This is a genomic window from Amycolatopsis sp. NPDC058986, from assembly GCF_042741125.1.
In the GTDB taxonomy this organism is placed as follows: domain Bacteria; phylum Actinomycetota; class Actinomycetes; order Mycobacteriales; family Pseudonocardiaceae; genus Amycolatopsis.
In genome coordinates this window covers 57,672-104,206 of record NZ_JBHYJW010000032.1, presented here as the reverse complement: position 1 = coordinate 104,206, position 46,535 = coordinate 57,672, and the positions used below count along the sequence as shown (strand labels likewise).

Annotated in this window: 45 protein-coding genes (1 of these 45 only partly in view); 27 read left to right on the top strand and 18 right to left on the bottom strand. The window is 69.0% G+C overall.

From position 1 onward, the window contains the following. Positions 1-113 precede the first annotated feature (113 nt). Positions 114-977, bottom strand: a complete 864-nt coding sequence (locus ACFW0G_RS26585) for a hypothetical protein (RefSeq protein ID WP_378328104.1) — start codon at positions 975-977, stop codon at positions 114-116. Between the two features lie 404 nt (positions 978-1,381). On the opposite strand from ACFW0G_RS26585, the gene ACFW0G_RS26580 reads away from it, so the two are divergent. Together ACFW0G_RS26580 and ACFW0G_RS26575 are read left to right on the top strand one after the other, a co-directional pair. Next, positions 1,382-2,743, top strand: coding sequence for an MFS transporter (locus tag ACFW0G_RS26580; RefSeq protein WP_378328114.1), 1,362 nt, complete (start codon positions 1,382-1,384; stop codon positions 2,741-2,743). Then, on the top strand, positions 2,740-3,195 hold the full coding sequence (locus ACFW0G_RS26575; protein WP_378328103.1) for a MarR family winged helix-turn-helix transcriptional regulator: 456 nt from the start codon (positions 2,740-2,742) through the stop codon (positions 3,193-3,195). The genes ACFW0G_RS26580 and ACFW0G_RS26575 overlap by 4 nt, the downstream gene beginning before the upstream one ends. A gap of 16 nt (positions 3,196-3,211) precedes the next feature. Here ACFW0G_RS26575 and ACFW0G_RS26570 read toward each other — a convergent pair whose 3' ends face one another. The 5 genes from ACFW0G_RS26570 to ACFW0G_RS26550 are packed head-to-tail and all read right to left on the bottom strand — an operon-like array spanning position 3,212 to position 9,097. Further along, positions 3,212-4,108 (bottom strand): PfkB family carbohydrate kinase, encoded by an 897-nt coding sequence (locus ACFW0G_RS26570; protein ID WP_378328102.1) that lies wholly within the window; start codon positions 4,106-4,108, stop codon positions 3,212-3,214. After that, positions 4,105-5,547, bottom strand: coding sequence for a purine-cytosine permease family protein (locus tag ACFW0G_RS26565; protein WP_378328101.1), 1,443 nt, complete (start codon positions 5,545-5,547; stop codon positions 4,105-4,107). The genes ACFW0G_RS26570 and ACFW0G_RS26565 overlap by 4 nt, the downstream gene beginning before the upstream one ends. Continuing rightward, positions 5,486-6,532 (bottom strand): ADP-ribosylglycohydrolase family protein, encoded by a 1,047-nt coding sequence (locus ACFW0G_RS26560; RefSeq protein WP_378328100.1) that lies wholly within the window; start codon positions 6,530-6,532, stop codon positions 5,486-5,488. Before ACFW0G_RS26560 ends, ACFW0G_RS26565 begins: the two co-directional genes overlap by 62 nt. Before the next feature lie 20 nt (positions 6,533-6,552). Then, positions 6,553-7,260, bottom strand: coding sequence for a GntR family transcriptional regulator (locus ACFW0G_RS26555; RefSeq protein ID WP_378328099.1), 708 nt, complete (start codon positions 7,258-7,260; stop codon positions 6,553-6,555). Between the two features lie 46 nt (positions 7,261-7,306). Then, entirely contained in the window at positions 7,307-9,097 is a 1,791-nt protein-coding gene (locus ACFW0G_RS26550) for an FAD-dependent oxidoreductase (RefSeq protein ID WP_378328098.1), read from the bottom strand. Between the two features lie 88 nt (positions 9,098-9,185). Here ACFW0G_RS26550 and ACFW0G_RS26545 point away from each other — a divergent pair, with 88 nt between their 5' ends. From ACFW0G_RS26545 to ACFW0G_RS26530, 4 genes are all read left to right on the top strand, one after another. Beyond that, a complete protein-coding gene (locus ACFW0G_RS26545) occupies positions 9,186-9,779 on the top strand; it encodes a hypothetical protein (RefSeq protein WP_378328097.1) in 594 nt (197 codons plus the stop codon). Continuing rightward, entirely contained in the window at positions 9,776-10,210 is a 435-nt protein-coding gene (locus ACFW0G_RS26540; protein ID WP_378328096.1) for a DUF6086 family protein, read from the top strand. The genes ACFW0G_RS26545 and ACFW0G_RS26540 overlap by 4 nt, the downstream gene beginning before the upstream one ends. A gap of 304 nt (positions 10,211-10,514) precedes the next feature. After that, positions 10,515-11,774, top strand: a complete 1,260-nt coding sequence (locus tag ACFW0G_RS26535) for a DUF222 domain-containing protein (RefSeq protein WP_378328095.1) — start codon at positions 10,515-10,517, stop codon at positions 11,772-11,774. 75 nt (positions 11,775-11,849) lie between these two features. Then, positions 11,850-12,341: an AAA family ATPase gene (locus tag ACFW0G_RS26530; protein ID WP_378328094.1), complete on the top strand. Its 492-nt coding sequence runs from the start codon at positions 11,850-11,852 to the stop codon at positions 12,339-12,341. 7 nt (positions 12,342-12,348) lie between these two features. Here ACFW0G_RS26530 and ACFW0G_RS26525 read toward each other — a convergent pair whose 3' ends face one another. Then, positions 12,349-13,791 carry an alpha-L-fucosidase gene (locus tag ACFW0G_RS26525; protein WP_378328093.1) on the bottom strand — a complete coding sequence of 481 codons (1,443 nt, stop codon included), beginning with the start codon at positions 13,789-13,791 and terminating at the stop codon, positions 12,349-12,351. A 249-nt stretch (positions 13,792-14,040) separates the two neighbouring features. Here ACFW0G_RS26525 and ACFW0G_RS26520 point away from each other — a divergent pair, with 249 nt between their 5' ends. The 4 genes from ACFW0G_RS26520 (at position 14,041) to ACFW0G_RS26505 (ending at position 19,675) form a co-directional block, all read left to right on the top strand. Continuing rightward, positions 14,041-15,837, top strand: coding sequence for a hypothetical protein (locus ACFW0G_RS26520; RefSeq protein ID WP_378328092.1), 1,797 nt, complete (start codon positions 14,041-14,043; stop codon positions 15,835-15,837). 130 nt (positions 15,838-15,967) lie between these two features. Continuing rightward, positions 15,968-16,450, top strand: a complete 483-nt coding sequence (locus ACFW0G_RS26515; RefSeq protein ID WP_378328091.1) for an Lrp/AsnC family transcriptional regulator — start codon at positions 15,968-15,970, stop codon at positions 16,448-16,450. 153 nt (positions 16,451-16,603) lie between these two features. Continuing rightward, entirely contained in the window at positions 16,604-17,992 is a 1,389-nt protein-coding gene (locus ACFW0G_RS26510) for an aspartate aminotransferase family protein (RefSeq protein WP_378328090.1), read from the top strand. A gap of 45 nt (positions 17,993-18,037) precedes the next feature. Next, complete coding sequence (locus ACFW0G_RS26505) at positions 18,038-19,675, top strand: amidohydrolase (RefSeq protein WP_378328089.1); 1,638 nt, start codon at positions 18,038-18,040, stop codon at positions 19,673-19,675. A 4-nt stretch (positions 19,676-19,679) separates the two neighbouring features. On the opposite strand, the gene ACFW0G_RS26500 is transcribed toward ACFW0G_RS26505, so the two are convergent. The 3 genes from ACFW0G_RS26500 to ACFW0G_RS26490 all read right to left on the bottom strand — a co-directional run bounded on the left by ACFW0G_RS26500 (position 19,680) and on the right by ACFW0G_RS26490 (position 22,811). Then, a complete protein-coding gene (locus tag ACFW0G_RS26500) occupies positions 19,680-20,231 on the bottom strand; it encodes a DUF305 domain-containing protein (RefSeq protein ID WP_378328088.1) in 552 nt (183 codons plus the stop codon). A gap of 91 nt (positions 20,232-20,322) precedes the next feature. After that, positions 20,323-21,636 carry an alpha/beta hydrolase gene (locus ACFW0G_RS26495; protein ID WP_378328087.1) on the bottom strand — a complete coding sequence of 438 codons (1,314 nt, stop codon included), beginning with the start codon at positions 21,634-21,636 and terminating at the stop codon, positions 20,323-20,325. Next, positions 21,633-22,811, bottom strand: a complete 1,179-nt coding sequence (locus ACFW0G_RS26490; RefSeq protein WP_378328086.1) for a hypothetical protein — start codon at positions 22,809-22,811, stop codon at positions 21,633-21,635. The genes ACFW0G_RS26495 and ACFW0G_RS26490 overlap by 4 nt, the downstream gene beginning before the upstream one ends. A 163-nt stretch (positions 22,812-22,974) precedes the next feature. Here ACFW0G_RS26490 and ACFW0G_RS26485 point away from each other — a divergent pair, with 163 nt between their 5' ends. The 4 genes from ACFW0G_RS26485 (at position 22,975) to ACFW0G_RS26470 (ending at position 26,045) form a co-directional block, all read left to right on the top strand. Beyond that, positions 22,975-23,628 carry a response regulator transcription factor gene (locus ACFW0G_RS26485; RefSeq protein WP_378328085.1) on the top strand — a complete coding sequence of 218 codons (654 nt, stop codon included), beginning with the start codon at positions 22,975-22,977 and terminating at the stop codon, positions 23,626-23,628. Further along, positions 23,625-24,737 (top strand): sensor histidine kinase, encoded by a 1,113-nt coding sequence (locus ACFW0G_RS26480; protein ID WP_378328084.1) that lies wholly within the window; start codon positions 23,625-23,627, stop codon positions 24,735-24,737. Before ACFW0G_RS26485 ends, ACFW0G_RS26480 begins: the two co-directional genes overlap by 4 nt. A gap of 152 nt (positions 24,738-24,889) precedes the next feature. Further along, a complete protein-coding gene (locus ACFW0G_RS26475; RefSeq protein ID WP_378328113.1) occupies positions 24,890-25,618 on the top strand; it encodes a hypothetical protein in 729 nt (242 codons plus the stop codon). Between the two features lie 19 nt (positions 25,619-25,637). After that, positions 25,638-26,045 carry a response regulator transcription factor gene (locus tag ACFW0G_RS26470; RefSeq protein WP_378328083.1) on the top strand — a complete coding sequence of 136 codons (408 nt, stop codon included), beginning with the start codon at positions 25,638-25,640 and terminating at the stop codon, positions 26,043-26,045. On the opposite strand, the gene pip is transcribed toward ACFW0G_RS26470, so the two are convergent. Beyond that, positions 26,019-26,990 carry a prolyl aminopeptidase gene (gene pip, locus ACFW0G_RS26465; RefSeq protein ID WP_378328082.1) on the bottom strand — a complete coding sequence of 324 codons (972 nt, stop codon included), beginning with the start codon at positions 26,988-26,990 and terminating at the stop codon, positions 26,019-26,021. The two genes, ACFW0G_RS26470 and pip, sit on opposite strands and share 27 nt — an antisense overlap. A 108-nt stretch (positions 26,991-27,098) precedes the next feature. On the opposite strand from pip, the gene ACFW0G_RS26460 reads away from it, so the two are divergent. Continuing rightward, entirely contained in the window at positions 27,099-27,503 is a 405-nt protein-coding gene (locus ACFW0G_RS26460; protein WP_378328081.1) for an NUDIX hydrolase, read from the top strand. Here the strand turns inward: ACFW0G_RS26460 and ACFW0G_RS26455 are convergent. Then, entirely contained in the window at positions 27,490-28,281 is a 792-nt protein-coding gene (locus ACFW0G_RS26455; protein ID WP_378328112.1) for a hypothetical protein, read from the bottom strand. The genes ACFW0G_RS26460 and ACFW0G_RS26455 overlap by 14 nt on opposite strands. Before the next feature lie 533 nt (positions 28,282-28,814). On the opposite strand from ACFW0G_RS26455, the gene ACFW0G_RS26450 reads away from it, so the two are divergent. From ACFW0G_RS26450 to ACFW0G_RS26435, 4 genes are all read left to right on the top strand, one after another. Beyond that, entirely contained in the window at positions 28,815-29,114 is a 300-nt protein-coding gene (locus ACFW0G_RS26450; protein WP_378328080.1) for a YciI family protein, read from the top strand. A gap of 208 nt (positions 29,115-29,322) precedes the next feature. Further along, on the top strand, positions 29,323-30,192 hold the full coding sequence (gene folP / locus ACFW0G_RS26445; RefSeq protein ID WP_378328079.1) for a dihydropteroate synthase: 870 nt from the start codon (positions 29,323-29,325) through the stop codon (positions 30,190-30,192). After that, positions 30,189-30,956: a pyrimidine reductase family protein gene (locus tag ACFW0G_RS26440; protein WP_378328111.1), complete on the top strand. Its 768-nt coding sequence runs from the start codon at positions 30,189-30,191 to the stop codon at positions 30,954-30,956. Before folP ends, ACFW0G_RS26440 begins: the two co-directional genes overlap by 4 nt. A gap of 1 nt (position 30,957) precedes the next feature. Then, entirely contained in the window at positions 30,958-31,986 is a 1,029-nt protein-coding gene (locus ACFW0G_RS26435) for a class I SAM-dependent methyltransferase (protein ID WP_378328078.1), read from the top strand. 22 nt (positions 31,987-32,008) lie between these two features. Here the strand turns inward: ACFW0G_RS26435 and ACFW0G_RS26430 are convergent, their stop codons facing one another. Next, positions 32,009-32,950: a hypothetical protein gene (locus tag ACFW0G_RS26430; RefSeq protein ID WP_378328077.1), complete on the bottom strand. Its 942-nt coding sequence runs from the start codon at positions 32,948-32,950 to the stop codon at positions 32,009-32,011. Between the two features lie 89 nt (positions 32,951-33,039). Between ACFW0G_RS26430 and ACFW0G_RS26425 the strand changes: the two genes are divergently transcribed. After that, positions 33,040-34,563, top strand: coding sequence for an AMP-binding protein (locus ACFW0G_RS26425; RefSeq protein WP_378328076.1), 1,524 nt, complete (start codon positions 33,040-33,042; stop codon positions 34,561-34,563). Here the strand turns inward: ACFW0G_RS26425 and ACFW0G_RS26420 are convergent. Beyond that, a complete protein-coding gene (locus ACFW0G_RS26420; RefSeq protein ID WP_378328075.1) occupies positions 34,560-35,720 on the bottom strand; it encodes an epoxide hydrolase family protein in 1,161 nt (386 codons plus the stop codon). The two genes, ACFW0G_RS26425 and ACFW0G_RS26420, sit on opposite strands and share 4 nt — an antisense overlap. 55 nt (positions 35,721-35,775) lie before the next feature. After that, on the bottom strand, positions 35,776-36,168 hold the full coding sequence (locus tag ACFW0G_RS26415; RefSeq protein ID WP_378328074.1) for a cupin domain-containing protein: 393 nt from the start codon (positions 36,166-36,168) through the stop codon (positions 35,776-35,778). Between the two features lie 52 nt (positions 36,169-36,220). On the opposite strand from ACFW0G_RS26415, the gene ACFW0G_RS26410 reads away from it, so the two are divergent. The 5 genes from ACFW0G_RS26410 to ACFW0G_RS26390 are packed head-to-tail and all read left to right on the top strand — an operon-like array spanning position 36,221 to position 40,053. Next, complete coding sequence (locus ACFW0G_RS26410) at positions 36,221-37,204, top strand: helix-turn-helix domain-containing protein (RefSeq protein WP_378328073.1); 984 nt, start codon at positions 36,221-36,223, stop codon at positions 37,202-37,204. A 22-nt stretch (positions 37,205-37,226) separates the two neighbouring features. Then, positions 37,227-37,658 carry a VOC family protein gene (locus ACFW0G_RS26405; protein ID WP_378328072.1) on the top strand — a complete coding sequence of 144 codons (432 nt, stop codon included), beginning with the start codon at positions 37,227-37,229 and terminating at the stop codon, positions 37,656-37,658. Between the two features lie 9 nt (positions 37,659-37,667). Beyond that, positions 37,668-38,918, top strand: coding sequence for a hypothetical protein (locus tag ACFW0G_RS26400; protein ID WP_378328071.1), 1,251 nt, complete (start codon positions 37,668-37,670; stop codon positions 38,916-38,918). A gap of 22 nt (positions 38,919-38,940) precedes the next feature. Further along, positions 38,941-39,297, top strand: coding sequence for an MmcQ/YjbR family DNA-binding protein (locus tag ACFW0G_RS26395; protein ID WP_378328070.1), 357 nt, complete (start codon positions 38,941-38,943; stop codon positions 39,295-39,297). Between the two features lie 21 nt (positions 39,298-39,318). Beyond that, positions 39,319-40,053, top strand: a complete 735-nt coding sequence (locus tag ACFW0G_RS26390) for a transglutaminase domain-containing protein (RefSeq protein WP_378328069.1) — start codon at positions 39,319-39,321, stop codon at positions 40,051-40,053. A 59-nt stretch (positions 40,054-40,112) separates the two neighbouring features. Here the strand turns inward: ACFW0G_RS26390 and ACFW0G_RS26385 are convergent, their stop codons facing one another. Next, positions 40,113-43,253 (bottom strand): TIM-barrel domain-containing protein, encoded by a 3,141-nt coding sequence (locus ACFW0G_RS26385; RefSeq protein WP_378328068.1) that lies wholly within the window; start codon positions 43,251-43,253, stop codon positions 40,113-40,115. A 172-nt stretch (positions 43,254-43,425) separates the two neighbouring features. On the opposite strand from ACFW0G_RS26385, the gene ACFW0G_RS26380 reads away from it, so the two are divergent. Continuing rightward, positions 43,426-44,115 carry a methyltransferase domain-containing protein gene (locus ACFW0G_RS26380; RefSeq protein ID WP_378328067.1) on the top strand — a complete coding sequence of 230 codons (690 nt, stop codon included), beginning with the start codon at positions 43,426-43,428 and terminating at the stop codon, positions 44,113-44,115. A gap of 15 nt (positions 44,116-44,130) precedes the next feature. On the opposite strand, the gene ACFW0G_RS26375 is transcribed toward ACFW0G_RS26380, so the two are convergent. Beyond that, entirely contained in the window at positions 44,131-45,237 is a 1,107-nt protein-coding gene (locus ACFW0G_RS26375; protein ID WP_378328066.1) for a methyltransferase domain-containing protein, read from the bottom strand. 389 nt (positions 45,238-45,626) lie between these two features. Beyond that, on the bottom strand, positions 45,627-45,782 hold the full coding sequence (locus ACFW0G_RS26370) for a hypothetical protein (protein WP_378328065.1): 156 nt from the start codon (positions 45,780-45,782) through the stop codon (positions 45,627-45,629). 121 nt (positions 45,783-45,903) lie between these two features. On the opposite strand from ACFW0G_RS26370, the gene ACFW0G_RS26365 reads away from it, so the two are divergent. After that, positions 45,904-46,535: the 5' portion of a helix-turn-helix domain-containing protein gene (locus tag ACFW0G_RS26365; RefSeq protein WP_378328064.1), read on the top strand. It continues 481 nt past the right edge of the window; 632 of the gene's 1,113 nt are visible here — the first part of the coding sequence; it begins with the start codon at positions 45,904-45,906; its stop codon lies beyond the right edge, outside the window.

Sequence of the window (46,535 nt, the reverse complement as noted above, 5' to 3'; positions counted from 1 at the left end):
GGGGAGAACGTCTCAGCGTCCTCACAGCGCCCGCGTGGGGAGCCTGGTCAGGGCCGGAAAAGCGCGAACCGGACGGCACACGGCACGTCCGGTTCGCGGAGGGGGTGGAGTGGCTAGCAGCTGATGATCAGGCCGGTGAGGGCCGTGCACGTCCTGCTGGCGCTGTTGTTGGCCGCGTTGGGGTCCGCCGGGAAGCTGGAGAGGATCTTCGCCGTCGTCGTGAACGAGCCGAGCGTGAGGACGCCGAGGCTCGCAGTGAAACGCAGGTTCTTGCTCGACCCCGCGGGCAGCGAAGCGACGTCACAGGTCACGGTCCTGGTCCCGGCCGGATGCGCGCAGTCGGCCGAGCGGGTGAACTGGAGCGCGGACGAGTACGTCGCGGCCACCCGCACCGCGGAGGCGTCGCCGGGACCCGCGTTGGTCAGGGTGATCGTGTAGTCGATCTCCGGGGAGAGGAGCCCGTGCTGCGCGGCCGTCAGCTTCACGCCGACGTCCGCGACGCCCTGCGTCACGGTGAGGTCCGGACCGGTCAGCGTCTCGAAGGCGTAGTTGTCGCCGACGAACTGATGCTGCAGCGTGACCGTGCCCAGCGGCGCGGTGTCCTTGACCTGGAGGGTGTACACCACGGTCCGGGTCTCCCCCGCCGCGAGATCGCCGAACGGCGCGCGATAGCTGCTGCCGTACTGGAAACACGGCGCCGTCGTCCCGGTGCACGAAACCAGGTCGGCGAGATCGGTGATCGCCGTCTGCTGGCCATAAAGCGCCGCTTTGGCGAAAGTGACGGTGAATTGCTGGGTGTTGTGAATCTGCTGGGTCACCGTGAATGTCTGACCACGATGGACAGTCGTGGCGCCGACCGTGACCGCGCTGCTCGGCACGTCGTCGGCGCTCGCGGAAGCCGTGCCGAACGGGAGGGCGACCAGCGCGGCCGCCATGGCGATGGTGGCGATTCTTCGCCAGCGTCTGTGGTGCATCATCGGCTCACTGTTCCGTTCCGGTGCCACTCTTGCCCTACAGGACGAACAACGCCGGTGGTTCCGCGTCGCTCACGGCTGCTCAGTCGTCACGGCCGGAGAATTCGTTACCCAGGCTCACCCGTGCCGCGTTTTCACTCGAAGGGCCCGGTTTTCGGTGCCGGTAAACCGAAATCACGAAAGCGTCACGAAGAAAGCGTTACCCCTGGCGCCCGGAATCGCGGTCGCGTTCGTCCGTGAAGGACTCCTTACCGGCGCTCAGTGCCGGTAAGGAGTCCTTCACGACCTCGACCGCAGGTTACCTCTGCGTCAGAACGAGGTGTGACGCACACTACCCGAACCGCAGCGCCTGGGCGTGAGCGATAGTTCTGTGTCAGAATGAACCAGGAAGGAGGCACCCAGTGCTCATGGTGGAGACGCCGCGGCCGCGGGCCGTCCGCGAGCATCCGAAGGCGGGCTGGCTCGCGGTGGGCACCGTCTGCTTCGGAGCGTTCATGGGGCAGCTCGACGCCAGCATCGTCACGCTCACCTTCCCCGCGCTGCAGCACGAGTTCGCGACGCCACTGGCAGCCGTCCAGTGGGTGTCGCTGGCGTACCTGCTCACCCTCGTCGGGCTGGTCACGGTTGCCGGACGCGTCGCCGACGCGCTGGGCCGCAAGCTCGTCTACGGCTACGGCTTCGCGGTGTTCACCCTGGCCTCGGCCGCGTGCGGGCTGGCACCCGGCCTCGGCTGGCTCATCGGGTTCCGCGTCCTGCAGGCGCTGGGGGCCGCGATGCTCCAGGCGAACAGCGTCGCGCTGGTCGTCACCAGCGTGCGCCGCGACCAGGCCCGCACCGCGCTCGGCGTCCAGGCCGCCGCGCAGGCGCTGGGGCTCGCGCTCGGTCCCGCGCTCGGCGGGCTGCTCGTCGACACCGCCGGCTGGCGGTGGGTGTTCTGGGTCAACGTCCCGATCGGCTGCCTGGCCCTGCTCGCCGGGCGATTCCTCCTGCCGCGCACGCAAGAGCGCACGCCGCTCGGCCGGTTCGACTGGCCGGGGCTCGGCCTGCTGCTGCTCACCACGACGTCGGTCCTGCTGCTGCTCTCCGGGTTCTCCGGCCTCGGTCTCCCCACCTGGGCCGTGGTGACGCTCGCCATCGGGTTCGTGGTGGGCGCGGTGCTGCTGTACCTGACCGAACGCCGGACGGCGAATCCGCTGGTCGATCTGTCCGTGCTGCGCCCGCGCGCGGTCTGGGCCGGGCTCGCCGGCGCGCTGTGCGGCTATCTCGTGCTGTTCGGCCCGCTGACGCTGTTCCCGCAGGTTCTCGGCGCCCACGCCGGTCTCGTGCTGACCGCGCTGCCCGCCGGATTCGCCCTCGCCGCGCTCACGGCGGGCAAGGTGGTGCCACCGGGCTGGCCGACCCGGGCACGGGCGACGCTCGGCGCGGCGATCAGTGTGCTGGGCGTCGGTTCGCTGCTGCTCGCGGGGAGCACCCCGCTCGCGGTCGGTATGCTCCTCGCCCTGACCGGGGCCGGGCTGGGCGTGTTCATCCCGGCCAACAACGCGGCGATCATGGCGGCGATCCCGCGGCGGATGTCCGCCACCGGAGGAGGGCTGGTCAACATGGCGCGTGGGCTGGGCACCGCGCTGGGGATCGCACTGGTCACCTTCTGTCTCAACCTCGGGTCCGGCGGGCTGGGCACGCTGAGCGCACTCGGCGCGATGGCCGCGGTCGCCGTCCTCATGGGACTCACCGGGCTGCTGCTCCGCCCTGCGGGCGCGAACCGATGACCGGCCAGGAAAGCTCACTCGCCGACGCCGTCGCCCGGCTGCGCAGGGCCATGCGCCGCGCGGCACGGGCCAAGGACCCTGGCAACACGCTTTCGGTGGCGCAGCTGGAGCTCCTGTCCTCACTGGCCGAAAACCCGGGCGCCCGCCCGAGCCAGGTGGCACGTTCGCTGCACCTGGCACCGAACTCGGTCACGACGCTGGTCAACGGCCTCGAGAAGCGCGGCATGATCACCCGGGCCGGCGGCGACGACCGGCGCACGGTCTCCCTGCGGCTCACCCAGGAGGGCACGAAGGCCGTCCGCGCCTGGCAGGCCACGAACGACGCGATCCTGAGCGCCGCTGTCGAGCGTCTGCACCCCGGCTGGCAGCATCTGCTCACCGCCGCGCTGCCCGCGCTGGACGAACTCGTCCACGCCATCGACACCGTCGCCGAGCCCACGGACGAGCACTGACCTGACGAGCACCGCCCTAGTGCGCGACCGCCCTGGCGACCAGGAACTTCTCGACCTCTTCGCGCTTCGGCGCCGTCGCCGGGCCGTATTCGGTGACGGCCAGCGCGGCGGCCGCGTTCGCGCGTTCGGCCGCGACCAGGATGTCCTCGCCCCGCAACAGTTCCGCGGCCAGCACACCGGTGTGCGCGTCCCCTGCCCCGTTGGTGTCCACTGGATCGACGGGGAAGCCACGGACCCGGACGGTCACGCCGTCCTCGGTCACGTCGCAGCCTTCGGCGCCGATCCGGGTGATCCGCACCGGCACCTCGTCCACACCATCCACAGTGGACATTGTGCACGCCTCGGCGGCGTTGCACGACAGGACGTCCACATGCGGGAGTAGTCCGCGCCAGACGTCGGCGGGTATGTCACCCGCGAGCGGTCCGGGGTCGAGCAGCACGAGCTGACCCATCAGTTCCGGCAACCAGGCCAGCAACGCGTCCCGATTGGACTCACGAACCAGGCTGTATCCCGTGACATAGACCAGATCGTCGTTCTCCAGCTCCACTCGGCCGAGATGTTCGGCGGTGAGCGTGCCCTCGGCGCCGGTCTCGGTGATGAACGTCCGCTCGCCCGTCGCGTCCACCAGCGCCACGCACACACCGGTGTCCGGTGTGGTCGGTGGCTGGACCAGCGCGATGTCCTCGGCGGCCAGCGCGTCCCGGACGATGTCGCCGAACCGCCCGGTTCCGTGTTCACCCGCGTAGATCACCTCGGCCCCGGCACGGGCCGCGGCCGCCATGACGTTGAAGCCACCGCCCGCGGTGAGCCGGACGTCCGAGGCGAGCACGTCCCCACCGGGCGGCGGCAGCGCGCGGACGCGCATCACGAGGTCCACAATGGCCTGTCCGGTGTGGACGAGACGGCCGGTCATCGGATGCTCCTCGCTCCGCCGAGCGCCGCGTACATCCCGGCGCCGACAAGGAAAGTGACGACCCAGCCGACTCCGTTGACGCCGAGCCAGGTCTGCGCGAACGGGCCGGCGAACCAGACGTCCTTGCCGGTGCCCGCCGTGGTGAACAGGTAGCCCGCCACGATCGCCACCGCCCACGCGAACAACGCACGGGGTTCGCAACCGGCGCGGTACCAGTACGCGCTGGTGCGGCGCATGTCCATCAACGCCTCCGGATCGTAGGAACGTCTGCGGATCATGTCGACGAGGAAGACACCGACCCAGGCCGTGATGGGTACCGCGAGCAGGCTGATGAACGCGATGAACGGGCCGTAGAAGCCATCGGCCACCAGCATGAAGTACAGCGAGCCGAGGAACGTCACGACGATGTCCACCACCACCGCGTACACCCGCTTGATCCGGATGCCCAGCGTCAGCGTGGTGAGCCCGGCGGAATAGACCGAAAGATGGTTGGACAGCAACAGTCCGCCGAACGCGGCGATCAGGTACGGCACCGCCATCCAGCCCGGCAGCAGCTCGCGGATCGCGGCCACCGGGTCGCCCGCCGAGGCCAGCGAGGGGTCGTCCGCCGAGATCAGGCTGCCCAGGGAAATGAGCAGCACCAAGGGAATTCCGGCACCCGCGGCGGCCGAGGCGATCAGCGAGCCCGCTCGCACGGCGGGTGACTGGTACCGCGACATGTCGGCGGACGCGTTCGCCCAGCCGATCCCGGTCCCGGCCGCGATCGTGCCGATCCCGGCGATCATCGCGCCGACCGGGGCCGGCGAGGTGGCGAACACCTTGTCCCAGTGGATCCGCGTGACGAGGCTGATCCCGACGACGACGTTGAGCGCGCCGAAGACCCAGGTCGACCACCGCTGCACCGCTACCAGCACCGCGTGCCCGAGCCCGGACACGGTGACGGTGAGCAGCACGAACAACGCGACGCCGACGATCGTCAGCACCGGCGAGGCCTTCGCCCCGGCGTCGGTGCCGAACAGGATCGCGCAGAGCGAGAGGAAGGCGAACGCGGCGGTGGTGGTGTTCACGGTTTCCCAGCCGAGGCGGGAAATCAGCGACACCACCGTCGGCCCGAAGTTGCCCCGCACACCGAACACCGCGCGCGAAAGTGTCAGCCCGGGAGCGCCGCCACGACGTCCCGCGATGGAGACGACGCCGACGATCGCGAACGAACCGGCGGCGCCGATCACCGCGACGATCACCGCCTGCCAGAACGCCAGGTGCTGCACCGCGACCAGCGTCGCGCCGAGCGGCAGCCCGAGAATGCTGATGTTCGCGGCGAACCACACCCAGAACAACTGCATCGGATGCCCGCCACGCTCGGCGGCGGGCACGGGTTCAATGCCGCGTGTCTCCAGCGCGCCCGCGCGTTCCGCCGTCTCCTGAGCCGATTTGACCATGCCTACCTCGCAGATGGAGCAGGCCGTCCACGAGGGCGGCCAGATCGAGCCGGTTGACCTCCCGCACTTGGCGCACCAGGTGTGCGGGAAGCCCGGCGATGCCGTGGTGCGCGCCGAGGATCGCCCCGCACACGGCAGCCACGGTGTCGGTGTCGCCGCCGATCTCGGCGGCCAGTGTCAACGCCGCCGCGGGGTCGTCGCCGAGTGCTTCGGCGAGCGCGACCGCGGCGACCACGGATTCCTGTGCGGCGACCGAGGTTCCGATCACCTCGGCGAGCGCGTCGGCCAGCGTGGCACGGTCCATCCCGCGCACCCAGCCGCGTGCCCAGCGGAGCCGGGCGGCGATGTCCCCGCCCGCGATCCAGTAACCCCGCCGCGCGCCCTCGGCGGCCGCGCGTTCCGATTCGTCCAAAGAGGACTTGAGGTCCGCACCGTCCACACCGGACGACACGGCGGCGGCGACCGCGGCCGCGGCGGCGATGCCCAGCCCGGTGTTGTGCGTGACCCGGCTGGCCTCGACGACGGCGTCGACGAAGCCTTCGCCCAGCGGCGTCGCGATCCCGATCGGGGTGATCCGCATCGCGGCGCCGTTGGTGGTGCCCTCGCGACCGGCCTCCTCTGCGGGCACCCCGGCGTCGAGCCGGTCCAGCGCGCGTTTCGTCGAAGGGCCGAGCAGGTCGAGCGAGCCGCGGCGGATCATGTCCGCCTCCCAGTCACGTAAGGCGTCGGCGAACGCCTTGGGCTCGATGTGGCCGTCGCCCTCGATCACGAGGCGGGCCACGAGCAGCGCCTGTTCGGTGTCGTCGGTGATCGACCCTGCCGCCATGCCCGGCGCGATCGGCTGTTCGGCGACCGCGTCCCGGAAGCCCGTGATCGGCCCATACGTCTCGGCGATCGTGGTCCGCGACATCGACTGCGTCGGCATGCCGAGCGCGTCCCCGATCGCGAGCCCGTAGAACGCGCCGAGCGCTCTCTCCCGGCTCACTGGGGACTTCGCTGAAGGCTTCACTGGGGGCCGAACCGCAGGTGAAAGCGGAACCGGGCGGGGTCGAGCAGGCTGGTGACGTGCTCGACGAGCGTCCCGGTGGCGCTCAGCGTGATCCGGACGGCCTGCAGGAACTGCTCCTCGGGACCGCGCTCCAGCAGTTCGGCCTGATCGTCGAGGGCACGCGTGGTGATCCACTGCTCGCCGCTCACGCCCCGCAGCCCCGCGGCCGTGAGCGTCGCGGTGAGCGAGTCGTCGACGAGTCCTCGCTCGGGGAGGTCGGCGAGCGGGCCGCCGCCGGGCAGCAGGGACCGTTCGAGGGACACCGGGTGGCCGTTCTCCGCGCGGCGCCTGCGCAGCACCGCGACGAAACTGTCCACTTCGAACTGTTCGGACAGCTCCTGATCACGCACGGTGGTGATGGAGATGAGCTCGGTGGTCAGCGTGAACCCCGACTCCGCGAGCGCGCGGGCCCAGCCGACGCCCTGGTCGAGATGGACGCCGTCGAACGTGACGAACGACCCGACACCGGTCTGCGTCGTGATCAGCGCGCGCTGCTGAAGCTCGGACAGCGCGCTGCGGACCGTGCCCCTGCTGACCTGGTACAGCTCGGCCAGCCGGTTCTCGCCCGGCAGCCGCGCGCCGGTCGGCAACCGCCCGGACCTGATCTGCCCTGCCAGGTCCTCCACCAGCTTGGAGCGTTTCCCGAAACCCACTCGTGCGGACATGTACAAACATGTACAACTTGGGTCCGCGAACTGTCAAGGGCGGCCGCTACGGCCGTCGTGGATCCGCCAGGTCGAACGCGTGGGGCAGCCCCAGCTGGTACATCCCGCGGTCCGCGGCCTTGAAGGCGTCGAAGGCGGGGTTGACCCACAGCGGCGTGACCGAGCACCTCGGCTCGGCCGAACCCGAGGCGTCGAGAACGCCGTTGACCGCCTGTCTGGCCGCCTCGTTCGCACCCTCCATAGTGGTCACGTTGATGTTCGTCCTGATCCAGTCGCCGGCGAAGAACAGATTGGGAATCGCGGTTCTCGCCGTCGGCCGGGCCTTCCAGGTACCGGGTTTCTGGATGAACAGCGGCGTGTCGTTGTCCACATCGGACGTTCCGGCCCCGGTGATCGCGGGGTCGAGAAACCAGGAGTGCAGCATGTCGTCCTCGAGGACTGCCTGACCGGTGTCGTTGAGATGGGCCTTCATCACCGCCCAGGTCTCGGCCGCGATCTGCTCCGGAGTGCACTGCCGCGCCGTCTTCGCCGTGAAGTTCCCCGGCCTGCCCCAGTCCGAAAGGATCGTGGACAGGCAGTCCCGCACGGTGCCGTCACCGTAACCGTCGAGCGGGCGCTTCCAGAACTGCTGCTGGCTGATCGAGGTGATCGCCCAGGCGGAGTCCTCGTAGTTGACGTGCCCCGGCGTGATCGGCAGTTCCCGGTTCAGGAAGAACTGCAGGCCCACCATCCAGTCGGTGCCCAGCTCGCGTATTCCGGCGAGACCGGGATCGGCCGCGAGCACCGCCGGGCTGAGCAGTTTCATCGCGCGCTCGACCGGCATCGCCGAGAGAAACCAGTCGGCCTCCACCCGGCGCCGCTCGCCTGCCTTGTTCACCACCGAAGCCGCGGTGACCCGGCCGCCGCCGATCTCGAGCGCGTCCGCAGCCCATCCGACCCGGAACGCGACGCCCTTCGCCCGGAGGTAGCCGATCCACGGATCGAGCCACATCTCGTTGGTACTTCCGCACAGCACTCTGTCCACACTGGACCCTGACTCGTTACCGAGCCCCATCAGGCTCCAGAACACCGCCTCTGCGACGACACCGATCGAGTAGGTGCTGGCATCCTTCGATTTGCTCGCGACGAGATTGCGGATGAGCCCGTCGGCGAAAAGTTTGTCGTACTCGCCGGAGAACCACGCCGTGCGGGTGTAGTCCGCCCAGGTCACGTCGTCCCATTGCCCCCTGCGCCGTTCGTCGCAGCTGGTCACGAAAACCAGCAGCTTCTCGGCGGCGAAAGCGGCCTCGTGCGGCGGAAGCCGGAGCAGCGTCTGGAACATCGCGACCACCGAGGCCAGGAAGCTCGCCGGGGTCAGCGGCGGCGGATTCGTCGGCAGCGGGAACGGGAAGGGAATCGTCAGATCGGCGCGGCCGCCCATCCGGGACATCAGGACCGCGCTCGCCCGGGTGAGATTGTCCCACGTCCCGTTCTGGTTGCCAGGAAAGGGAATCCGGCCCATCGTGTCCGGCAGGTTGCGGTAGAACCCGGGAAAGAACCGGAATCCGTGCTCGCCGGGCAGATCGGGGCGGCCGTCCTTGCCCGAGCCCGGCACACCGATGCTGCGTGCCTTGCCGCCCAAGACGTTCCGCTCGTACACGGTGACCGAAAAGCCGCGTTCGATCAGCTCGTGTGCCGCCGTGAGCCCGGCGACCCCACCCCCGAGAATCGCCACCGAGCGCCCGCCTTTCGGGCTCCCGTAACCGGTTCCCGCCCCGGCCAGCACGGCCGCGACACTCACCGCCGCCGCGGACGAACCACGCAGGAACGCACGCCGGGACCTCGCCTGATCACCCATCGTTCCTCCCGATCACTCTGGGCACGGGCGTACCCAGAGTACGGATCCGGCGAAGTGGCGTGCCAGCTCCGATCGTCGGGGAAAAGTGGTGGCATGGACCACCGGCCGCCGCTACCTTTCGCCGGTGCATACGGTGTTGCTGGGCGGAGCGCCCGGTGTCGGCAAGTCCAGCGTGGCGGGCTGCCTGCTGACTCTCGCGGAGCGCGGGCCGGATCTCGTCCAATGGGTCGACGTCGACCACCTGTGGCTGCACCAGCCCTGGCGCGTCGACGAACGGATGAAGACCATGGTGCGAGCCAACCTGCGTGCCGTCGCGGCCCACGCCGCCCAAGCCGAGGTCGACATCCTGCTGATCACCTGGGTTTTCCAGTCCCCGGACATGCAGCGCCTCGTCACCGCGCTACTCCCGGCCGGTACCCCGACCGTATCGATTCACCTGCGCGCGAGCTACGACACCTGGCGCCGGCGCTTCGAAGCGGACCCCGCACGACCGGCCGTGAACGACTTCTTCCGTGCTCGCTATGAAGCAGCGCAGACGACCACCGCCGATCACGTGATCGGCACCGACGGCCTCACTCCCCTCGCAGTGGCCCACCATGTCGCAGGCATCATCGGCCTCGTCGAGCAACCATGTGCATGCTCGGCGCCTGTCGTGTCCGAGGTCGAGGAGGGAAGGTCATGAGCCAGTATTTCGATGTCGGCGAGCAGACGCTGTGGAATCCGTCGAATGGCCCCGGCAAGCTGTTCGTGAGTATGACCAAGGCTCTGGAACCGTTGGTCGGGCTGCCATCGGGGATCGGTGCCGGCAGGTGCGGACCCGGCGATCCGGACTGCCATGGGATCGATCTCGTTGCCTTCACACGGTTCACCGACGCTCTGACCCGGCTTTATCGGGAGTCGAACCACCTGATCCTGCGGTCGCTGCTGGAGGGTGTCGTCGCCACGGCCATCGTTCTGGTCGAACGCGGTGGCGGGACGGTTCGCGCCCTGAGCGAGCAGCCGGGAACCAGCACACGGGACGTTCAAATCGGCCCTGGCGGGCCGGCGACTCAAGCCGCCCCTGACCGGCTGGCCGAACTGGTGGCCGAACACTCGGCCGCGATGGCTTGGTAACGCGCTGAGGGTGAGCCCTGCCCACAGCCGAAGGCTTGCTACAACGGTCTTGCGTGGCATTCGAATGCCACGATCATTGAGAAAGTGGCATCGATCCTGAGATCGCTACACAGCGAACCCGTTATCCCGCGACCCAGCCAGTGGATACCGGTTGACAACGCGGCCAACTCATCACACGACGGACGAACCCCTTCTCTCCCAGCAAAACCATCCCAAACCCCGCCAGCGCAAGCAAAGAAACCTGACCATTTACTTCACCCGTTCGTGTCGTACATATGTTCTACTAGCGCGGTATGATGGTGGCGTGTCCGAGACTCTGTCCACTCTGGAACCGCCGCAGGAGCTGTGGCGGCGATCCGGTCGTGCACTCGCCGACGAGGTGCGTACGCGACTGGAGTCCTTGTGGCGCTTGGACGCTGAGCTTGGTCAGTACCTCGCGGAGATCGACTCTCGCGGCGTGTCCGAGTTGTACGGGTATGGGTCGACAGCGGCATGGTTCGCGCACATGGCACGAATGTCGCGCGGTGAAGCCAAAAAGTACCTCGAACGAGCCCACGGGCTGAACCCTGGCCGCAACATCGACGGTACCGAACTCCCCGCCGCAGCGCCAGCAACGCACGCGGCCGCACTCGACGGTGAGATCGGACCACACCACAGCGACCGGATCCTCCAGTTCCTCAAGAAGGTTCCCAGCTTTGTGTCCGAAGAGGACAGAAGCAAAGCCGAGAAGATCCTCGTCGAACTCGCTCGCCACGCCACACCGCAAGAAGTGGTCAAGGCCGCGGATGAGTTGCTGGCGCGGATGGACCAGGACGGGAAGGAACCGAAAGACCCGGACCCGCCGGAGCGGAAGCCCGAGTTGCGGCTGCGACAGCGGAAAGACGGCTGGTTCGACATCGACGGACAGCTCGACCCCATCACCGGGACCCGCCTCAGCACCATCCTCGATCCCCTCGCCACGCCCAGGCCTGCGGGGGAAGACAAATGGCCGGACCTGCGGTCGCCGTCCCAGCGGTACGGGGAAGCCTTCGGCGAAGCCATCGCCATGCTGGCCAATGTTCCGGACGTGCCCGGCGGCGACCGCGCCCAACTCCTGGTCACGGTCACGCTGGACGACTTGAAGTCGAAGCTCGGTACGGCGTGCCTGGACATGGTCTCGCAGATCTCCGCTACCGACGCCCGGATGCTCGCCTGCGACTGCCAGGTCATCCCCGCAGTACTCGGCACCAAGGGCGAACCCCTCGACCTCGGGCGCGCCAAGAGACTCGTCACCCCGGCGCTACGAAAAGCGTTGAACATTCGGGACGGTGGCTGCGCTTTCCCGGGCTGTCATCGCAAGCCCCGACATTGTGACGCCCACCATATAATCGAATGGGCACACGGCGGATTTACCGTCCTCCGAAATCTCGTGCTGCTCTGCGGAGCGCACCACCGACTCCTCCACAAAGCCAACTGGAAGGTCCGCGTCGCCGAAGACGGACTCCCCGAGTTCATCCCGCCGGACTACGTAGATCCCTTACGCACACCTAGACGCAATGTTCTCCATCGCCCCCTCGCAAGCTAGGGCAGACCGGCCCGGCGAGACAGACCTTCCGCTCAACCCGGCAGCTCGGCTCACCCGCTCTTGTACTGTCTGGTGATGGGCATGAAGAACTACCTGATCGAAGGCGTTTCCGGCACTGGCAAGACCTCGGTGTGCACAGAATTGCTCCGGCGCGGCTACCATGCCATCCATGGTGACCGCGAATTGGCCTATCAAGGCCACCCGGAAACCGGCGAGCCACTGGACGGGTTCAGGCACGAGCATCATATCTGGCAGATCGACAAGGTGAAATCGCTGATAGCCAACCACGACGACGCGGTGACGTTCTTCTGCGGTGGCTCCAGGAACTTCTCGAAGTTCATCGATCTGTTCGACGGCGTCTTCGTCCTCGAGGTCGACATCGAAACCTTACATCGGCGTCTCGACCAGCGGCCGGACAACGAGTGGGGCACGAAGCAATCGGAACGAGACCTCATCGTGCGCCTGCATCAGACGAAAGAAGACGTTCCCAGGAACGGGATCGTCATCGACGCCACCGAACCGCTTGCGCGCGTTGTCGACGAGATCATCCGTCAGTCCGGTCAATAGACGCGGGTCAGCGGCTCACGGACAGGACCGCGGGGAACTCCTCACCGAAGTCGTCGGTGCGCCGCGCGGGCAGGTCGATGACGATCCCGTCCGCGGCGCGCGTCCACGGAAGCGGGCGGGAATGGCCGCCCAGCAAGCGGATTCGCGAGCGGTCGGTGATCGGGACGTCGCCGGGGACGGTGAGTTTCGCGCCGGGCCAGTGCAGCGGGATGAGGTGGAACGCGTCGCGGGTGCGGGTGTAGCAGAGGTCGCCGTCCATCGCCCGCTGCCACGGTACCGAGCCGTAGATCGCGCGGCCGTTGATCCGCAACCAGCGGCCGACGTCGAGCAGGCGGGTGCTCATCCAGTCCGGGATCGTGCCGTCCTCGCGCGGGCCGATGTTGAGCAGCATGTTGCCGTTCTTGCTGACGACCTCGGCGAGGAACTGGACCAGTCGCGCCGAGGACTTGATCTTCGCCGGATCCTCGTTTTCGTTGTATCCCCACGACTTCCCGATGTTCAGGCACGCCTCCCACGGGTCGGGGCGCAGGACGTACTTCTTGTTGTCCCCTTCCACGGTGGCGAAGTCCGGGTGCGCGGCCTCGAAGCGGTCATTGGCCACGACGCTCTTCGGACGCGGCCGGTCGGCGGCGTTGCGGTAGTAGTAGCCGAGGATCTCGTCGCTGTGCCAGTCCCACACCTTCGGCCGGAAGATCGAGCCGCCGCCGAACTCGTGGTAGCCCTGGCCATCCGCCCACAGCACATCCGGGTCGTAACGGTCGATCAGGGTCTTCAGGTGGACATGCTCGTACTGGCGCACGTAGTCGGTCACCGGACGATAGCCAGTGTACGGGATTTCCACGCCGCTGTAAGGGTTTCGCGGCGGCGTGCCGAGCGCGGGGCTGTAGAACTCGCCGAGCGAGTGGTACAGCCCGCGCTTCAGGCCGGAGTGCCGGGCGGCGTGGAACAGCTCGCCGACGAGGTCCCGGTGCGGCCCGAGCCGGACGGAGTTGCGGTCCGACGCCGGATTGCCGAACAGCTGGAATCCGTCGTGGTGCTTGGAGGTGAGTACGAAGTACCGCGCTCCGGCCTGCTCGAAAAGCCGCACCCAGGCACGCGGGTCGTAGCGGCGCGCGGTGAAGCGCGGGATGAAGTCGTCGTAGTTCACGTTCGCGCCATAGGTACGCAGGTGGTGATCGCGGGTTCCGGTGCCACGCGCCGGATCCGTGACGTTCATCGCGTAGAGGTACCACTCGGCGGCGTGCTTGGCGTCGCCCCAGGCCAGCGCGGAATAGACGCCCCAGTGGATGAAGATCCCGAACTTCGCCGAGGGGAACCAGGGCGTGGCCGCGGGGCGGGCGAGGTCCGCGGCCTGAGCGGCCGGCGCGGTGAATCCGAGCATCCCGGCGCCCGCGGCGACGCCCGCCGCGGCGAGCATGCTGCGTCGGCTGATCCCACGCTGTTCCGGCATCGTTGCCTCACTCCCGAAGTCCCGCAGTGGTCATCAGATGTCTAAGCGTTCCAGGCGTACCAGGCCGAGAGTCGCCGAGGCAAGAGTCCCACCTCGACGTGGCCAGCGAAACCCTTATTCACCGTGGTGTTCACGATGATGAACACGCCAGTCTTCCAGCACGCGGCGGTTGACGCCACCTCACAGCGTTCTTACGCTCAGCACGAATACATCTGATCTATTCGAGGTGAATAGCGGAAGGAACCGCCCATGTGCGCGGCATTCGAACGGGAGACCAGCCGACGGACCGCGCTGCGGGGCGGCCTCGTCCTCGCGGCGGGCCTAGCGGGCACGACACTCGCCACGCCTGCGTTCGCCGCGCCGAAACCGGCCGGGCGCAGGCTGCCGTTCCTGCTCGACATGGTGCAGAACAACCCGGGCGAACCGTCGTTTTCCAGCCGGTTCACCGATCCCGCGAAGCTCAAGGAATACGGCTACGACGGGCAGGTGATCAACGAGTTCAAACCACCGCACGCCGCGATCACCTTCGACTCCTTCGATCCGCGTGTCTTCCCCGCGGGTTCGCCCGGCCGTGCCTGGGTCGAGGCGGCGGCACGGACCATCGACGCCCATATCGCGCGAGCGCACGCGGCCGGGATCGCCGCGTACGTCTTCACCGACATCATCGTGCTGCCGAAACGGCTGGTGGAGCTCTACGGCGACCAGGTCCTCGACGACAAGGGCCGGATCAGCCTCGAACGCCCGCTCACCCAGCGGATCCACCGGCTCATGCTGCGCGAGGTCTTCACCCGGTTCCCCGACCTCGACGGTCTCGTCGTGCGCACCGGGGAGACATACCTGCAGAACATGCCGTTCCACACCGGGAACAACCCGATCACCAACGGCGAGGGCAGCCACCTGACGCTGCTCGGCATCCTGCGCGACGAGGTCTGCGTCCGCGCGGGCAAGCGGATCTTCTACCGGACGTGGTCGACCGGGAGCGACAAGCTGACCAGCGACCCCACGTTCTACCGGCAGGTGACCGACAAGGTCGATACGCACGAGAACCTGGTGTTCTCGATCAAGCACACCGCGAAGGACTTCTGGCGGACCATCCCGTTCAACCAGACCATCGGCGTCGGCAGGCACCGGCAGATCATCGAGGTCCAGTGCCAGCGCGAGTACGAAGGGAAGGGCGCCTTCCCGAACTACGTGATCGACGGCGTGGTCAACGGCTTCGAGGAGTTCCGCACCCAGCCGAGGACCGGCGCGATCGGCCTCGCCGATGTCATCGGCAACCCCATCGTCGCCGGTATCTGGACGTGGTCGCGCGGTGGCGGGTGGCGCGGACCGTATCTGCGCAACGAACTCTGGTGCGACCTCAACACCTGGGTGATGGCGCGCTGGGCCCGCGACACCGGGCTGGGCGAGGAAGGCGCGTTCACCGCCTACGCTTCGTCGAGACTCGGCCTGCGAGGTGACCAGCTCCGCCGGTTCCGGCGGCTCGCGCTGCTGTCCGCGGCCGGGGTGCTGCGCGGGCACTACAGCGTCGTGCACCCGATGGGCAAGCTCATGTGGACCAGGGACCAGTTCCTCGGCGGCTCGGACAAGGACCTCACCAGCGACTTCGCCGCGGTCGTCGCCGCCGGCCGCGTCGAGACCGTGCTCGACGAGAAACAGCGTGCGGCACGGATGTGGGACGAGATCGTGGCGCTGTCCTGGACACTCCCGCTGCGCGACCACGCCGACCGGGACTACCTGCGGGTCTCCGCGCGGTACGGGCAGTCGTGGCACCGGGTGGTGCACCACGGCTGGGAGGTCATGCTGCGCGGGTTCGCCGGGGATCGCGGTGGCCGGTACGACAAGGCCGCGATGCGTCACCACCTCGCCCGGTACGACGCGGAATGGGAACGCTGGCAGCGGCTCGCCGAGTGCGAACCGTCGTGCGCGACGCTGTACCAGCCGTACAGCTTCGGCCCCAAGGGGCCGGACGGCCTCTACAACGCCGATCCGGACCACGGCATCAAGCCCGCGACCGACCACTACCGTGCCCTGCTCTCCGGCTGAGACGTCGCCCTCACCGCCGGATGGCGGTATCCGCGCTGCGGATTTCGTCGGTTGTTGGCCTACCGGGGCACGGATACGATCGCCGGAACCCCGCTCGACCCCACCGACGATCAGCGTGAAGGAACCCCGGATGAACCGCAAGGCGCACCCCTCCGAGCGGCCCGCTCCCCAGCTCGACGACCTCTCCCGCAAGATCATCGAGCAGCTCCAGGAGGACGGCCGCCGGCCCTACGCCACCATCGGCAAGGCGGTCGGGCTGTCCGAGGCGGCGGTCCGGCAGCGGGTCCAGCGGCTCGCCGAAAGCGGGGTCATCCAGATCGTCGCGGTCACGGATCCCTTGCAGGTCGGCATGTTCCGGCAGGCGATGATCACGATCACCGTCGACGGCCCGATCGAACCGGTGGCCGAGGCGCTCGCCGAGATGACCGACATCGACTACGTGGTGATCGCCGTCGGCCGGTTCGACATCATCTGCGAGGCGGTGTGCGCGGACGACGCCGCCCTGCTCGACCTGCTCTCCAACCGGATCCGCACGCTGCCCGGCGTGCGCAGCGCGGAGACGCTCGTCTACCTCAAGCTGATCAAGCAGACCTATCAGTGGAACAGCCACTGACTTCGACACAACGAAATCCGTAGCACTATCCGGTTAGGACAATCGATCTAGTCGAGCAGAACCACGAATTACGACTGATTCCCTTGCCAAGGCTCCCCGCAATATGCGATAACGGGTCCATCGAGCCCGACCGACACGCTGTGAGGGATAGCCATGACCGCAACCGCCGAACCCGCTCCCGCGGGCTCGCCGAGCCTCTCCGGTTCGGCCGCCGACCACCTGTGGCTGCACTTCACCCGCCACGGCGCGCAGGCCGACAAGACCCCGGTCATCGTGCGCGGCGAGGGCGCCTACGTCTGGGACGAGAACGGGAAGCGCTACCTCGACGGCCTCGCCGGGCTGTTCGCCGTGCAGGTCGGCCACGGCCGGGCGGAACTCGCCGACGCGGCCGCCCGCCAGCTGCGTCAGCTGGACTACTTCCCGCTGTGGGGCCACGCGCATCCGGCCGCGATCGAGCTGGGCGAACGCCTCGCGGCGAGCGCGCCCGGCGACCTCAACCGCGTCTTCTTCACCGTCAGCGGCGGTGAATCCGTCGAAACGGCCTGGAAACTGGCCAAGCAGTACTTCAAGCTCGCCGGTAAGCCCACCAAGCACAAGGTGATCAGCCGCTCGCTCGCCTACCACGGCACTTCACAGGGCGCGCTGTCGATCACCGGGCTGCCCGGGGCGAAGCAGGACTTCGAGCCGCTGGTGCCGAGCACCCGGCACGTGCCGAACACCAACTTCTACCGCGCGCCGGTGCACGGGGACGACTACGAGGCCTTCGGCCGCTGGGCCGCCGACCAGATCGCGCAGGCCATCGAGTTCGAGGGACCGGACACGGTCGCCGCGGTGTATCTCGAGCCCGTGCAGAACACCGGCGGCTGCTTCGTGCCGCCGCCGGGCTACTTCGAGCGGGTCCGCAAGATCTGCGACGACAACGACGTCCTGCTCGTGTCCGACGAGGTGATCTGCGCGTTCGGCAGGCTGGGCCACCAGTTCGGCGCGTCCCGGTACGGCTACCAGCCCGACCTCCTCACTGTCGCGAAAGGACTGACCTCGGCGTACGCGCCGCTCGGCGCGGTGCTGATCAGCGACCGGATCGCCGAGCCGTTCCTGCGCACCTCCACGACGTTCATGCACGGGTCGACCTACGGCGGGCATCCGATGGCCTGCGCCGTGGGGCTGGCCAACCTCGACCTCATCGAGCGCGAAGGCATCTACCGGCACGTGCTGGACAACGAGGCGCGCTTCAAGTCCACTTTGGACAGGCTGCTGGACCTGCCGATCGTCGGTGACGTCCGCGGCGCCGGGTTCTTCTACGGCATCGAGCTGGTCAAGGACAAGGCCACCAAGGAGACGTTCAACGCCGAGGAGTCCGAGCGCATTCTCCGCGACCACGTTTCCGGTTCCCTGTTCGAGAACGGCCTCTACTGCCGCGCGGACGACCGCGGTGAGCCGGTCATCCAGCTGTCCCCGCCGCTGATCTGCGACCAGACGCAGTTCGACGAGATGGAGCAGATCCTGCGGGATACGCTCACCGGGGCGTGGAAGCTGCTCTGACCGGCTCGCCCGCCCTCGGCGCCGTACCCCGGGAAAGAGGTCCTCATGCAGAACGCTCCCGCCGACCTGATCTTCACCGGCGGCCCGGTGCGGACCGGTGACGGCGGCTGGACGACGTCCGTCGCCGTCACCGGTGGCCGGATCAGCGCGCTCGGCGACGACGTCCCCGCGCTCACCGGCCCGAAGACCGAGGTGATCGACCTGCGGGGCAGGCTGCTGCTGCCCGGTTTCCAGGACGCGCACATCCACGCCGTCGGCGGCGGCTACGAACTCGGGCTGTGTCATCTGTCCGATGTGGACACACTCGCGGAGTACACCCGGGTGATCGCCGAGTACGCGCGCCGGAAACCCGGCGCCGCCTGGATCACCGGCGGCGGCTGGTCGCTGGAGGCGTTCCCCGGCGGGCTCCCGACGCGGCGACAGCTCGACGCCGTCATCGCCGACCGGCCGGTGTTCCTGGTCAACCGCGACCACCACGGCGCCTGGGTGAACTCGCGGGCGCTCGAACTGGCCGGGATCACCCGGCACACCCCCGATCCGCCGGATGGCCGCATCGAGCGCGACGCCGACGGCGAGCCGAGCGGGGCGCTGCAGGAAGGTGCCATGGGGCTCGTCGGCAAGCTCGTCCCCGAAGCGACTCCGGCCGAGATCTTCGACGGCCTGCTGCGCGCCCAGGATCTCCTGCACTCGCTGGGAATCACGGCGTGGCAGGACGCGCTGCTCGGCGCGTACGGCGGGATGCCCGACGCGAGTGACACCTACCTCGATGCCGCCGCGCGCGGGAAGCTGACCGCGCGGGTATCCGGCGCGCTGTGGTGGGATCGCGACCGTGGCGCCGAGCAGATCGACGAGCTGGTCGCGAAACGTGAGCGGTTCCGCTATCCCCGGCTCAAGGCCCGGACGGTCAAGATCATGCAGGACGGGATCGCCGAGAACCACACCGCGGCGATGATCGACCCGTATCTGGGTGGCTGTGGTTGTACAGGCGCGCATCGCGGGATCAGCTTCGTCGACCCGCACCGGCTCGGCGAGTACGTGTCCACTTTGGACCTGCTGGATTTCCAGGTCCATTTCCACGCGCTGGGCGACCGCGCCGTCCGCGAGGCGCTCGACGCCGTCGAGCTGGCCAGGGAGACCAACGGCCACCGGGGAAACCGGCATCATCTCGCCCATCTGCAGATCGTGCACCCCGACGACGTCCACCGGTTCGCGTTGCTGGGCGCGGTGGCGAACATCCAGCCGTTGTGGGCGGCCCACGAACCGCAGATGGACGAGCTGACGATCCCGTTCCTCGGCAGGGAACGCACGCGCTGGCAGTACCCGTTCGCCGCCCTGCTCAACTCCGGCGCCACCCTCGCCGCGGGCAGCGACTGGCCGGTCACCAGCCCGGACCCGGTGCAGGGCATCCACGTCGCGGTGAACCGGATCAGCCCCGGTTCGACCGCGGAGGCCTTCCTGCCGGAACAGCGGATCGGGCTCGCCGCCGCGATCGACGCGTACACCTCGGGATCCGCCTACGTCAATCACGCCGACGACACGGGGCGGATCAAGGTAGGGAATCTCGCGGATCTGGTGGTGCTCGACCGGAATCCCTTCGACGGCCCCGTTTCCGCCATCGCCGAAACCCGGGTGGCGATGACGTTCGTGGAAGGGCAGCGGGTCTACTGCGCGGACAACGCGTGAGCGGTCAGGGGAGGCGGGACTTGAGTTGGGTGATTTCGGCGGACTGGTCGGTGACGATCTGCTGCGCGAGTTCCTTCGTCTCGGGGTGACTTCCTTGGGACAGCACGGTTTTCGCCATGTCGACGCCGTGGCCGAGGTGTTTGGCCAGCAGGGCGGTCCAGGTCTTGTCGAAGGCGGCGCCGGAGGATTCGTCGAGGGACTGGAGTTCGGCGGCGCTGAGCATCCCCGGCATGGCGTGGCTCATGTGGTCCCCGGCGACCGGAACCGCGACGTTCCACGAGCGCAGCCAGTCCGACATCCGGCCGATCTCGGCGTTCTCCTTCTCCGTGATCTCCGTGGCCATGTGCCGCACGAACTCGTCCTGGCTGCGTTTCAGCGCCAGCGCGGAAACCACCACGGACTGCCGGTGGTGCGGGATCATCATGGTGGAGAACTCGACGTCGGCCTGGTTCTGCCCGGCGCCGCCTCCCCCGCCCGCTCCGCCCGCCGTCATCGAACATCCGGTCATGAGTACCGCGGCCAGCCCGACAACGGCGGCCGGCAGGCGTCGACGCATGGGTTCTCCCTTGCCGGTGGTGCCTCCTACCCGGTGATACGGCCACCTTCCCGGAAGGGTTCAAAGAATCTGAGCGGCTGTCGGAAACCCGTCAACCGTGCGTGATGCCCAGCCGCTTGCCCAGCCAGTCCAGCGAACGGACCATGCCCGCGTTCCAGGCAAACCAGTTGTGCGCGCCGCCGACCTTGATGAGGTGGACCGGGAGGCCGTTGCGGCGGCAGGCTTCGAGCACCTTCCGCTGCTGCACCATCCCGGCGGTGTCCCCCTCGCCGACGGTCAGGATTCCCGCGCTGCCGGGAAGTTTCACGCGGCCGAGGACGTCGATCGGGTTGATCTCGGTGAATTTCCGTTCGTCCCCGCCGAAAGCCTCGTCGACGGTCCGGCGGTGCGAACCGAGCGTCGGCTCGTCCTCCCCTGATATGTCCACAAAGGACGGGAACAGCTGGGGCCTCCGCACGGCGAGCTGCAGCGCGCAGGTGCCGCCGTAGGACGATCCGGCGACGGCCCAGTGCCGCGGTGCCGGGTCGATCTGGAGGTTCGCCCTGATCCACGCCGGGACGTCCTCGGCGAGGTAGGTCTCGGCGGCGCCGAGCCGGGAATCGAGGCACAGCGGGTTGGCGAAGTGGCCACCGGTCGTGTCGGGCATGACCACCACCGGCGCGATGCCGTGGTGGGTGGCCGCGTAGCCGTCCATCATCGTGGACAGCTGCCCGCCGCGTACCCAGTCCGCCGGTGCGCCGGGCTGCCCGTGCAGCAGCATCAGCACCGGCAGCAGCGGCCGGTTCGGCGCGAAGTAGGCCGGCGGCAGGTAGATGTACGCCGGGCGGGACGGGGTGAACGCCGCCTTCACCGCCGGGATCGGCATCTTCACCAGCACGCCGGAGCGGCGCAGGTCCGGCGGCGGGCGCCAGAAGTCCCGCAGTGCCCGGCCCTGCCGCGGCGGCACCGGTTCCGGCACGGGAGCGGGGAGGTGTGCCATCGCGACCTCGTTCACCGGGTCGACGCCGAGCACGGCCCGGATCGTCGGGTACTGGCCGTAGTAGGTGTTGATCCCCGCCACCGAGGTCAGCAGCACCGGCACGGCACCGCACACCGCGGCGAGCCTGCGCCACCACGGTGTCCGCCACAGGCTCGCGACCGCGAGGCCGAGCGCCCACAGCCCGGCGCCGCCCCAGAGCACCACGGTGAGCGGCAGCGCGTCGGGGAACAGCCGCAGCACCGACCCGAGCAGCCATTCGACGAGCACGCACGCCACGACCGTGCCCGCGGTGACGGCGGGGACGACCTTGAGCCACCACGAACGCCCCCGCCGCGCCAGCAGCGCGACGGCGCCCGCCACCCCGAGGACCACCACGACGACCGGGAGCCAGCCGTCGATGACCGAGATGTCCAGAAACGCGTTCACGTCGTCTCGGAAAGTCTCGCTCGGTAGACGTCACGGGCGGCGAGACTGACCGCGAGGTGATCGGTGAGCGGATCGAAGAACGCGACGCGGTACTTCTCGTCCGTCACCGTGGACGACGTGAAGTACACCGCGGAAAAGGCCGCGATGAACAGCGAAACCTGGAGCAGTTCGTTGGGCACCGGAATCTGGATGCCGAACAGCGTTCCCGGTGTGGGCCCACTGGTCGCGTACGCCTTGATCACCTCGTCCTTGAGCGCGATCTTGCCGAACGTCACGAAGAAGACGAAGGTCAGCGTAGCGAAAACGAGCGTCTGGAACGCCTGGGTGAGCACGAGGACCAGCACCATGTTGGCGCGCTCCAGCTTCGACAGCGGGACCCGGTCGGTGTCCGCGACGGCCCGCGCGAACGGCTGGAACGGAGTGCTCTCGAGCTTGTCCAGCGCGACCGTCGCGTTCCGCAGCGAGGTGAGCCGGCGCACCTCCTCCGAAAGCATCGTGAGCATGAACAGCACCGCCACCACGACGAACAGCGCGACGACCCACCACATCCGCTTCCGCTCCACCGAAGCGGCGAACTGCCAGATCTCCGCGGTGAAGAACCCGAACAGGGTGAACAACAGGAACAGCGGGAGCGCGCGGCTGGTCAGTTCGCCGAGACTCCTGGCCTGCCGCATCGCCGCACGCGCCGACCAGCCCACGATCGAGCCGCCGCCGAGGAACGCGATCCCGAGCAGCAGGAGAACCACGAGGGCGTGCGCGGGGATCGTCACCGGCAGCGGGTCCTCGTCGGGGCCCAGCAGCCACGCGATCGGCAGCACCAGCACGTACACCGCGATCGCCACCGAAGCGACGGTGGTCCCCCGATGGCGGAGCACCGCCCAGCGAACCCATTTCGTGGTCAGCCACGCGGCGAGCGCCGGGGCCACGACCAGCGACAGCAGCAGGCCGAAGTACCCCACCAGGAACAGGTCGTTGTCCAGCCGGCGCTCGAACTCCGCCTCCGTGCCGCCGTCGACGACGTCCAGGGTGATGAGCAGCAGCTGCCACACCGCGGCGAACGCCAGTGCCGGGACGACACGCACCAGCAGGCTGCGCGGGCGGCCCTTGACGACGGCGGGCAGCCCTCGCCGCCGGAACCACTGTTCTGCCGCGTCCCGGTCGTACCGCTGTTCCATCCGCCGATCCCCTCCGCCTGTTTCTCCGTCTACTGTGGACCGTAATGATCGCGCGGACCATCCGCGCACCAGCGCGGACGGCCCCGCCGATCGGCGGGAAATCGCCCCGCCGGGTGACTGGGCTATCGTCGGCAACGAGGACTAGAGCGGCAGGAGCGCCAGGGTGATCCGTGTTGTTGTGGTGGACGACGAAGCGCTGGTGCGGTCCGGGTTCCGGTTGATCCTCAACGCCGCCGGCGACATCGAGGTCGTCGCCACCGCGGCCGGGGGCGAGGCCCTCGACGAGATCACCCGGCACCGGCCCGACGTCGTGCTGCTCGACATCCGGATGCCCGACGTCGACGGCCTCACCGTGCTCGGGCGGATCCGGCGGCTGCCCGAACCGCCCGTGGTCGCGATGCTGACGACGTTCGACTCCGACGAGTACATCGCCGCGGCACTGCGCGCGGGCGCCGCCGGGTTCATCCTCAAGGACACCGATCCCGACCAGCTCGCGCACCTGGTGCGCACGCTGGCCGGCGGCGGCGTCGTGCTGTCGGCGAAGGTCACCCGGTCGGTGGTGGACCGGTACCTCGAAGGCCGCGAGGACCCCGCCGCGACCGCGAGCGTCGGCAGGCTCAGCGAGCGGGAGCGCGAGATCCTCGTGCTCATCGCCGACGGGCTGTCGAACGCCGAGATCGCCGCCGCCGTCCACCTGTCCGTCGGCACGGTCAAGGACCACGTGAGCGCGATCCTGACCAAGCTCAAGGTGACCAGCCGGGTGCAGGCGGCCCTGCTCGCGCAGCGTGCGGGCCTGCTGGCCGGGGACGAACGATGACGCGGCTGTGGCCGTGGACGCGCAGGCTGCCGTCGTGGGTCTTCGACCTCGCACCGGTCGGGCTGGCGGCGCTCGACACCTGGCTCAACGCCAAGCACGCCACGCCGTACGAGTTCAGCGCGGCGGCGATCGCGACGCTGGCGCTCCTGCTGCGCCGGTCCTTTCCGCTCACCGTGCTGGCGATCACGTTCCCCTCGATGGTCGTCTCGCAGTCCGTCGTCCCCGCGCTCATCGCGCTGTACACCGTCGGCTGCCACTACCGCAATCGCTGGCTGCTGGCAGGCTGCATGGCGGCGGGGGCGCTCGGCTACGCCACGCCGTGGCCGCCGATGCTGGAGCTGTCCCACGACGACGTGCTGCTCGGGCTGATCTACTCGACGATGACCGCGGCGGCGCCGGTGTTCCTCGGCATGCTCGCCAGGACCGGGCGGGAGCTGTCGGTGCGGATCGACGAGATCGAACAGGCGCGGGAACAGGAGCGGCTGCTCATCGAGCAGACGACCCTGGCGAGGGAACGCACCCAGCTGGCCAGGGAAATGCACGACGTCGTCTCGCACCAGGTCAGCCTGATCGCGGTCAGCGCGGGCGCGCTGCAGGTCGGCGCGCCCGACGCCGGGACCAAGGAGGCCGCGTCGACCATCCGCGAGCTCAGCGTGAACACCCTCGACGAGCTGCGGCACATGGTGACCCTGCTGCGTGCCTCGGGCAGCCAGCCGACCGAGCTGACCCCGCAGCCGACACTGGCCGAGCTGGAGCGGCTCATCGCGACCAGCGGTATCCCGGTCGAACGGCACGGCGAGCTGCCCACCGGCCTCGGCGCGCCCCAGCAGCGCGCGATCTACCGCACCATCCAGGAGGCGCTGACCAACGCGCGCAAGCACGCGCCGGGCGCGAGCGTCACCCTCCACATCGGACACACCGCGACCGAGGTCGACGTCACTGTCGTGAATGGACGGCCCACCCGCCCGACACTGCGCCTGCCCAGTGCGCAGCACGGCCTCATCGGGCTGCGGGAGCGGGCCGAGCTGCTCAGCGGATCCTTCGAAGCGGGTCCTTCGTCCGAGGGCGGATACCGGGTCCGCCTGCGGCTCCCGCTTTCCGCGGGCTGACCGGCGGGGGCGAAATCCCGCCGACCGGCGGGCACACGCCGGACGGTCAACGGATGGTGGGGGCCGGGTCGCTCGGCAAGGCTGGTGCCACGGTCCTCGGACCGTCCGGCGCGGCGTCCGCCGCCCGGCCCTCCTCGATCCGGGAGTCACCGATGGGCATCGCGATCGTCCTGATCGTGCTCGTGGCCGTCGCGGTCGGCGCGATCTTCGTGTCCCGCGCCCAGGCCGCGGCCAGGCAACGTCAGCTGGAAGACACGAAGGCCGAGACACGGCGCTGGGTGGAACGGCTGGGCGGGCAGGTCCTCCAGCTCGTCGGCACGAACGAAGCCTCGAAGCAGGCGCTCGCGGACGCGTCGGAGCGGTACCACGCCGCGGGAAGCCAGCTCGAACAGGCGGCCACGGCCGAACAGGCCGAACTGGCAAGGGAAACCGCGCTCGAAGGGCTGTACTACATCCGGGCCGCGCGGATCGCGATGGACCTCGATCCCGGCCCCGCCCTGCCGGGCGACGAGGAACGTGCCAAGGCGGGCGCGGTCACCGAGCACCGCAGGGTCGAGGTCGACGGCCAGACCTACGAAGCCTCGCCGCAGCCGGGCGAAAACACGCCGCACTACTACCCCGGCGGCGAGGTGGCGGGCCGCCCGGTGCCGCAGGGCTGGTACAGCACGCCGTGGTGGAAGCCCGCGCTCATCGGCGGCGCGTGGGGCCTGGGCGCGGCGGTCGTGGTCGGCGGGCTGTTCGCCGGGATGGCCGGGGGCGCCAACGCCGACGCCTGGGCGGACGGATACGCGGCCGGACACCACGACGGCGCCGATTCCGGGTACGCCGGGTTCGACGCCCACGACGCGGTTTCCGCCGACTACAGCGACTTTGACTACTGATCGAAGCGAGGAGCCGCCGGTGATCCGGGTGGTCGTGGTCGACGACGAGGCTTTGGTGCGGGCCGGTCTGGAGCTGATCCTGAACGCGGCGGGCGACGTCCGGGTCGTCGCCACCGCCGCCGGCGCCGAGGCCATGGCCGTCATCGCCGAACATCGGCCGGACGTGGTCCTGCTCGACATCCGGATGCCCGACGTCGACGGGCTCACGCTCCTGAGGCAACTCCGCGAAACGATTCCGCGGACGGCCGTGGCGATGCTGACGACGTTCGGCTCCGACAGCTACGTCGTGAAGGCGCTGCGTTCGGGCGCGGCCGGGTTCATCCTCAAGGACACCCGTCCCGACCAGCTGGCCCAGCTCGTCCGCACGCTCGCGGCGGGAGGGGTCGTGCTGCCGCCGCGTTCAGCGCGGGGACGGGCGGGGTGGTGAGACGGCGTGCGCGAACCGATCGGTGGCGGCCACCCGCGCGGCGGTGAACTCGGCACTCCCGCCGTGCCCGGTGTCGTCGATCAGGACCAGCTCGGCCTCGGGCCACGCGGCGACCAGTTCCCACGGCGTGCCACTGAGATTGGACAGGTCGAGCCTGCCCTGGATGACCACGCCGGGAATACCCGCGAGCCGCTCCGCGTGGCGCAGTGCCATGTCCTCCTCGAGCCAGGAGCCGTTGCCGAAGTAGTGGGTCACGATGCGCGCGAACGCCAGGCGGAACCTCGCGTCCTCGAACCGGGGATTCCGCGGCGAAGTCGGAACTATCGCCGATTCCCAGTCACACCAGGCTTTCGCGGCCTTCGCACGGACGTCCGGATCGTGATCGAACAGCAGGCGGTGATAGGCACCGGCGAGATCCCCGTCCCGGCTGCTTTCCGGCACTCCGGCGCGAAACCGTTCCCACGCCTCGGGAAAGAGCGGGCCGAGCCCCCGGATGAGCAGTTCGGTCTCGGTCCGCCTGCCCATCGAAACGCACGCCAGCACCAGCTCCGAAACCCGGTCCGGATGGCGGACGGCGTAGGTGATCGCGAGCGCGGATCCCCACGAGGCGCCGAAAAGCTGCCAGCGGTCGATGCCGAGCATCGTGCGCAGCAGTTCCATGTCGCCGATCAGATGCCAGGTGGTGTTCGCCGAAAGGTCCACGTCCGGTTCGCTCGCGTGCGGGACGCTGCGACCACACCCGCGCTGGTCGAACAGGATGATGCGATACCGGCCGGGATCGAAATAGCGGCGCGCGTGCGGGGTGCAGCCCGACCCCGGCCCGCCGTGCAGCACGACCGCGGGCTTACCGTCCGGATTACCGCATTCCTCCCAATACACCTGGTTTCCGTCACCCACGTCGAGCATTCCCTGCCAATAGGGCTCAATCTCCGGGTACAGGCTCATCTCCGGGTACAAGCTCGCTTCACCCCCAGTGAAGTAACAGCACTGTCAGGATATCATCCGATGATCAGACGTGTGAAGCGCCCCCGCGCGCGTGCGAAGATCGTTCGCATGAGTGAGCCCGCGGAGAAACACCTCGCGTACACCTGGCTTCCGCGCGGCGAGACGGTGCTGTTCCTTCGCCGTCATCCGGCGAATTTCCTTGGTGGCAAATGGGAACTGCCCGGCGGCACGGTCGAACCCGGTGAGCCGCCGGAGCGGACCGCCGTCCGCGAGGCCGCCGAGGAGGCCGGGCTCACGATCACGGTGACCGGCGAGCGCAGCAGGCACACCTGGCGCGACGTCACCGGCCGCGATCTGCTCGTCCACGCGGTCGTCTACCACGCGGCCGAAACCGCGGCCGCCGATGTCGCGCTCAATCCCGGGGAACACGACGACTTCGCCTGGCTGACCCCGGAGGAGGCCGCCGCCCTCGACCTCCTCCCGCACGTCCGCGAAACCCTCACCACCCGGTGAACGACGCGATGCCCACCACGGCCGTCAAGACGGCGTCGGCGGCGACGGCCAGCCAGACGATCCGCAGCCGCCGTCGCTCGTCCCATCGGGTGAACCGCAGCAGCCACGCCAGCCCCGGCAGCACGAGGATCGCGTGCATGGCGACGGCGTGCAGCGGCTTCAACGATCCCGCGGTCGTGTAGGCCAGCTGCGGGTCGCCGCCCCGCGCGAGCACGACACCGCGCGCGATCATCACCGCGCCGGTGGCCAGCGCCACCAGCAGCACCAGCAGGCCGAAGCGCACCGCGAGCCGCATGCTCGGGCTGAGCACACCGGGGTCGGCCATGGCCGCGACGGTGAAGCCCAGCATGGTCAGGATGATCACGGCGCCGCCCGCGGCGAGCGTCATCGAGACCGCGGTGTCGAAGCCCGTCTCGAAGTTGAAGTGCGAGGGCACCCGGCGCCAGGCCTGCATGCTCACCAGCGCCACCTCGGCGACGCACGCACCGATGAACAGGCCGAGCAGCGAACGGCGTGGGCCCGGGCGCACCTTCACGTACGACGTGGCCCAGGCGACCGAAACGAGCGTCAGCCCGAACGAAAGCCCGAACGTCACGGCCTTGCGCAGCGAAACCGGGCCCAGCCACGAGCCGCCGGTCAGGAACAGGACGACCGCCGTCAGCAATCCGCTGAAGAACAACATCGCGCCGACCGCATAGGCCGCCCGCTCGATCTTCCGGCCGTCGCGCCAGATCCCGGCCAGCGCCGCCCCCACGGCCCGTATTCCCGCTGTCCCCATGATTGTCGTCATGGGCTCAAGTGTCGGGTGCCGGACCGGAGAACGCGTCCGTCCGGTGACGACAACCGACGTACGCAGATTTGCGTATCCCGGTGGGCTGTCGACGACTTCCCCAGACGACGCAGCGCCGGACACTCGGGGTTGTACCCGGCGCTGCGCCCACCGACAGAAGTCTCCCGCCGGGACAGGCGCAGCGGTATGCCCAGTGTCCGGTCGTGCCCGAAAATGGCTGATCAGTGCCCATGCGGCAGCTTTCCGGTCCGGATATCCGGCCGACCGGCCCGCGGGGATGATCAGCAACGCGAAGTCGGCCGAACACTCATGGTGACGACAGGCCGAAGTCCCGTACTCGTTTCCCGGCGACCGGCGAACACGCAACGGTTTCACGTATGACACTTTTCGACGTCGTCGATCATTAATGGAAAAGCAGAAGTAAAGAACCGCCGGAGATTCTTTGTCGGGTTATTGCCAGTGGTATTAACCACTCTTCTGGAAGCGTGCGAGAACGACCGTACGAGTTCTACTCTTGCATTATGTACATCGCATTGTTGCGCTACACAGCGCCCACCGAGGAAGTCGACTACGCATTGCCCGACCACAGCACCTGGTTGCGCAAGCAGTTCGCACGGGGCCTGTTCCTCGTCTCCGGAAAAGGGACCGGCAACGCCGACCAGGTGATCCTGACCCGCCCCGTGCACCGCGGCAAACTGGACGCGGTCCTGGCCACGGACCCGTTCGTCCTGCAACGTCTCGCCCGCTACGACGTCATCGAGTTCTCCGCGACTCGCACCGCACAGGAACTGTTAGCCATCAACGAGGCCATCGCCTCCTGATCACGGACGCCAGCGGCGAGGTGGCCTTCGGCAACGACGCCCGCCACCTCCCGGCGAAGAACCGACGGGTCCGAGATCCCGCGAGCGCCCCGCGCCGCCGGTCGATCCGCCGTCAGGGTAGGAACACCGAAGAACCCCCGGGATTCGTTGAAGGCTCACCTATGATCGTCCGGGCAACACCGCCCGAGGCACGCACAGGAGAGCCCGCATGAAAACCCCCGACCTGGTCTTCCGAGGCCGTCGGCTAGCCAGTGACCACGCGCTGATCATGGCGATCGTCAACCGCACCCCGGACTCGTTCTACGACCACGGTGCGACGTTCGCCGAGGAACGCGCCAGGGAGGCCGTGCGGCGCTCGCTCGAAGACGGGGCCGACGTCATCGACATCGGGGGCGTCCCCGCCAGCCCCGGGCCCGAGGTCACCGTCGCCGAGGAGATCGCCAGGGTGCTCCCGACGCTCCACTGGGTCCGGGAGACCTTCCCGGACGTGGTGATCAGCGTGGACACCTACCGCGCCGAAGCGGCCGACGCCTTCTGCGCCGCCGGAGCAGACCTCGTCAACGACAGCTGGGCCGCCGCGGACCCCGAGATCCTGGACGTCGCGGGCCAGTACGGCGTGGGCTACGTGTGCTCGCACACCGACGGGCTCGCCCCGCGCACCGACCCGATCCGGCCCCAGTACGACGACGTCGTCGCCTCGGTCGTCGCGGACACCACCGAACTGGCCGAACGCGCCATCGGCAAGGGCGTGCCCCGCGAGGGGATCATGATCGACCCGTGCATCGACTTCTCCAAGAACACCTACCAGTCCCTGACCGTGCTCCGGAACGTCAAGGCACTGGTCGACACCGGCTGGCCGGTGCTGATGGCGCTGTCGAACAAGGGAGTCGTCGGGGAGACGCTCGACGTCGAGATGGACGACCGGGTCATCGGCACCCTCGCCGCGACCGCCCTCTGCGCCGAGCAGGGCGCCGCGATGTTCCGCGCCCACCAGGTCCGGGAAACCCGGCACGTGGTCGAGATGGTCGCGAGCATCGTGGGCACCCGTCCGCCGGCCAACGCGGTCCGGTGGCTGTGATCCGGCAGATCTGGCCCGGGCCGGAACGCGCGCTCGGCGAGGACGACCTCGCACAGCTCTACCGCTATCCGGCGGACCCCAAGTGGCTCGCGGTGAACTTCGTCTCCAGCGTGGACGGCGCGGTCGAGATCGGCGGCAAGTCCGCGGGCCTGTCCAATCCGACCGATCGCGTGGTCTACCAGCTGGGCAGCGACCTCGCCGACGTCGTCCTGCTCGGCGCGGGCACCGCGACCATCGAGGCCTTCGACGGCATCCACCCGGACGAGCGCACCGCCGAGCGGCGGCGACGGCTCGGCCTGTCCCCGATCCCGCCCATCGCGGTGGTCACCTCGGGCCGGTCGCTCCCGCCCGACGCACCGGTGCTCACCGAGGCCTCGGTGCCGACGATCGTCATCACCAGCGAACAGGCCCCGCCCGCGCTCGTGGCCGCCTGGTCGGCCGCGGGCGCGGAGGTGCTCGTGACCGGCCGCGAGGAGGTGGACCTCCGGCAGGCGATCGCTACCCTCGTCGAACGGGGCTTCGGCCGCATCGACTGCGAAGGCGGACCGCGGCTCTTCGCATCGCTGCTCGAAGCGGGCCTGGTCGACGAAGTCCGGCTCACCCTGTCGCCGCTGCTCGTCGGGGGGACCGCCGACCGGATCGCGGTCGGCGCGGACTTCCTTCCCGCGGGGGCGGCGCTGGCGTCCGTCCTCACCGACGGCGCGACCCTGCTGCTGCGCTACTTCCCGTCCCCGGCCGATCGGCCCGACGAAAGGAATCCGTGAGGTGTCGACCTACTCCTCCGCCGCATCGCACTACCTGTCCGCACGCAGGCGTGACCCGGTCAAGGTGCTGATGGAGGAGGTGGTGACGCGGCGGCTGTTCGGGCACGCGGTGAACGGCCTGCGCCTCCCGCCCGGTGCTCCCCTCCGGGTGCTCGACATCGGCTGCGGTACCGCCGACGGGCTGCGGCTGCTGCGGCACGCGGCCGACGGCGAATCGCCCGTGGCCGCCGGGCTCGCGCTGGACTACGTCGGCCTGGACGCCGACGCGGCCATGGTCGAGACGGCCCGCTCCCTGTATCCCGAACCCGGTGTCCGCTTCGTCGAGGGCGATGCCAGGGCCCAGCTGCCGGACGAGGACTTCGACCTCTATCTCTCGTGCGGGGTGCCCTATTCGCATCTGACCGGCGACGAGACCACCGACGTGCTGACCGCCATCCTGCGCCGGGCGGCGAGCCGGACGCGGCCGAGCGCGGTGGTGGTCGACGTCCTCGGGCGGTATTCCGTCGAGTGGACGCCGCAGTGGCACCTGTCCCGCTGGAACTACGCGATGACGTTCTTCGAGGACGTGGACGAGCAGGTCGAGGAGATGATGACCTGCTACGACCGCGAATCCCTCGGCGCGGTCGTCGAGCAGGCCGCGGCCCGCGCCGGAGCGGGCGATCTCCGCACGACGTTCTTCGACCGTTCGGTCCTCCTCGGGCGGCACACCGCGACCCGGACGTTCAACCCGGCGATACCGCCGTACCGGACGCTGGTCAACGACCTCTACCGCGGCCAGCCTTCGGCACGCGGCGAACTCCGTTTCACCCCGCCCGCCGAGGGCGCGCCCGCCCCGATCCTCGAGTTCTTCCGGGACTGGGCGCGGGAGTGGAATTCCATTGTCGACGAAGCCTTCGGCACCAGCGACACCCTGGGATCCGCGGAGGAAGCGAAAGCACTCGCCACGACTCTGCTCGACTTCGAGCGCCGCCCGCGTGCGGGACTCGGCGCCGGCCACTCGCTGACCGCGGTGATCGTCGTCGAACCATAGATTCACCGGCGCACGAGGCGGTTCAGGATGTTTCGGCCGCCTCATGCGCTTTTCGCGCCGCTTCCTCGGCTTCGGCGAACGCGGTGCGGGCGGCGTCGAGGTCGTTGCCCGCTTGCTCGGCGCGGTCCTCGGCGTCCGCGAGCCGGGTCCGCAGCTCCTCGACCCGCGCGTTCGCCTGGTCCGCGACGCGTTCCGCGCGCACCAGATCGCGCTGGGCCTGATCGCGTTCCTTGGCCAGCGCCTGCGCCGCACGCCGCAGCCGCTCGCGCTCCTCACGTTCCCGCTTCGCGCGCTCGGCCGCTTCCCGCCGTTCCCGCTCGGCCTTCTCCTGCTCGCGCTTGCGACGTGCCGGTTCGAGCGACGTCACCTTCTTCGCCGGTCTCGGCTGGGCCTTCGACGGTGCGGTTTTGGCTTCCTTCTCCGGTTTCCGCTTGGTCTTGATGCTCGTGGGAGCCGCCGCGAACGTCAGCCACTGGTCGCTGTCCTGCTGGGTGACCATCGACGTCAGCCTGCCCGCGAGGGCGAGTTCGGCGGTCTCCGGATCGGCGGCGACCGCCTCCAAGGTCGCTTCGACCTCCCTGGCCACCGGCTCGCTCAACCGCGGGACTTCGGTCCGCATGATCCGCCGGATCAGCTCGTGCCTGCGCTGGGTCAGCGCGCGCAGTTCGGGCCCGGCCAGCTTCGCGTGCGCGTCACGCAGGGCCGGGCCCAGTTCGGCGAGTTCGGCCAGCGACGCCGAGTCCTCCCGTGCCAAGCCGTTCACCACCGACGCCGCGATCGTCGGCTTGCGCAGTGCGCGGATCCGGTCCGCGAGCGCGGCGTCCCCCGCCGCCTTCGCCTCGCGCGCCGCGGCGTTGCGCGCGGTGACGAACCCGGCGGGGTCTCCCGCGTAGAGCGCGTCGGTCACCGTGTCGAAGTCCACCCTGGTCAGCGAACCACACCGGCGTTCCACACGCGAGGACATCCCCCGGCGATGGCGTACGGTGGACGGGCGTCACCGGAGGTGAAGGCCGCCCTGGGCAGCGTCGCTTGTGGAGGATGGAGGATCGGCACGTGTTCTTCGATTTGGGTGTCCGGGATTTCCTGGACCGCGCCGAGCTGGTGTACCCGGACCGGGTGGCCGTGGTCGACGAGCCCGACCAGCCCGCGCCCTCGTGGGGTTCGCTGACCTATCGGGACGTCGCACGGCTGGCCAGGGCACAGGCGGCGAACCTCGAGACGCTCGGGGTGCCCGTCGGCGGCCGGGTCGCGATCGTTTCGCACAATGCCGCGCGGCTGCTCGTCTCGTTCTTCGGTGTCTCGGCCTGGGGCCGGGTCCTGGTGCCGGTCAACTTCCGGCTCGCGGCGGCCGAGGTCAAGTACATCGTCGAGCACTCCGGTGCCGAAGTACTGCTCATCGACCCGGAACTGCGGCACCTGCTCGACGACGTGACCGCCAAGCACGTGTTCGTCCTCGGCGAGGACGACGAAAAGGTGTTCGGCGGTGACGGCGTCCCGCAGGACTGGGCGGGCGACGAATCCGCCACCGCCACGATCAACTACACCTCCGGCACCACCGCGCGCCCCAAGGGCGTCCAGCTGACCCATCGCAACATCTGGCTCAACGCCGCCGTTTTCGGCCTGCACACGTCGTTGTCCGACAACGACGTGCTGCTGCACACGCTGCCGATGTTCCACTGCAACGGCTGGGGCATGCCGTACGCGGTGACCGGGCTCGGCGGCAAGCACATCGTGCTCCGCAAGATCGACGGCGCCGAGATCCTGCGCCGCATCGACGAGCACGGCGTCACGATCCTGTGCGCGGCGCCCGCGGTGGTTTCCGCCGCCCTCGACGCCGCCGAGAGCTGGGACGGCGAAATCCCCGGCCGGGACAAGGTCCGCATCGTGGTGGCCGGCGCGCCGCCGCCGACCCGCACCATCGAACGCGTCCGCGCCGACCTCGGCTGGGAGTTCATCCAGCTCTACGGGCTCACCGAAACCGCGCCGCTGCTGACGATCAACCGCATGCGGTACGAATGGGCCGATCTCGACCCGCACGAGCAGGCCCGCCGCCTCGGCCGCGCCGGCACACCCGGCCTCGGCGTCCGGATCGCCATCGACGCCGACGGCGAGGTGCTCGCGCAGTCGAACACGAACCTCGACGGCTACTGGCAGAACCCCGAGGAGACCACGCGGGTCCAGGAGGGCAACTGGTTCCACACCGGCGACGGCGGCACCTTCACCGACGGGTACCTGACCATCGCCGACCGCAAGAAGGACGTCATCATCAGCGGCGGCGAGAACGTGTCGTCGATCGAGGTCGAGGACGCGCTCAACTCGCATCCGGCGATCCGCGAGGCCGCGGTGATCGGCATCCCGGACGAGAAGTGGGGCGAACTCGTGACCGCGCTCGTGGTCACCGACGGCTCGGTCTCCGCCGAGGAGCTGATCACCCACTGCCGCGCGCACCTCGCCGGGTACAAATGCCCGAAGCGCGTCGAATTCCTCGACGCGCTGCCGCGCACCGCGACCGGCAAGATCCAGAAGTTCAAGCTGCGCGAACCGTTCTGGAAGGGCCAGGAACGCCAGGTGAACTAACGCACCAGGCGGAAGAACGTCCGGAGCTCCTCGACGAAGAGTTCCGGTTGCTCGAACGCGGCGAAGTGCCCGCCGCGTTCGAGCTCGTTCCAGTGCCGGATGTCGGTGAACCGCTTCTCCGCCCAGCGCCGTGACGGCCGGGTGATCTCCTTCGGGAAGATCGAGCAGCCCGTGGGGACGGCGATGTCCTCTGTGGACTCACTGGCCCATTTCCGCATGGCCTTGAGGCTTTCCCAGTACAGCCGGGCCGAGGAGGCGCCGGTGCCGGGCAGCCAGTACAGCATGATGTTGTCGAGCAGTTCGTCCCGGGTGAACACGTTCTCCGGGTCGCCGTCGCAGTCGGTCCACGCGCGGAACTTCTCGAGCACCCACGCGCACTGCCCGGCCGGGGAGTCGACCAGCCCGTACCCGAGCGTCTGCGGCCGCGTCGACTGCTGGCCGGAATAACCGGATTCCCATTCGCCGAACTCGCGCGCGGAAGCCAGCGCCGCCCGTTCCGCGTCGGTGAGGTCGTCGAGCGTGTCCTTGTCCGGCCCCACCGTCGGCATGTTGAGGTGGATTCCGGCCAGCGGAGCCGGGTTCCGCAGTGCCATGAACATCGTGACGGCGCTGCCCCAGTCCCCGCCCTGCGCGCCGTAACGGCTGTAGCCGAGGCGCTCCATCAGCTCCGCCCACGCCGACGCGATCCGCTCGACCGACCACCCCGGTTGCTTCGGCTTGTCGCTGAAACCGTAGCCGGGCAAGGAAGGGCAGACGACGTGGAACGCGTCGGCGGCGTCCCCGCCGTACGCCGTCGGGTCTGTCAGCGGCCCGATCACCTTGGTGAACTCGACGATCGAACCCGGCCAGCCGTGCGTGATGACGAGCGGGAACGCGTCCGGATGCGGGGACTCCGCGTGCAGGAAGTGGATCCCCAGCCCGTCGATTTCCGTGCGGTACTGGGCAAACGAGTTCAGCCGCGCCTCGGACGCACGCCAGTCGTAGCCGTCCGCCCAGTACTCGCAGAACCGCCGCACGTAGTCGAGCGGGATGCCCTGGCTCCAGTCCGCCACCGTCTCCGGCTCCGGCCAGCGTGTGCGGCGCAGCCGATCGGCCAGGTCCGCCAGGTCCGCTTCGGGGATCTCGATCCGGAACGGGGTGATCTCCGGGGTGCTCACGATCTCCACACTTAGCGCGCGCAGACCGATACGGCAAGCAATCCGCGGAAATCCGCTACGTCGTCAGCCGATGTCCGGTGGTGACGTCGACGTACTCGGGAACCTCGTCGTGCTCGTCGCCGACCGAAAGGGTCCCGGACGGCTCGATCACCATGATCGACGCACCCTCCTTCGAGGACGGCTTGTGGAACACCCCGCGCGGCACGACGAACAGCGAACCCCGGGGCAGCGTGACGACCCGCTCCTCCCCGTCGCGCAGCGCGATGTCGAGTTCGCCTTCCAGCACCAGGAAGAACTCGTCGGTGTCGCGGTGGACGTGCCACACGTGCTCACCGGCGACCTTGGCGATCCGGACGTCGTAGTCGTTGACGTTCGCGACGATGCGCGGGCTCCAGATGGCGTCGAAACCGGCCAGCGCGGTGCTGAGATCGAGAGGTTGCTTGCTCATGAGACCCATCCTCACCGTGGCGCGACGGCTTCACGAGTGCTAGGAATCGCATATGTCGCATGATTCCTCGCATGCGGTCGCGGTCCTCGTGGACGAGGGGTCCAACCCGTTCGAACTCGGCGTCGCGACCGAACTGTTCGGCCTGCGCCGTCCCGAACTCGGCCGGCCCTGGTACGACTTCACGCTCTGCTCCGCCACGCCGTCGGTGCGCATGCACCTGGGCATGTTCACGCTTTCCGGCATCGCCGGGCTCGACGCCGCCGAGGCAGCGGACACCCTGATCGTGCCCAACCGCCCCGATCCACAGGTGCCCCCGAACCCGGCGGTGCTCGACACGATCCGCCGGGCGGCCGGGCGCGGCGCGCGGCTGATGAGCTTCTGCACCGGCGCGTTCACCCTCGCCGAGGCGGGCGTGCTCGACGGCCGTCGCGCGACGACGCACTGGCGCTGGGCGGACGAGTTCACCGCCCGCTTCCCGCTGGTCGAGCTCGAACCCGACGTGCTGTTCGTCGACGACGGCGACATCCTGACCGCCGCAGGCAGCGCGGCCGCGCTGGACCTGAGCCTGCACGTGATCAACCGCGATCACGGCGCCGAGATCGTGAACGCGGTGAGCAGGCGGCTCGTCTTCACCGGCCACCGCGCGGGCGGCCAGCGGCAGTTCGTCGAACGGCCCGTGCCGGACGTCCCCGACACCTCGCTCGCCCCGACGCTGGAGTGGGCGCGGGGACACCTGAACGAGCCGCTCACCGTCGCGGATCTGGCGGCGCGTGCCGCGACCAGCCAGGCGACCCTGCATCGCCGGTTCCGTACCGAACTCGGCACCACACCACTGGCCTGGCTGACGACCGAGCGGATCGCCCTCGCCTGCCGCCTCATCGAACGCGGCGAACTCCGGCTCGACGCGGTGGCCGACGCGAGCGGTTTCGGCACGGCCGCGAATCTGCGCGTGCAGCTGCGCCGGCACACCGGGCTGACACCGACCGCTTACCGACGGCGTTTCGGCCTGGCACCGGAAGCCGTAGCCGGGGCGTGAGCATTGCTGCGACGATGGGCCGATGGACGCTCCTTTGCTGCGTCAAGTGGTCCTCGACTGCACCGACGCGCGGAAACTGGCGGAGTTCTACCGGGAACTGCTGAACCTGACCTACCGGCCGGGGGACGAGCCACCACCCGAGGGCGAACCGGACGAGCAAGGCCAGGACTGGCTGGTGCTGCGCAATCCCTCCGGTCCGCCGCACGTCGCCTTCCAGCAGGTCGACGAACTGCCGCGGCCGACATGGCCGGACGGGCAGCATCCGCAGATGCTCCATCTCGACCTGAGCGTGCCGACGGCCGAGGAGCTGCTCGCGCACCACGAGCGGGCGCTGTCGCTGGGCGCCGAGCTGTTGTACGACCGGTTCCAGGATCCCGAGGAACCGCTGCGGGTCTACGCCGATCCGGCCGGGCATCCGTTCTGCGTCTTCGTCGCGCCGCCGCCGGAGGGCTGAGACGTCGCTGTGAAACAGCCGCACTGGATCGGCGACGGTCCGTTGCCGGAAACGTCGCGGATGACGTACCTCGAGGCGGTTCAGTCGCTCGAGAACCTGATCCGGGCGCGCCGGGACGTCCGCCTCGACTGGTCCGGCGGACGCGGGCCGCGGAGCGACGCTCGCGTCGTCTTCCTTGCCACAGCGGGGATCCCGGAGCACCGAGTACGCTTTCGCTCGCCCCAGCAGATCGGCGCGCTCGCCCGGATCCTGGGTTCGGCGCGGCCCCTGCCGGACCATCAAGGCCTGTGGAGCGAACGCGAAAGAACGATCACCGCCCGTGTCGTCGGGGACCACGACGAGCTGGTGCTGGCCCTCGCGCGGATCATGACTCCGAAGACACCGGACGACGGCGTCCTCCCCGACAGCCCGCTGGGCCAGGACGTCCGCGACCGGCTGGCCAGCAGCGGGGTCTTCCTGACCAGCGAAACCGCGGCGGGGCCGAAGCCCGGCAGGCGGACGATGCGGCTCGTGGCCGCGGACGACGAGCTGATGACGTTGTATCCCCGGCGGTTCCGGACCGCGCCCACTCTCGCGCTGGCACTGACCGGATTCGAGGCCGCCGCGGCGAAGACCGCACAGGAGCTGCTGGTCGGCTACGGCGCGGCCTACCTCCACGAAGTGGTGCAGGCGACCGGCGTTTCGCTGCGGCTGTGGGAGGAGGACTACCCGTCGGACCGGCGTTCCGCCGGAAGCGGCGTCGGCAAGATCGGGTTTCCCAGGGAACGCTACGACGTCGTCCCGGTTTCCCTTTACGCGGCCGCGAATTCCCCCGGCCGTGATCTACCGGAGAAATACGTGAAGTACTACCAGGTGCTGGAGTACTTCATGCCAAGGGCCGCCGCGGCGGTGGGCGGCAAGGTACGGTCCGAAGTGGACCGGTTGCACGCCATCGCCGGTCTCGCGATCACGCCGTCACAGATCGCCGGTTTCCTGCGGGGCAACGACTTGCTGACCGGTCTGTCCGACGACGGGCTCATCCGGGATGTCCCGGTGCTCCGCGCGGACACCGACACCCATCCGGTGCCAGGGCTGGACTACCGGCCCGATGTGGTGAAGCGGGTGTACCGGATCCGGTGCCGGATCGGGCAAGGCGGTCGCGACCGGACAGAGGCCATCAGGCCCTACAGCCGCGAAGCCCGCGACCTGGGCGCCGATCTGCGGCTCATCCGGTTCTTCGCCGAACGCGCCATCCAGCACTGGTCCGCCGCGCTCCCCTGAGATCCGGGGCACAATGGGGCGTATGGCCGACGATCCGGTGCGACGACTGCGGGAGCTGTGCCTGTCCCTGCCCGAGGTCACCGAGCGCCTCAACCATGGCGAACCCGCCTGGGCAGTCCGTGGGAAGGCACTGGTCACCTTCTCCGAGCGCAAGCCCGCCGGCCGGGTGGGCTTCTGGTGCCCGTCACCGCCGGGCGAAACCGAAGCGCTGGTCGCCGAGCAGCCCGGGAGGTTCTTCCGGCCGCCCTTCGGCGGACGGGACTGGCTGGGTGTCTATCTGGACGTCCCGGTGGACTGGACGGAAGCGCGAGAGTTCATCGTCGAGGCCTACCGCATGATCGCCCCGCGGAAGCTGGTGGCCCAGCTCGATCAGCCCTGATCACGCGGGCATACTGGCATCATGGCGAACGTGCTCGTGACCCCGTGGTGGTATCGCCGCCGCGCGGTGGACACCGCCGAGGCCGCCATGGGCAGCGCCGATCCCACGCCGATCCTCGACTGGCATCATCCGCTGGTCCGATCGCTCGCGGAGCGGGCCGAGGGCGACCAGCTCACCGGGCTGCGCACGGCACACCGCCTCATCACGGAGTCGGTCCGGCCGGTGTACGCGGTGAACGACAGGCAGCCGATCTCGCGCACCTTGCGCCGGGGACGAGGCTCATGCAGTCAGCGCCTGGCGATTCTCGAGGGAGTCGCGCGCAGCAAAGGAATTCCCACCCGCGTACGTGGTCTCGTCGTCGACGGGCGGTTCTGGTATCCGCGGTTCCCTCGCCTGAGGTATCTGGTCCCGTCGCGTGTTCTGCTGGCATGGCCGGAATTCCGCGTCGCGCGGGAATGGCTCCCCGTCGGTGAACTCTTCGGAGACATCACCGCGTCGGCCACCGCCGCCGCGTTCACCAACACCGGCGCCGAGACCTTGTTCGACGCGGTCGCCCGCACCGCGGTGGACTGGGACGGGCTCACCTGCACACCCGGAAATCCTTCCGCCTGCGACCTGTCCGCGACCGTGCTCACGGATCTGGGGCGGTTCGACTCGCGCGACGAGCTGTTCGCGCGCAACGGCCAGACACTCTGCGGACCGCTCACCGCGCTCGCGGACCCGTTCCTCAGCCGGTGGGCTCCGTCTTCAACCTAGCCACACGACAACGGGACAGTGCCTGGCAGCGCGGGCCAGGCACTGTCCCGGGTCTCCGGTCAGGCTACGCCCAGTGCGAAGACGTGCATCGCGGAGTTGCTGGGCAAGGTGACCGCGACGACCTCCTTCCCCGCGGTCACCGGCACGGTGTTGGCGAACACCCGATACGGCGTGGTCGGATAGGCCGGTCCGCCGCGCGTGTTCTTCCCCAGCACCGAGGCCACTGTGGACGCTCCGTACTGCGCGGGATCGGCGCAGCACCAGTTCGGGAAGCCGAGGTCGGCGGAACTCGTGGTGCCGTCGGCGTAGTGCACGGTCACCGTTCCCTGGGCCTTGCCGGTGCCCGTCCCGGCCAGGACGAGGCCGGAACCCTTGCCGGACAACGAAATCGTCTGTCCTGAAGCGACAGTGTTGTCCGGGCGGCCGGTGCCCGCGTCCGGCCAGGTGAGCCGGGCACCCCTGGCCTCGAAGGTCGCGCCCGGTTTCAGCCCGGACTCGGCCAGGCCTTCGGCCCGGAAACTGCTCCCGCCACCGTCGAGGTCACCCGCGGCGGCGTGCGCGGCATCCGTCACCCCGGTGTTCCCGTAGGCGGCACCCAAGGACGCGTACGGAACCGTGACCGTCGCCGAGTCGGTAACCTGATGATCACCCAGTCTGGCCCGGTACCGGACACTGCCCACCAACTGGTAGTCGTCGGGCTTGGCCGACGTACCCGGCGCCAGCGTCACCGGGACCCGGACGGTCTGGCCCGGCATGACCAGCCGCCGGTCACCCGCGACGTCGGCGCGGAATCCACCGGGAGCCGAAACCGAGAAGGTCACGTCCCGCACGGGCAACGGCGTTCCGTTGGTGAAGCTCAACGTGGCCTGGGCGGACGAGCCGGGCGCGACCAGCGGCGGCGCCGAGAGCGTCACCGAGCCCGCGTTGTCCTCCGGGAAGAAACCGCCCACCGCACTCGACCCGTGCAGCCGGACGTCCTGCCGCTCGGACGCCGCGATCGGCGCCGTCTTCACCCGCACGACACCGCCGCGATCGGCGGCGTCGTACCACCAGCCCGAAGGTGCGGCGTCGAGTTCGGCGCGGCTGGCGTACTGACGCAGTACACCGTTCCCGGCCTGGACGGCGCCCGGCTTCGATCCTGTGTGGACAGTGAGCTGGTAGCGGCGGGCGTCCGGTTTCCCGTTATAGGACCCGAAACTCGCGCCGATGCCCACCGTGACGGTGCCCGGCCCGGAGCTTGGAGCGTCCACAGTGAACTGTTGCGTCGCCTGCTGCCCACGCTGGTAGCCACGGGTCACGCCGTCGTCCTCGGTGAGCGTGAAACCGCCCTTGCCCTGCGGGTAGACGTCGAGGTCGAGCGAGCTCTTGTCCCGTGTCTGCCACGACTTCGTGCCCTCGCCCCACATCGGCACGACGGCACCCGCACGGACGAACAACGGCAGCGTGTCCAGCGGGGCGTCATAGCCGTCCACTGTGGTGGGTCCGGTGTAGGTCCGGCCGGACCAGTAGTCGATCCACGTTCCCTTCGGCAGGTAGATCCCGCTGCGCGTGGTCGACTTCTCGTACACCGGTGCGACGAGGAAGTCGGTGCCGGAGAGGAATTCGTACTTCGCCTTGTCGGTCCACACATTCGGATCGCCGGGGTACTCCATCGCGAGTGGACGCACCTGCCCGACGCCGGTGTTGTGCGCCGCGACGGAGTAGCTGTACGTGTAGGGCAGCAGCCTTTCCTTGAGCAGCAAGTACTTCCGGTTGATCGAGGTGTACGGCTCGCCCTGGCGCCACGGCTGCTTGTCCGAGGACGCCCAGCCGTCCATCGTCATCGCCACCGGCAGGAAGGTCTTCCACTGCAGGTCCCGCACGTACGTCTGGGGGCTACCGCCGAAGATGCCGTCGATGTCGCCGGTGTTGTAGGCGATCCCGGACGTCGTCGCGCCCGCGTAGGTCGGGATCTGCCAGCGGATGTAGTCGTACGATCCGGACTGGTCCCCGCTCCACAGCACGCCGCAGCGCTGCGCGCCCGCCCAGCTGACCGGCTGCCACACGAAACCCCGCGCGTCGCTGTTGTCCTCGATACCCTTGTGCGCGGTGTCGCACGCGTCGAGCGCGAACTGGTAGCCGGGGCCGACCCAGGCGACGTCGAGCTTGCGCACCCGCACGCCCGCCTTGACCTCCTCGCCCTGGTGTGGCAGCCCGTTCTCGGTCCACAGGCCCAGTTGCATATTGTCCTTGCGCAGCCCCTCGCCGACCTGCTGCAGGTTCTCGTACCCGCAGCCGTAGCCGTCGTTGACGAGCATCCAGCCGTTCGGCATGCCGTTGGCCTGGTAGCCGTCGGCCACCTTCAGCGCGTCGAGGGTGTGCCGCTCGCCGCGGTTCTTGTTGTGCAGGTAGCAGTCGGAGTCACCGGTCTCCAGCCCGTAGATCGGCGGCAGGAACGGCTTCCCGACCAGATCCGTGTAGCCGGAGACGACGTCCTTGAGCCCGTTGCCCACGACGTACACCGCGTCGAAACGCTTTTCGTCGTGGGTGGTGCGGACGGGGTCGGTGAACGAGTAGCTGCCCGGCGCGAAAGTGTTGCGCAGCACGCCGTATCCCGCGGTGGAGGCGTAGAACGGCTGTGAGTTCGGGGCCCCGCCGTCGTTCCAGTTGTCGTCGGCGAAGATCTTGATCGTCTGGTCGCGGTGACTGAACCGGCCGTTCTGCTCCCCGCCGCCGACGAACTGCTCGGCGGACCCGCGGGCCAGCGTCTGCGTCGTGGTCTTGCCGTCCCAGGACAGCGGCGCCGACTCCGCCCAGATCTGCCGCGAGTCGGCCCCGTCGTACAGAGCGAACTTCAGCGGGTGCTTGTAGGCGCGCAAAGTCGCCTTCGGGGTGGAGATCGCCCAGTACGCGCCCTTGTCGACCCGGCGCGGCGTGGCGGGCTGCCCGCCACGCGGCTGGACGATCTTGCTTCCCGCCGGGTCGGTGAAGTTCCCGTCCGGGGCCAGCCAGAGGCGGACCGCGGCCTCGGTCGGGAAGCTGACCTTCACGGCGGCGGCACCCGACTTCAGCGTCACCACGGGACCGTCCGCCGAGACCGCCGTCAGATCGCCCAGCCGCCCCGACGGCGCGGCGGCCGGGTCGGCGTAGGCGGCCGTCGGGGCGAAAGCGAGGATCGAAGCTGTCGCCAAACTCCATAGCGACTGCGCAAGTCTGCTCATTTATGGCACCTTTCGCGCATGAACACGCATGATGCCTCTGTATAGCTCACTCCGGGCGCGCTGTCATCAGCCGAACCGGTTAAGGGTGCGGAACGCCCGACTTCCGTAGGTAGCACGCACCGGGACCTCGCTGATCGGCCCCAGCCCGGCATCAAGCGGCACAATGACGACCATGTCGACGATGCTCAAGCTCCTGGACGCCTTTGACGACCTGCCCCAGGCTCGCGACCTCCGGGAACGCAGCTACCCGGGACTCGGCGACACCGTGGTCGACGTCGGCTGCGGCAGCGGGCGGGCCGCCGGCGAGCTGGCCGCCCGCGGCGCGCGGGCCATCGGCGTGGACATGGACACGGCCATGCTCAAGGTCGCCGCCAAACGCTGGCCCGCGTGCGAATTCCACGTCGCCGACGTCACCGCGTTGCCGCTCGACGACGGTTCGGTCACCGGCTACCGCGCCGACAAGGTCCTGCACGACCTCGACGACCCCGAGCCCGCCGTTCTCGAGGCGCGCCGGGTCCTGGCCAGGAACGGCCGCGCGGTGCTCGTCGGCCAGGACTGGGACGCGTACATGATCGACTCGAACGATCCCGAACTCACCCGCGAGATCATCCGCGCCCGCTCGGACGGCGTGCCCAGCCGCTGGGTGCCCCGGCAGTACCGGAACCTGTTGCTGGACAACGGATTCATAGACGTCACCGTCGAGGTCCACACGATCGTGTGGACCGACGCCGCGTGCCTGCCGATGCTCGCCAACATCGGCGGCAAGGGTGCCTGGTACAACGACCAGGTCGCCAGGGAACGCGCCGACCGGCTGTTCGTCGCCGTCCCCTTCATCCTCGCCGCCGGAACCCTCGCCGACTGACCGAGGGTGTTCGGCCTACTTAATCTCCCAGCTGTAACCGGTCGGGTTGGCCAGCCATACCGTCTGTGTGCCGTCCGGTGCGACGGTCAGCCCGTAGGACTGCGGCTGTGGTTCGCCGTTGTGCTGCCACCATTCGTAGGCCGTGAGGGCTTCGTCCCACAGTCGCCGCGGGCCGAACTGCCAGACCGGCAGCGCGTCGGCTCGTGGGTCGGCGTCGATGCGGGCCCAGGATCCGCTGGCGGTGTCGTGGAATTCGACGATGTGCCGGTATTGGACGTCGGTGTCCGCCCAGTGGGTCAGGTAACAGGCGGGCACACACAGGCCGATGGTGAACGCGGCGCGCTCGAACGCGACCAGCTCGTACACGTCGCCGCCCCGCAGCGTCGTCGTGGACTTGTCGGCGTGCTCGATCTGTTCCTCGGTCGGGTCGAGGAATGTGTTGCGCTGACCGCGGACCCGCATGAATTCCAGGCTGCGCCCGAACCGTCCTGACGCCTGCCCGTCACCGTGGACGACGAGTCGCAGGAGCGCGCCGTTGCAGTAGTCGGTGCCCCACGGCATGCCCAGTACGCCGCCTTCGGCGGTCTGCTCGATCCACACCGGGGGCACTCGCCGCACCGACGCGGTCGCGATCACCCGGTCATAAGGCGACCCGGCACGATAGCCTGCGGTGCCGTCCCCCTCGATCACCGTCACCCGATACGGCGTGACCGCCAGCACGGCCCGAGCCGTATCGGCGACCTGGCCATCGACCTCGACCGACACCACCCGCCCGTCCGGGCCGACCCGATGGCCCAGCAGGGCGGCATTCCAGCCCGTGCCGGTACCGATCTCCAGAACCTGGTGACCTGGTTTCACGTCGAGCTCGTCGAGCATCATCGCGACGAGCGAGGGCTGACTGCTCGAGCTCGTCGGCACCCGCCCGATCCCGCCGACCGGGTGTCCGTCGTCGACCTGAGTCACGATCGGCCCGCCGGAGTTCACCAGCGCCCACCACCGTTGCCCGTCCGTCGTCCGCGAGACCGGCACGAAACCGTGACCGTCGGGATTGTCGTCCCAGATCACCTCCGGGATGAACAGCTCCCGGGGCACCTCGTCGAGCACACTCGGCCGCTTTGTCACGTTCAATTCTTCCCATGCTTGCCGGTTTCGTCTGGTCGTTCATGCACAGTAGATATTCACCGCGCCGTCGTACGTCGGCGCGGAGCCGAATCACGCGCGTGGGTGCGGCACAGGTCGAAGGACCGACCGGTGAGAAGAAGATGGCGGATAACCACCCGGCGGTGGCGAATAGCCCATCTCCGCGCGGTACTCGCGCTCACAATCCCAGCACTGGAGCAGCACACCGTGCGTATCCCGATCCCGACGGTCGCAGTACTCCGCGGTGGCAACGAGACCACACAACATCGCGACCACCTCGCCCGGCGCGGGCAAATGATGGAGCCACGCCCGATGCCACACCCCATCGACAATCGGATGCAGATGCGCGAGATCGACATAAATCCGCGCGCTCATGGTCGGCGCTCCAGCTGGTCGCCGATGTTTTCCTCAGCCCGGTCAGGTTGCTGGCGCTCTGCTTCGGCAGCCAACTGCTGGTGAAGCTGCTGCGCGGCCATCACGCGCGCCGCGATCTCAAGCCCGTCGGTGCCCTTTCCCGTCACGTTCACCGCGCACCGCCCCTTTGTTCCAGACGCTTCCGACCCTGGTTCTCCCTCAGGTAGCCTTGTCGTCACACGGCGTCATCGGAATAGGGTCGCCGTTTGCAGGGGTTTGCAGACTGGTGGTCATGTGAGCGGGCTGGGCGAACGACTGAAAGCGGCACGGAACGCGGCGGGCATCAGCCTGGCCGCTATGGCAGCAAAGACCCACTACAGCAAGCCATACCTCAGCCAGCTTGAAGGCGGAACCCGGACCGTCAAGCCCGCCCATGTCACCGCTTACTCGCGCGCGTTGAGCATCTCCGTAGAGTCACTGTACGGCCCCGCCCTCGACCCGCTCCGAGTCGCGCACGAATGGCTTGTGGCCGATACGCCGGTGGCACAGCACCGGCAGGCCGGCCGACGCGTCGGAGAAAGTCTCGTCGGTGAGTTGGAGCGTCGTGTTGTGGAGCTTCGCCATCTTGATGACACGGTGGGTGGAGGCGACCTCATCCCACTCGTGCGGCGCGAGCTGGCCGAGGCGGCGGCGGTTGTGAGGTGCGGAAGCTATCCCGGGTCCGTCGGACGGCGGCTCCGCGTAGTGGTTGGCGAACTGGCGCAGTTGGCAGGATGGGTTGCGAGTGACGCGGGGGCTTACGTAGAAGCCGAGCAGACCTACCTCAGCGGTGTCTCGGCGGCACAGGAGGCAGGGGACACTGTCCTGGCTGGACAGCTCCTTTCGTCACTGTCGTACCAGATCTCAAACGTGGGCAATCCAGCCGA

Excerpts from the sequence above, each read along its gene's own strand:
- ACFW0G_RS26585 (WP_378328104.1), bottom strand. The coding sequence starts at position 977 with ATGATGCACCACAGACGCTGGCGAAGAATCGCCACCATCGCCATGGCG.
- ACFW0G_RS26580 (WP_378328114.1), top strand. The coding sequence starts at position 1,382 with ATGGTGGAGACGCCGCGGCCGCGGGCCGTCCGCGAGCATCCGAAGGCG.
- ACFW0G_RS26575 (WP_378328103.1), top strand. The coding sequence starts at position 2,740 with ATGACCGGCCAGGAAAGCTCACTCGCCGACGCCGTCGCCCGGCTGCGC.
- ACFW0G_RS26570 (WP_378328102.1), bottom strand. The coding sequence starts at position 4,108 with ATGACCGGCCGTCTCGTCCACACCGGACAGGCCATTGTGGACCTCGTG.
- ACFW0G_RS26565 (WP_378328101.1), bottom strand. The coding sequence starts at position 5,547 with ATGGTCAAATCGGCTCAGGAGACGGCGGAACGCGCGGGCGCGCTGGAG.
- ACFW0G_RS26555 (WP_378328099.1), bottom strand. The coding sequence starts at position 7,260 with ATGTCCGCACGAGTGGGTTTCGGGAAACGCTCCAAGCTGGTGGAGGAC.
- ACFW0G_RS26550 (WP_378328098.1), bottom strand. The coding sequence starts at position 9,097 with ATGGGTGATCAGGCGAGGTCCCGGCGTGCGTTCCTGCGTGGTTCGTCC.
- ACFW0G_RS26540 (WP_378328096.1), top strand. The coding sequence starts at position 9,776 with ATGAGCCAGTATTTCGATGTCGGCGAGCAGACGCTGTGGAATCCGTCG.
- ACFW0G_RS26530 (WP_378328094.1), top strand. The coding sequence starts at position 11,850 with ATGGGCATGAAGAACTACCTGATCGAAGGCGTTTCCGGCACTGGCAAG.
- ACFW0G_RS26525 (WP_378328093.1), bottom strand. The coding sequence starts at position 13,791 with ATGCCGGAACAGCGTGGGATCAGCCGACGCAGCATGCTCGCCGCGGCG.
- ACFW0G_RS26520 (WP_378328092.1), top strand. The coding sequence starts at position 14,041 with ATGTGCGCGGCATTCGAACGGGAGACCAGCCGACGGACCGCGCTGCGG.
- ACFW0G_RS26515 (WP_378328091.1), top strand. The coding sequence starts at position 15,968 with ATGAACCGCAAGGCGCACCCCTCCGAGCGGCCCGCTCCCCAGCTCGAC.
- ACFW0G_RS26510 (WP_378328090.1), top strand. The coding sequence starts at position 16,604 with ATGACCGCAACCGCCGAACCCGCTCCCGCGGGCTCGCCGAGCCTCTCC.
- ACFW0G_RS26505 (WP_378328089.1), top strand. The coding sequence starts at position 18,038 with ATGCAGAACGCTCCCGCCGACCTGATCTTCACCGGCGGCCCGGTGCGG.
- ACFW0G_RS26500 (WP_378328088.1), bottom strand. The coding sequence starts at position 20,231 with ATGCGTCGACGCCTGCCGGCCGCCGTTGTCGGGCTGGCCGCGGTACTC.
- ACFW0G_RS26490 (WP_378328086.1), bottom strand. The coding sequence starts at position 22,811 with ATGGAACAGCGGTACGACCGGGACGCGGCAGAACAGTGGTTCCGGCGG.
- ACFW0G_RS26480 (WP_378328084.1), top strand. The coding sequence starts at position 23,625 with ATGACGCGGCTGTGGCCGTGGACGCGCAGGCTGCCGTCGTGGGTCTTC.
- ACFW0G_RS26475 (WP_378328113.1), top strand. The coding sequence starts at position 24,890 with ATGGGCATCGCGATCGTCCTGATCGTGCTCGTGGCCGTCGCGGTCGGC.
- pip (WP_378328082.1), bottom strand. The coding sequence starts at position 26,990 with ATGAGCCTGTACCCGGAGATTGAGCCCTATTGGCAGGGAATGCTCGAC.
- ACFW0G_RS26460 (WP_378328081.1), top strand. The coding sequence starts at position 27,099 with ATGAGTGAGCCCGCGGAGAAACACCTCGCGTACACCTGGCTTCCGCGC.
- ACFW0G_RS26455 (WP_378328112.1), bottom strand. The coding sequence starts at position 28,281 with ATGGGGACAGCGGGAATACGGGCCGTGGGGGCGGCGCTGGCCGGGATC.
- ACFW0G_RS26450 (WP_378328080.1), top strand. The coding sequence starts at position 28,815 with ATGTACATCGCATTGTTGCGCTACACAGCGCCCACCGAGGAAGTCGAC.
- folP (WP_378328079.1), top strand. The coding sequence starts at position 29,323 with ATGAAAACCCCCGACCTGGTCTTCCGAGGCCGTCGGCTAGCCAGTGAC.
- ACFW0G_RS26430 (WP_378328077.1), bottom strand. The coding sequence starts at position 32,950 with ATGTCCTCGCGTGTGGAACGCCGGTGTGGTTCGCTGACCAGGGTGGAC.
- ACFW0G_RS26415 (WP_378328074.1), bottom strand. The coding sequence starts at position 36,168 with ATGAGCAAGCAACCTCTCGATCTCAGCACCGCGCTGGCCGGTTTCGAC.
- ACFW0G_RS26410 (WP_378328073.1), top strand. The coding sequence starts at position 36,221 with ATGTCGCATGATTCCTCGCATGCGGTCGCGGTCCTCGTGGACGAGGGG.
- ACFW0G_RS26405 (WP_378328072.1), top strand. The coding sequence starts at position 37,227 with ATGGACGCTCCTTTGCTGCGTCAAGTGGTCCTCGACTGCACCGACGCG.
- ACFW0G_RS26395 (WP_378328070.1), top strand. The coding sequence starts at position 38,941 with ATGGCCGACGATCCGGTGCGACGACTGCGGGAGCTGTGCCTGTCCCTG.
- ACFW0G_RS26390 (WP_378328069.1), top strand. The coding sequence starts at position 39,319 with ATGGCGAACGTGCTCGTGACCCCGTGGTGGTATCGCCGCCGCGCGGTG.
- ACFW0G_RS26385 (WP_378328068.1), bottom strand. The coding sequence starts at position 43,253 with ATGAGCAGACTTGCGCAGTCGCTATGGAGTTTGGCGACAGCTTCGATC.
- ACFW0G_RS26380 (WP_378328067.1), top strand. The coding sequence starts at position 43,426 with ATGTCGACGATGCTCAAGCTCCTGGACGCCTTTGACGACCTGCCCCAG.